This is a genomic window from Bacillus cereus group sp. MYBK195-1, assembly GCF_051916605.1.
In the GTDB taxonomy this organism is placed as follows: domain Bacteria; phylum Bacillota; class Bacilli; order Bacillales; family Bacillaceae_G; genus Bacillus_A; species Bacillus_A cereus.
The window spans coordinates 173,015-228,053 of the sequence record NZ_JBQAGZ010000008.1 but is presented as its reverse complement, the minus strand read 5'-3'; the positions used below and the strand labels follow the sequence as shown (position 1 = coordinate 228,053).

Here is a 55,039-nt window from a genome sequence, read left to right as displayed (position 1 = left end):
AATTAAATTCATTATATAACGATTTCTAAATTTTTAGTTAATTACTAGTGAGAATTAAGCAAAATTTAAACAAAAACACCTATGTTAGGCTTTAGTTACAGGTTTTCCCCCATGCCCATCAACTTAAGAGAATAATTGTTCCCCAAAATGAAAAAAATGAACTGAATTTTCATAAACAACTATGGAGAGATACAATTTTCGTTTTGGGGATACTCTAAAATATTAGCTTGATAGCGATGTGGCGTTACCCCTAGAAGATAGCTTTATCTAGATAGGATAATATAAACATGAAAAATTGATAAAGTGGAAACACGTCTGTTTATTTGCAAAATGAATAAAAAGAAAACCCCCTTGCAGATAAATGTAAGGGGGTATTTTTGAGCAGTAATTTCGTATAAATGTGTGCGTAAAAATCTTTCCGTTATCGCTCCCTTTGATAGAATCCATTTTCATATAGATTTTTTACCGAATTTTTTAAAAATTTAATTTTACGGCTTGATAATTCACTTAAAATGATTTATTGTTATGTCAAATGATACATTTATCTATCAAAAATAACTTTATAAAGAGAAAGGAGTGATTGAGAATGTTATACGCCACAGTGATGGAAAGCTTTTAGGTGCAGCAGAAAAGATTAGGAAGAAATGAGTGAGCTTTCACAATAAAGAACTCTATAACTTTATGTAGTGTTTGATACCCTTCGATTAGATTTTTTGAAAAACAAACCAATTTGATAAAAGCGAGGTAAATAATATGACTTTTGAAGAAAAATTACAAGCATATGCAGAACTTACGGTAAAAATTGGTGTCAATATTCAACCAGGACAATACTTATTAGTCAATACATCAGTGGATGCATTGGATTTCGCCCGTATAGTTGTGAAAGAGGCTTATAAGGCTGGGGCAGGGCGTGTTCATGTTAATTTTACGGATGAGGAAATGGAACGTGCTTACTTTGATCATGCCTCAGATGAAGAATTTAATCGCTTTCCAGAGTGGATAGTCAAAATGAATGATGAGCTGATCGAACGTAAAGGAGCACTATTAATGATAGATGCTACAGATCCTGATAAATTTACAGGTATTTCATCTGATCGTCTAGCTACCTATCAAAAGGTAGCAGGAGCTGCTCTGAGAAATAATCGCAACGCCGTAATGAAGGATTCAATAGCTTGGTCGATGGTAGCAGTTCCTTCATCAAAGTGGGCATCGAAGGTGTTCCCGGATTTAGCGGCTGGGGATCAAGTACCAGCATTATGGGAGGCTATTTTTAAAGCTGTTCGTATTGGTGAAGGTAATGCTATTGAAAAATGGCGTGAACATGTAGAGAATTTAGAATCTCGTGCGGTCTTAATGAACAATAAAAAATATATAGAGCTTCACTATAAAGCGCCAGGTACTGATTTAACAATTGCATTAGCACCACAGCATAAATGGATTACTGGAGGTGGTAAAACGCCAAATGATACTATCTTTATGGCTAATATGCCGACAGAAGAGGTTTATACGTTACCGATGAAACAAGGTGTAAATGGCTATGTAAGCAATACAAAACCATTAGTTTATCAAGGGAATATTATCGATGGCTTTAAACTGACATTTGAAGAAGGAAAAATTGTTAAAGCTGAAGCACAGATAGGAAATGATTTATTACAGGAGCTTATTAATGTGGATGAAGGCTCTTGCTATTTAGGTGAGATAGCACTTGTACCACATGAATCACCAATTTCAGCATCGGGAATTTTATATTTTAATACATTGTTTGATGAAAATGCATCGAACCATTTAGCAATTGGTAAAGCTTATCCAACTTGCTTAGAGGGTGGAAGAGATTTAGAAAACGATCAGCTTGAAACGTTAGGTGCAAATATTTCAGTAACACATGAGGACTTTATGATTGGCAGCAGTGAGATGAACATCGACGGTATTCTACCCGATGGAACTGTAGAGCCAATTTTTCGTAAAGGTAGTTGGGCATTTTAAGTTTTTAATTTAAAGAAAGGAGTAGAGTGGATGAAACGATTACTAAGCATAATCGGTGCAAATATATAGGTGTTTCATCTGCTTTTGCTCAAACTGAAAACGACCTCTTTAATTAGAAGTAAAATACATTCAAAGGAGATAGGCCAATGAATTTCTGGGAAGTTGTTTTGATAGTTGTAAATTTTAGTCTATTGATTTGGGTACTGTTAGTAGGCAAGGAAACGAAAAAATGGTCTAAATTAGCTACTTTGGTTGCCGTTGTAATGGTTACAGTGCAGCTATTAGCAGAAGGTTTTAGATGGCAGATGATTCCGGCATATGTATCCCCAGTTATCTTAATTTTATGCTATTTATTAGCTGGGCGGAAAAAGGGCTTTAGAAGCTGGGGTATATTCATGGTTAAGACTTCGTTGCTATGTATCTATTTGTCTGTAGCAGTTGCGCTACCTTTACTTATGCCAGTATTTTTATTTGAAGAACCAACTGGCCCGCATAGGATCGGTACGAAGGTATATCATTGGGTTGATCATCAGAGAAATGAACCATATTCGAAAAATCCAACCGATCGGCGCGAACTGATGGTGCAAATTTGGTATCCTGCAGCTGAAAAAAGCAAGGGGAATCCAGAACCTTATATTCGTAACATAAATGAGCTCTCCAAGGGATTGGAAAAAACATTGTCCATTCCTGCATTTGCATTCAGCCACATGGAATTGGTAAAATCTCATTCGTTTATGGACTTACAACTCTCAGACTCAGAGAATCACTATCCCATATTACTTTTCTCTCATGGTTTTAATGGTTTTCGTAATCAAAACACGTTTCAAGTTGAGGAGTTGGCTAGTCAAGGATATATTGTTCTAAGTATCGATCATACCTTTGATGCGGCAGCTACCGTCTTTCCAGATGGTCGAACTGCTTACGTACAGCCCATCAATTTAACTGATGAAGGGGATAGCCACATAAAATTATGGGAGGAAGATGTCAGCTTTGTCCTTAATCAGATAGAGAAATTTAACCAAAACGATGAGACCGGCTTCTTTACAGGAAGACTGGATACATCGCGAATTGGAATGTTTGGTCACTCTTACGGTGGAGCTACCGCAGCACAAATACTTGCAAAAGATTCTCGGGTCAAAGCAGCTATCAATATGGATGGTACATTGTATGGAGAAATTTTTCCTGAAAGTGGAATTGGAAAACCGTTTCTGCTCATGAGTGCAGAAGAGCCTGATGAAGCAGATCCCTATGATGTGAGAGAGCGATACGGACGTGGGTTAGCTGGCGGTGGTATGTCAATGCTCATTCCTCATACGGATCATACAAGCTTCACTGATTTACATTTGTTCTCCCCTGTGTTACAGAGCCCAGGTGAAAATCCAAAGGAAGTTCATCGTATTATCAACGAATTCAGTCTGGCGTTTTTTGACCAGTATGTAAAACAGAAGGATGACGGCTCCACTCTTAAAAGGCTGATGACCAAATACCCGGAAGTGAATTTTAAAGTAAACCGATAACTTTATGCAGAAATTAACTCGTACCATTTCCTTTGGCTTTTGTATTTATTACATTAAAGAATTTAATTTTTTCATCGTTATCTAAATAATGAAATGCTAAAAATGAAACATTCAAAGTACTATCAGTTTCAGTAATATAATTTTTTCGAAAAATTACATTCAGCAGCTGGACACTATGTTTGAGATTATTTATTATAATATCAAATGATACATATACCTATCAAAAAATGACGAATTTATACAGAAAAAGGGAGAGATTGACGATGAAGAAAGACTTGTCAGCGTTCAAGGAAGCGAGATTTAATGCAATTCTTGATTCTGCTACTATATTGCTTGTTGAAAATCCTACTGCTTCGATGAATGAAATTGCGGAATATGCGGGAATTGGAATTGCTACACTCCATCGCTACGTCGAAAGCAGGGAGAAATTGATGCTGTTCTTGGGCCATCGGGCTATACAACTGGTAAGTGATACCGTAAACCAGATTCCACTGGATGAGGAAAGAAGCGAAAACTATATTCCGGAGCTCATTGAAGCGTTAATCCCTTTAGGTGACAAAATCTATTTTCTAGGTCATGATGCATCTGTATTTAACAACAAAGAATTAGGTGAAGCCGAAGAGAAGCTGAGGGAACCTTTACGACGTGTTATTGAGTTGTTACAACAAAGAGGTTACTTTCAGCAAACGGTTAGCAGCGAATGGATTTTGAATACGCTTTATGCCCTGCTTTTCCATACTTGGGAACAGGTACATGAAGGAAATGTGGCTAAAAAGTCTGCTGCAGAGCTTGTTTTAAATACATTTTATTATGGTTTCAAAGCTAATGATGAGTTGAGAGGGAAGTGAACTGATTCAAATCCATGATAATTAATATCAATAATATAGAAAGCGAAAAGGAGGACTGGGAAATGAATCAAATCTCTATTGTAAAGGCTGTTCATCAATCCATGGTCGGCGCCCAGTTAAATGTAATGGCATTGGAATACATGGCGTTTCCACTTGCAGGATCTGAGGAGAAGAACACAGTCGAAGGGACATTTTGTACGCTATGGCGGCAGGGAAACAACCGTTTTAGTCATCAATACGCTTATGAAGCTCAAATGGACGGGAAAACTTTAGGGATGATTACTTGCTATGCCATACCTGTTTTAAATCGTCTTGCCTGGTCCACTTTTAAACAGCTGCTTTCATTGCGAAAGCTGGGTTTTGTTATTTATAACATTCTGAATATCAAAATGCTTTATTCCATGTTTACCTTGAAGGAGGGAGAAGATGATGAGTTTCACATCGGAACAATTGCCTTATTGCCCGAAAGTCGAGGACTAGGGATAGGTACTAGACTACTTGAGTTTGCCGAGGAACAAGCTTCCCTGCAAGGCTTTGCCAAATGCTCTCTGACGGTAAAGAAAGAGAACCAACTTGCCATTAAATTGTATCAGAGGATAGGCTACCAGATTACAGGTGAAATCAATAAACCAAAGTTATCGTTGTACAGAATGGTCAAAAACGTAGAACCTTACAACCGTTTATAAAAAAGTTGTACCGTATTAGGGTACCGCCACATCGCTATCAAGCTAACAAAACAAAATACCACCTAAAATAAAAAAACACGCTATTCTTTCTGTAGAATCATAGGAAGGGATAGCGTTTTGTATGTCTTTTTCTGTACTTAATGAATTACAACGTAAATGAAAATAATATGATTTTAGTATTTCATTTTATCAATAGGCTATAGTATACAATTATAATTCCAGTATTTACAAATTAACTACTCTTGTTATAAAATTAGACTGAACGGTCGGTTTATAATTTGTATGGAATAAGTAAGGAATAGGTAAGGAATAAAAGATTTTCATTGTGTAGGATAAAAATATAAGGAGGTGTGAAAGGAGGAACAGGCATGAACTATATATGAAAAATAAACCAGTAACAAGAGTGTTTTAAGGAAGAGAAGTAATTTCTAGGGTTAACATACATGTGGAAAAAGAGGGATTTACCGTTTGATAGGACACAATAGCGTTTGTAAAAACAATAATTAGGAAGATAATTACAAATTCAATATTGACCCTTTGTCATTAGTAGAAATGATAGCTATGTGGTTAGTATGAAATAGCTATCAACCACCTATACAATATGAATAGAGAAGAGGAATGCCTTATGAAAACACGTAGTCAAATTACATGTGCAAGTTTGGCCCTTTTAATAGCTGGAAGTTCCCTGTTATACACAACACCAACCTCAATTGTAAAAGCAGAACCCACTCAAAATGTATCTAGTTCGTTACAAACAAGTATTCAACGAGATCGTACTTCCGTCAAGCAAGCAATGCGAGATACATTACAACTTGGATACCCTGGGATACTTGCTAAAACTTCTGAGAGTGGAAAAACGTGGAGTTATGCCGCGGGGATAGCAGATCTGAGAACTAAGAAACCAATGAAAACGGATTTTCGCTTTCGCATTGGTAGCGTGACGAAGACGTTCACCGCAACGGTTGTACTTCAATTAGCTGGAGAGAACCGCTTGAACCTAGACGAATCCATCGAAAAATGGTTGCCTGGTGTTATTCAAGGAAACGGATATGATGGTAACCAGATTACTATCCGACAGATATTGAATCATACGAGTGGTATTGCTGATTACTTAAGGTCAAAAGACAATGATATGATGAATACAAAAAAAACATATACGGCTGAAGAATTGGTAAATATTGGGCTTTCCCTACCTCCAGACTTTACCCCAGGAAAGGGCTGGTCTTATTCAAATACAGGATACGTATTACTGGGTATCCTTATTGAAAAAGTAACCGGGAACAGCTATGCGGAAGAGATTGAAAATCGGATTATTGAACCGCTTAAATTGTCGAATACATTCCTACCTGGCAATTCAAGCGTTATTCCAGGCACTAACCATGCCCGTGGATATTTCCAACCAGATGGAGCAAGTGAGTTAAAAGACGTTACTTATTATAACCCAAGTATAGCTAACTCGGCTGGAGATATGATTTCTACTGCTGACGACTTAAACAAATTCTTCTTTTACTTACTCAGTGGCAAATTACTCAAGGAACAGCAATTAAAACAAATGCTTACTACAGTTCCTACAGGAATAGAAGGAATCGATGGATATGGTCTTGGAATCTATGAAACTAAGCTTCCAAACGGTGTCTCGATATGGGGACACACAGGTGGCATTCCAGGGTTTTCTACTCTTGCTGGAGGCACACTTGGAGGCAAGCACACATTGGCTGTCAATTTGAACAGCCTTAAAGATAATAGTCCTGATCCTTTTAAAAATATTTTACTTGCTGAATTTAGCAAGTAGGCAAAAAGGAAAACCGGATAAATTTTGTCATAGTTTTTATAGTTAAGAATAAACCTTTCTGGTTCAAAAAAACCAACTTACTCTAAAAAGTAATTTTTGGGGGTGACCATTTTTCTTAGGGTGATAGCAGTGTGGTGCTACCCCATTCCCATCAAGCTAACCAAATAAATTACTAGGTACGAAATGATCCTATTTTCAAAACTAGTAAGTGCTAAAAAGTAGGCATGCTAAAAAAGCCTATTAAAACGTGATTTTTTCGCTTGGCAGCTTGTCTATGCTTCAATGACGTTTTATACACAATTCCTAGAATATCAAAGACGGTCATCTGCTTATGCCTATGACATTTACGACCGTTCAAGGCGATGCGGAATTTTTAAAAGTTCTTCTGTGCCAACAGCTATCGCTTAAAACAGTAACGGAAAGTAATCTTTAATTATATAAATCGCTTTATATTCACTCAGTTCCTGCTTTTTCTTTTCAAGCAGGAACTGACGCATTTGAAACATTGTAGAAGAACAGAGGAGAATGCTGATGAGTTGTCCATATAAATGGCACTCTAGGCGTTCTCTTTTTATATTTTTGCATCATCAATTTCAAAGAATGACTTCCATGTTTTAAATAAAATTTCAATCTGCCAACGCAGTGAATATAATGAATGTACGTAGTTTGTCGGTACTTCTTCTAGTGACGTATTCGCGATATACACATTCATGCACATTAAACATTTAATTTTATCCTTCATGACAATGCCTTTCTTCTTTTCACGTATCGCTTGATTTTTCAGACGTGCTTGCGTTTGACCCTCAGTTAAACAATGGATAATGACACGTGCTGGCAGTTTATAATATTGTTGTTATCACCTCTACAAACTTGGTATTTCAATGTTTCATAGGTAAAAACCGACTGTTTAAAACGGTATACCTTTTTAAACTGTAGTTCACTTTCTTCATTGGTGTATGGAACTCTTCTTTTCTGATAGGGGGAGGATCTCTACATTGGGAATACGTCAATTTCTTTGGTGCATATAATTTTAAGGAGTTAAATTTGATTAATTTATAATCCTTACGTCCTTTGTATATAAAAGAGCTGACTTATTTTTAACAAGGAGTAGCACCAACAAGGTAAAATCTGGTTGTTTGTTGTCTAAACGTGCTTTGCTTGTTTTTTTGAAATGTTAATGTTGCTCTTTGTAGGGCAAAGGAAAAGATTATTGAATATTAAGAATAGTAGGTACTAACTATATCAATTTACTACATATTACATTTATGTAAAAATTATTATAATTACGTTTTTTAAACTTCCCCCTAATAAAGTTTTGAAAGAGTTGTCTCTGTATTCTCCATGTTGTAAATATGAAAAGAAGAGAGAAAATTAATATTATTATAATGGGATTTTAAAATGAAATTTATAACATTTTAAGAGAAATAATACCTTAATTTCGACGTAATGGAATGAATCTGGAAGGGTGGGTTATGTTCCGAGCTTGTACAAATGAAGAAATTATTTTTTCAACAGGCAATGGCGAATCAATTGCAGAAATAGGTACTTTCCGTGTGAAAGTTAAAGTTGAAAATGCTGCGGGTTTAATTGATACAATGTACACAGCGTCAGTAAAATTAACACGATAAAATAATTGAAAATTGGGAGGAATTTCACATGAAACCATGGAAAAAGAAAATGGGTATGACAATGTTGGCTTCAGCAATCGCATTAGGAGGTGTAGTTACTCTAGAATTAGTTAACCCCGTATCAAAAGCAGCTGCGGCTTCAGGTTACGGAGCTAGCGTAAATACAACAAAAGCAAATCATTATGTTGGTACAGATTCATATATAAATATTAAAATTAAAAATGACAACAAAGCTTATGAAGTTGAGCTTCGTATACAACCACAAATTCAGCGTACAAATGGCACGTGGGAAAATGTGAATAAACCTTTAATTTCTTGGTTTGTACCTGGAGAATATGTAGGAATGAACATTGATATTGGTAGAGTCAATTATGATGGCGTAGGCATTTATGAAAAAGGCAAATATCGTTTGAAAGTTGATACGTACAAAACAATATCTTCAGGTTCTGTATATTTAGGAACGTTTAACACAGACGTATTTTATTTAAAATAATATCAATCATAAAACTCCCTTTTAGGAGTTTTCAGAGTAAGGTAAGAGGTATCGAGGATTTAATAGTAGATTCTTTTTAGGACTTTTTAGGGTAGAAAAGTACTAACCATATAGAAGTATATTTATAGCGGACGCTCCTATGATGGGAGTATCCGTTTTTTTGTTTTATCAAAAAAAGAGTATCGTAATGGGAGCATATCAACATTGATTAAAATGGTTTCTTCTATAGTAAATTTAAGTTTGATTTTTATAAAAAGTATAATCTTTTTTACACTACAGAAACTTTCGGTGTAAATTAATATCTTATCTTCAGGCTTATAGTATGTCAATTTACCCAATTCAATTCGTTTATTTACCAATCTTTTCTTATAACTAAGGAATCGGAAAATTCAGTCTCTATTTTATAAAGTTTTAAATAGAAGGCCCTGTACGATTATCACTAGAATTATAAAAAGGTGTTAAAAAACATAGAGCTTTGTCAAAAAATAGGGATGGAGAGTGATGTTTTTGAAGAAAAAGGTTTTATCTTCAACTTTAGCTTTATCTATGGTTTTAGGGGTATTCGCAACAGTAGATACGTCAAGTATATATGCAGAGGAGATAAAAATTCAATACAGTCAAAAATTTCATACACCATCTTATATTGGTGAAGAGTGGAAAGCACCAGAAGGACTAGATAAAAAAGAGACTGTATTCGAGTATTTAAAGAGTAAGAAAGACATGTTTAAATTAGAAGGAAATATGGAGAAACATTTTGAAATCGTTAGAGAAGAAGAAGACGCAGAAGCAGAAACGACGCATCTAAAGCTTATTGAAAAATATAATGGTGTTCCTGTTTATGGATCTGACCAAACAGTAGCACTTGATAAAAATAATAATGTGAAGACATTTTTTGGACAAGTTATCCCGAATTTAGAAAATAAAAATATTCCATCAGCTGCAAGTATTTCAGAAGATGAGGCTGTAAATATTACGAAAGCTGGTATTGAGAAAGAAATTGGGAAAGTAGATAACTATGATGATATTAAGAAAGATTTATATATCTATGAAAAAGATGGGCAATATTATCTTTCCTATCTTATAAAAGCATCTGTTTCAAAACCAGCACCAGGATACTGGCATTATTTTATTGATGCAACAAATGGAAATGTGATTAATAAATATAATGTGGTCAATCATATTACTGGTTTTGGATATGGTGTTTTAGGAAACAGACAATCATTTGAAATTGTTCAAAATGAAAAAACAGGTGCATTTCATTTATTTGATGGCAAACGTGGAAACGGTGTTTATACGTTTGATTCGAGAGATTTAGATAAACAATTTTATGATTCAACATCACAAGAACTAGGATATACGGGTTATGAAATTGAAAGTAAGTTCAAGTTATTTGAAGATAAAGCAGGTGTTGATGCACATGTAAATGCAGAAAAAGTATACGACTATTATAAGAAAACATTTAATCGTAATTCCTATGATAACAAAGGAGCAAAGTTACGTTCTGTTGTTCACGTAGGGGAAAATTGGAATAACGCTGGGTGGAACGGTGTGTATATGTCGTATGGAGATGGAGATGGAAAAATGTTTATTCCATTTTCGGCAAGCTTAGATGTTGTCGCTCATGAGTTGACACATGCTGTAACAGAGCATACAGCAAATTTAGAGTATCAAGATGAATCAGGTGCATTAAACGAATCGCTTTCGGATATTTTCGGTGTGATGGTAGACCGGGATGATTGGGAGACGGGAGAAGATATTTATACACCGGATATAGCTGGGGATGCGATGCGTTCCTTAAGTGATCCGTCTTCTATTCCAAACCCATTAGATCCAACTGAGGGTTATCCAGATCATTACAGACATTATTACCCTACTCCATATGATAATGGCGGTGTTCATATTAATAGTAGTATCAATAATAAAGCAGCATATTTAGTATCTGAAGGTGGCTGGCATTATGGGGTAGAAGTAAATGGCGTTGGCCGCGAAGCTACAGAAAAAATTTACTATCGTGCTCTTACAAAATATTTAACTGCAAAATCTAATTTTAAAATGATGCGACAAGCTGCAATTCAAGCTGCAGAAGATTTATTTGGTAAAAATTCTAAAGAAGTACAAGCTGTAACAAAAGCTTATGATGCAGTTGGTATAGAATAAGATATAAAAAATACCTGAAATGTAAAATGTACCCTATAGAATAGACACTTGAAAAAAGTCTATCCTATAGGGTATTTCTTGTATAATAAAAGGAAAATCAGGATCGGAGAATGTTAAAAATGACAAAAAAGCTATTTACAGAAAGAGAAATTCAAATTCTATCAAATAACCTATACGTAAAATCTGTAAGTCAGAAAGGTATCACTTATACAGAGGAATTTAAGCATATTTTTATTGAGGAAAATGAAAAAGGAAAGCTACCTCGAAATATTTTTGAAGAATGTGGTTTTGATATAGATATGATTGGAATGAAACGGGTTATGTCATCGGGAAGTAGATGGCGTGCTGCTTATAGAAAAAATGGTGTATTGGGTTTAAGGGATACACGTATTGAAAACACTGGAAGAACTCTTGAGAGAGAGCTTACGTTAGAAGAAAAGTATGCCCGTTTAGAAGCCGAACGAAACTTACTAAAGGCGGAAAACGAATTGCTAAAAAAAATCAAACTTATGGAAGGGAGGATGAGAAGGAAATAACACTACCACCTAGTCAAAAATTCATCTTGATTCGTTCTGTCATCATGAAATACAACTTAAGGAATATGGTCAGTTATTTGTGTAAAGTAGCCGGTGTATCCCGTTCGGGATACTATAATTACTTTTCAATTTCAGCTCAAGAACAACGGAAACAAAAGAGTGATCGAGATGAAATCTTGAAGGAAACCATATTAAAAGCACTTCGATTTAGAAATAGAAAGAAGGGGGCTCGTCAGATAAAGATGACATTGGCGGGTCAGTTTCAAGTTGTCTACAATTTAAAGCGTATCCGTAGAATTATGAAGAAATACGAGATTGTCTGTCCGGTTCGTAAAGCGAATCCTTATAAAAGAATGCTTAAAGCTACAAAAGAACATCGAATAGTACCGAATCAATTAAATCGAGAATGTAAACAAAATACCCCAGGGAAAACACTTCTTACAGATATCACCTATTTAGTTTACGGTAAGAATCAAAGGGCCTATTTATCTACAATTTTAGACGGTTCAACTAATGAAATTTTAGCTTACCATGTTTCAGAACAGATGACATTAGAGCTCGTAACGACAACTCTCCATAAACTAAAAAAGAATCCGCGGATTCGATTGACTGAAGGTGCTTATATTCATTCAGATCAAGGAGCCCACTACACAAGCCCTACCTATCAGAAGCTAGTCAAAAAGCTAAACCTTGGACAATCCATGTCAAGAAGAGGAAACTGTTGGGATAACGCCCCACAAGAATCGTTTTTTGGTCATCTGAAAGATGAAGCTCATATAAAACCTTGCGCGTCCTTTAATGAATTGAAACAAGAGATTAAGAAATATATGACGTACTATAATCACTATAGATATCAATGGAATTTAAAAAAGATGACTCCTGTTGGATACAGAAATCATCTTCTTGATGTTGCCTAACTTTTTTCAAGATGTCCTTTACAAAGGGTACAGATTAATATGGGCTCTCTTTTTTTATTAAAAAAAATGGATGTTAGAAAAATGTAATTAAAGTGTTTTTGCTTTCGCATTGGCGGCGTGACGAAAACGTTCACCGCAAAAGTTTTACTTCAATTAGCTGGAGAGAACCGCTTGAATCTAGATGATTCTATTGAAAAGTGGTCGCCTGGTGTCATTCAAGGAAACGGATATGATGGTAACCAGATTACTATCCGGCAGATATTGAACCATACAAATGGTATTGTTAAATACTCAAGGTCAAAGGACTTTAAGATTAGCTTGATAAATATAGGAAGCCCCCACAATTTTAAAAATAAGCATTAAATTTAGGAATGTATAAAATAAACCAAAACTTATTCTCGCATAGAAATATAAAAGATATTTGTAGAGAAAGTTCTTCCATGTACTAAAAGTAGGAGAAGACTAATAGTATAGAGTAGGAAAAAAGGAGGAGACTTATGAGTCAATATCATATCATTGGAAAAAGTATCACCAGGAAAGAAGCAATGGACAAAGTAACGGGACGAGCAAAGTATATTGACGATGAAAATGAAACAGGAATATTGCATGTAAAGCTTTTAACTAGTGAATATGCACATGCGTATATAGAGAGCGTTGATACAAGTGAGGCTTGGAAAATATCGGGTGTTCGAAATATTGTTACGGGTAGAGACTATCCTTACCTGGTCGGTAGTAGTATAGTGGATCGGCCACCGTTAGCTTTTGAAAAGGTACGATACTTTGGTGAACCAATTGCTATGGTGATTGCAGATAGTGAAGCAGCAGCTCAAAGAGCGGTTTTTTCAATACATGTAACGTGCAAAGAAATTCCTGTTGTTAATTCTCCAATACAGGCATATCAAAATAATGCTCCTCTTGTTCATGAGCGTTTGGGAGAATATAGAATCATAGAAGAAGCAAAACCAGAGCCCAATACAAATATTGCCACACGGACAAAAGTTCGGAAGGGTGATATTAAAAATGGATTTAACCAGAGCGATGTAATTGTAGAAGAATCTTTTTCATTTTCGCAATCTGATCATGCTGCAATGGAAACAAGATGTACAAAAGTCGAGATTAAGCCAAACGGAGTTGTTCTTGTTACTTCAACATCTCAGGCACCATTTGAGATTAGAAAACAGTTGAGTGAAGCATTTGGTATAGATGAAGGCAATATACATGTTAACGTACCTTTAGTAGGCGGAGCATATGGTGGAAAAACGATGGTACAAATTGAGATTTTAGCCTATCTTGCTTCTAAAGCGGTAGGTGGAAGAAGGGTGAAACTTCGTAATAGTAGAGAAGGTGATTTTATTACTTCACCTGTTCATATAGGTTTGCAAGCAAAAGTCAAACTAGGTTGTACAAAAGATGGAAGCTTGCAGGCTGCAGAATTTTTATTTTTATTTGACGGTGGAGCCTATGCAGATCGAGCGGTAATTATTAGCCAAGCTGCGGGGTTAGATTGTACAGGACCTTACTCAATTGAACATGTCTGTTGTGATTCGCTCTGTATGTATACAAACCATCCTTATGCTACAGCATTCCGTGGATTTGGACATTCTGAATATACTTTTGTTGTAGAACGAACTATAGATATTATGGCTAACAAATTAGGTATGTGTCCACTTGAATTTCGATTAAAAAATGCAATCAAACCTGGAGATATGACACCTACACAAGTTCCAGTAACAAGAAGTAATATGGGAAATCCGAAACAATGTTTAGAAAGATTAAAAAAACTTATTAATTGGAATGAAGGACAGTATATACAAATTTCAGATAGAAAAGTGCGCGCAAAGGGTATTGCTTTTGCATGGAAAAACTCTACAACACCACCAGATGCAGGGGCAGGGGCGGTAATAACGTTTAATGAAAATGGTAGTGTAAATATCCATTGTGGTGCAGTGGAGATTGGAACGGGTACAAAAACTGTGCTTGCGCAAATGGTAGCAGAAAAAATGAAATTGAAGATGGAAGATATACATATCAAAATGGAAGTGGATACACAAGTTGCACCAAAGCATTGGAAAACAGCTGCAAGCAGAACTACATATTTAGTAGGAAACGCAGTGCTAGCAGCAACAGAAGATATCATTTCGCAGTTGAAAAAATCTGCCTCTATTTTATTAGGGTATCCGATAGAGAGTTTAGAAATTGCTAATAAACAAGTATATGTCAAAGAATCTCCCAATCTTTCTGTAGAAATAGCTCATATTGCGTTAGGATATGTCTCCTCAAACGGACAAGTAATTAACAAACAGATTATAGGAAGAGGAGCATATACGTTTGAAGGAATCACAGAACCTAATAAGGAAACTGGAAAGGGGAAATCAGGCCCGGAGTGGGGAATTGCAGCACAGGCAGTTGAGGTTGAATTTGACACTCGGGATTATACATATAAATTAATTCGTGCTTTTAGTGTAATAGATGCTGGAAAGGTATTAAATTTTAAAGGAGCTGAGACCCAAATAATGGGCGCAATGAGTATGGGACTTAGCTTTGCAACACGAGAAGCATTTACTTATGACAAAAAAGGGAAAATATTAAACAATCAATTTCGTTCATATAAAGTAACCCACTACGGTCAACAACCTGAGTATAAAGTAGAATTTATAGAAACTCCTCATGACGATTCTCCGTTTGGTTCTCGTGCTCTTGGCGAACATGGCATCCTTGGAATGCCAGCGGCTCTTGCAAATTGCTTATCAGTTGCAGCGCAGGTTTCTTTGCATCAGTTACCTATTACTCCAGAACTAATTTGGCGAACGAAACTGAAAAAGGAGAATCCTTTATTATGATTCCATTTGACTTTGAATATTACCGCCCCCACTCTATAACAGAAGCATTACAACTATATTCTAAGCTTTATCAAGAAGGGAAAACGCCGATATATTACAGCGGTGGAACTGAAATTATTACCCTTGGTAGATTGGGGAATCTTTCTCTCAAATCTGTAATTGATATAAAGGAAATTCCGGAATGTAATGTGCTTGGAAGGTATCAGCATTATGTAGTTCTTGGTTCAGCACTTACTTTAACTCGTGTTTCAGATTCGAATGTGTTTCCACTTTTGAGTAAAACAGCGTCAAGAGTAGCAGACCGTACAGCACGGAACAAAATTACTTTAGGTGGAAACATTGCAGGGGAAATCTGCTATAGAGAGGCAGTGCTTCCGTTTTTATTAGCAGACAGCACTTTGGGAATTGTAGGAATGAAAGGTATACGTTACGTCTCTATCCATTCTCTATTTATAGAAAGACTACAATTAAGTAAGGGAGAATTTCTTTTACAAGTCTTAACTGATATAGAGTATGTTGGACTACCTTTTTATAGTGTGAAAAAGAGAAAACTTGAAAAAATTGATTACCCATTAATTACACTAGCTGCTTTGAAAAAAGGAAATAAAATTCGTATGGCATTTAGTGGATTATGTGCTTTTCCTTTTCGTTCTACTGCTATGGAATTTGCTATTAATAATAATCAGACGTCAGTTGAAGAGAGGATAGAAAATACTGTGTTACGTATTCCAGCACCTGTACTAGATGATATTCGTGGATCTAGAGAATATCGGTTGTTTGTATTAAGAAATATATTACGGGACATGTTAGAGCATTTTGAAGGAGGGATATTTTGATTAAAAAGATTACCCTTTATTTAAATGGAGAAAATCGACAAGGAATAGTGAGAACAGCTGATACCTTGTTAGATACATTGAGAGATCAATTTAATCTAACAGGTGCAAAACGTGGATGTGAAAATGGGGACTGTGGAACTTGTACGGTTTTAGTGGATGGATGGCCGATAAAATCTTGTATCATGCTTGCAGTAGAAGCAACAGAAAAAAGCATAACAACAATTGAAGGTTTACATGAATCTCCTGTTCAACGAGCATTTATAGAACATTGGGCATTTCAGTGTGGGTACTGTACGCCCGGGTTTATTGTAAACTGTCATGCTCTTATAGTAAATTATCCAAAAGTAACAGACAAAATAATTGAAGAGTGGTTAGAATCAAACATTTGCCGATGTACAAGCTATCAAGAAATTAGAGAAGCAGTAAAATCCCTCCTTCAAAGTTAAAGGAAAGGAGAATTGTGATGGTTGATATACATGAGATATTAGAGACAGTAATAGCAAGTCCACAAGGTTGCACTATTGCTACCATCCTTCGGGTAGCCGGTTCATCATACCGGAAAGAAGGTTCAATGATGGTATTTGGAGAAGATGGGAAAAAGGTTGGAATGCTCAGCGCGGGGTGTATCGAGGAAGAACTTTATCTTTATACTAAAGATTTAATTAATGAAAAATGGAGCATACATGAATTCGATATGAGGGAAGAAAATGATTTATCATGGGGAGTAGGGTGTAATGGAATTATTTATATATTACTAGAAAAAGTGAATTATATATATCAAGAGTATTTACGAAAAGTAAGAGGATATACAGAAAAAGGGCTACGTGTCTGGATGATAAAAGATTTATTAAAATCGAAGACTCTTTTTTTTAGCGAAGAAGGACATGAATTTGGAGATTGGGAAGGAGAAATTCCAGCACTTTCTGAATTAAAAAATGGTTGGTATGAACATCTATATGTCTATTGCTTTGAACCACGACCAAAATTGTTTGTAATTGGTGCAGGAGAAGATGCCAAGCCACTTGTCTCCTTAGCAAAAAAAACAGGATTTTTTGTTACTATTTGTGATTGGAGAGAGGAATTATGCACACCGCTACGGTTTCCAGAAGCGGATAGGCATGTTGTCGGTTTTCCAAAAAAGATTCTATCCAGGATATCTATAAAGAAACAGGATTTTATAATGATAATGACACATCATTTCAAACGGGATCAAGAACTACTTAGTCTATTGCAGAACCATCCTTGTCGTTACCTAGGTATTTTAGGGTCCCGATATCGTACCATACGTTTGCTAGGAGGACTGGATAAACCTAAATGGATTTTCTCTCCTGCTGGTTTATCCATTGGATCCGAGGGACCAATGGAAATTGCTATAAGCATTCTGGCAGAAATGATACAAATAATGAGGATGAAGAACGATGAAAATAGTAGGGGTATATCTAGCAGCTGGAAAGAGTAGAAGAACAGGTCCGGGGTTACATAAGCTGTACCTTCCAACTGGAAATACATTACTTGGGAATAAAGCATTACATACATCACTTTCTTCCAATTTGAGTGATGTTATAGTAGTTTCAAATCAACCGTCTTGGTTGTTACATTATACACAAGTTGAAAGGGTTCATATTCTCTCTTGTGAAAAATCGTGTCTGGGTCAATCTTACTCTCTCCATTGTGGTTTAGAAAAGGCAGAAAGTATGAATGCTGATGGAGTAGTAGTAATGCTTGCAGATCAACCCTTTATTACAGTTAAGCTTTTAAATTCATTAATAGATAGTTATGAGCACCTCCCACAGCTTGATTATGTAGCTGCTAGCTTTCAAGGTATACCACAGCCACCAATTTTATTTTCAAAGGGGATTTTTCCGAGTTTAAAAAAACTAAAAGGAGATCAAGGTGCGCGCTCCATTTTCTACGACAAGTCTTTTCAAGGTAAGATTACTGTATATAGCGATGCTAAATTATTTTATGATGTGGATACAATAGAGGATTATAATGTAATTAAAAATGCGTTATTGTAAAGGATATTTATATATTTAATTTCGTGTCTATACAATTTAATTATCATTCAAAAATCACAAATTTAATTGGTTCGTCTAAAAATACGTTATTCTTCCTATAGAATCATAGGAAAGGATGGTGTTTTTGTATGTCTATTTCTGTATCTGATGAATTACAACTATTTGCTCAAGAAATTCAAAGCTTCTTATCTCCGAATTTCTTACGAGATCTTGCTAGAGATAAGAGGTTTTGTACAACGAACCGGTAGTATCTCAGTCAAACTACAAATGTTCTGAAAATATCGTATATGAAATTTTCTTTATTTACACTTGCGTACTTATTTGAGTACGGTGCTGAATTTATTTTACTTGTATGCGACAATTATCCCAATAATGAGCAATTCACAGTTGTACATCTAATAAAGAAAGAATAATGTTTGTTTCAAGTGACATCTTGATTACCTCTTTCTTTTTAGTGTTATTATGCACATAAATTATCGCATGCTCCTGAAGCTGATATGAAGTAAAGGTAATTTTCCTATGAAGTTTTTATGTCTCCACATAAACTCCAAATAGCAAGGTTATAATGACTACCAAAGAAAAGCTCTCTTTGTAGAAAAATTTCACCGTATTTTTTGTACAAAAACCTCATATATTTAAGCATAATTTATTGGGAGGTTGATTATGAGCATGTATTTAAAAATACAAGAAAGTGCGAAGCGTATAAATGAATTAACTAACCATCAAAAGAAACTAGAACGCGAAAAAAATATATTAAAAAGTGAGTTTTATAGATTGTTGAAAGAAAATAAAAAATACAAAGATACTCCCGAAGAGATAAGAACATTGGATAATTAATCTCAATTTAAAGTTTCATTTAAATTTTAGTCAACTGCAGAAGTATGAAAATAGTTTAACTTCAGTACTTGGTTAGCTATAAGTATTTTGATACTATATTTATTCGTAAATTTGACACAGCCTTTTATGATATATACATGCTATACTTAATTGCATAGTAAATAAATTGTATCCCAGTACATTACTTACTATTACTAGTACCTGAAAAACCTTAATATGATACGGTAAAAGGCCTCTTTTCAACGAGAAAAGAGGCCTTTTTTCATTAATATTTAGTTAAGTATATGCTATGAATTAAAAAGGAAACTTTATATTAATTTACATTTCTTTCATAGAGTTAAGATAAGGATCATATATTATAACAACATGTTACATTGAAAGGGTGAATATATGATTTCATCGTATTCGGTAAGTTATATTTTAGTCACGGGTAATACTGCTATAAAAAAGGTAGCTAAAGTTCATGCATCCTCAGAAGTTTTTGCTGTTAATAAGATTAAAAGAGAATTAGAACGTAGGTTTTCACAGCCAACAAAAATTGAAGTTTTTCCAGTTTAATAAAACGGTATAAAAAGAGGAATCACTCTTTGTTTTCTTATTAATTAATTTGTAATTATTATGGATTAAACCTCATATTTTTTAATTAAATTTCCAACTATATTTAAAAAGAGTTCTTTTATTTTATTTCCATGAAGCTAACATTTTGATTATCAGTTTACCTATAAATTAGCCGTAGGTTAATTATTAACCCATAAACTTTGCCAGGAATTTTAATAAGAAGCATAAAGGGAACTAGAATTAAGGTGTTTTATGCTAATAAAATTAGAATATCAATAAAACCTTAACTGAAAGATAGCGCCAACAATAACCAAATTTCTTTCGCTAATCCTATAAATAAAAAGTCGATTTCCTGTACGTTAAGAAATCGACTTTTTAGTGAGTAACTTAATTTCTTTATTAGACACGAGCTTGGTTAAAGTAAATTCAGAATATCTTTTGGTTTATTTAATACAAAATCAGCTTTTTCAAAACCTTCTCGCCTGAAATTGATTTTACATAATCTTAGCTTGATAGCGATGTGGCGATCCCCCTATATAAAGTGCTTCACGACGTTACGTTTGAAAAATTCATATTTGATTACCAAAGACACTAAATGCTTAAATAGGTCTACGTCCACTCGCTAATAAAAATACATAGAGTTACATCAATTTGTTAAATAAAGTTAGTACCCTTATTTAGAAAACTCTTCAATACTTTCGTAAGCAAATAATACCCTTTTACTTTTTGCCACTCAAAATCATTGCATTTCCTAATACTTTTTTATTTAATAAAAGCTTTGGTAATTTCATTTCTTCAGCAAGCTTGTAGCTATTCAATTTAGATATATCGAGTTTCTCTAGGTTATTTAAGAACTCTTCTGTATCCCCAAATATTTTTTCATCCATAAATAAATCTAAAAAGATAAATTCGCCACCAGGTTTTAATACCCTTAAAGTCTCTTTAATTACTTCTATTTTATTTTTCGTATCTTTTACTTCATGAAATGTTAGGCAACTTACAACTATATCAAATTCATCATCCTGCAAAGGGAGCTCGGCGGCACTTGCTTTTAGAAAATCAATTCTACCAGACACACCTTCTATTTCAGCATTCTGTTGGCATTGATCCCGTGAGTATTCCCAATTCTTTCCCCAATAATCAATTCCAGTTAAAAAGGATTTAGGAAAAGCCATTGCAAGCTTAATAATCAATGACCCACTACCTGTTCCTATATCTAATATTTTTCCTTCTCCATCCCAATTTACTTTTTTAACAATTAAATCATGTATTTTTGATTGGTAATCCTCTCCGAATGCTGCGAATTGGTAAGTAGAATAAGAAAGTATAAATGTTATATAAATAAAAGGTATCGCTATAACCCCTGATAGGATTCGCAGATAGAAAGTAATAGGCAATAATGTTATTAATAGAAGAATTATTGAGCTTATCAAAAATACAATCAGTTTTTTCATTCGAATCCATGTTTGATATCTAGTTTTATTTCCCAATAGCACCATTCCTTTTTATTTTTCACATATGGACTTATTCGTTATAAGATACTTTTATCAATCCTTACGTATAAGGTTATTTTTTAACTATTAACAAATAATTGGTTATAGGTTTTAAGTCATGCTAAAGCCACTTTAATTCATTTTCATAGCTCCATATGTTGTCCGGACTTGAGATATGCTGAATTTTGTATATTTTTATAGCATTTAATATTATAAATAATATCATCATAATTTAGATTATCCGAAAACTCAACCCAAAAAGAAATTTGTAAATTAGCCCTATATTGTAAAAAAATCTAAGAATCTTGGTACTAGAATTACCTATTTACACAATGGCTGAGTGAATATATATGGAATTGGCTGGTTTCTATTATAAATATATACTTTATTATATAGATAAATACAAGTAGATTAGGGAGTTACTAGAAATATGAAAGAGATAGAAATTATAAAATCACCAGAAAAAATAACCATTACATGGCAAAGCGCAACAATAAGTATTCCATTAGAAGATATAATTGAGATTAATAATAATAATACGTGTAAGAATACTAACAAAGCAGTGGAAATCGGCAATAAGTTTATGCATTCAGAAACTATCTTTATTAGAACAAAAAAATTGGATTATATATTATATACAACTAATAAATTAACGCTTCTAAATAAAATCGCATTCTAACTTATGCTAAGTTAGAATGCGATTTTTTCTAAGTATTTTATAATAGTACCTGCTAAGATTTCTGAAAATATTACATATTTATAGGAAACCTTGGCGAAGAACTAATGAATGATCATGAGAAAAAGCAAAAATAAATAGACGGTAAATCGATTTTAATTGTATAAAAAATACACAACTATAAATAACGATATTTAACTCATTTAATGTTAAATTATAGAGGAACAATTTAAAATTCATCTTCTAAAATTAAATTACCGGCATCATTATCTTTCGTCAATCGCTGATTTAGGTAATTTTCTTTTGTAGTTCTATCATTTTTATGACCTACTGCAGCTGCAATAACATGAGGTGGTAATTTCTTGTAATCATATAAGTACTGCACATAAAAATGTCTAAAGAAGTGGGGAGTAATTCCAATATTTACTGTAAAGGATAGCTGGGTATCTTTAATGATTTTAGAAATATATTGTGACAAATAATTCTCTCTATAAGGAGTATGGTTTTTAGTTTGAAATACTGTTCCACCATTTCTATTCCCAATGTCTATAGGTAATCTTCGCCGAATTCGGAATGCTACAATTCGATTGAAAATCTCCTTATTAATAGAAACAATCCGTTCATTATCCCCCTTTGTATCAACCTTTAAATAGTATCGTCCTCGTATGGCATCATACTCAAGATCTTCCCACTTTGCATGTGCTACTTCTCCAACACGTAACCCTGTAGTAGCTAGAACTGACAATAAAGCGTAATTGATTTCATTATCCTTGTAGTAATGAAGTAACTGTTTTACTTCCTCATATGATAACTCACGTTTAGGTTTATGTTGTTTATTTACAGTTGTACTTAGTATTTCAACATGTAGAGGATCCTGAATATATTGGATTTCATATAGCCATTTCAAATATGAACGAATAACTCCAAGCTTTCTACTAATTGTAGATGGCTTGTATTTATCTTTTGACTGATAGGAGATTGCCTCTTGAGATAACCATTTTTGATAATTACGGATATGTCGTTTTCTAAGGTTTCTCCATACTTGACCAAATTTATAATCTTTTACATCTTTCTGTAGAAATTCCTCACTTTGTTTAATAAAGAAATAAAACTGACTCAAATCACGTGCATATAGGATTCTTGATGCATCCTTGATTCGTTTTCCTTGGTCAAAATGTGTTTGTCGATTCAAGTAGTAGTACAGTATTTCTTCATCTGAAAAACCTTCATAGGTATATGAATCTTCTCTTTCGTTATTCTCCTTTTTTACTTCCGCTTCATTTATATAATCAGGGTTCCATAATGCAATTAGATTTGTGAAATTTTGTTTTTGTTTCTCTATGCTATTTAAAGAAGTCTCACTATGAACAATATTTAATTCAAATTTCAATGTTATTCAACTCCTTATAAATTCCTTTTATATTAAATATTATACCGTAAGCAATTATAAATTAAATTACATATTAAAATTAAATTTTATGAAGTAGTAAGTATATAGTAACTATAGAAAATCTCCCATTTTCTATGGTTATTATTAAATTTAAAAAATACTATTTTGCTAATATATTTTAATCTTTAGTGAAATTGAATTTTAAAATAAAATTAAATTAAACATCATTATAATTTATAATCTAATCTACATAACGTTGTATGTTATAATTTATTTAAAATGTAAATACTATAAATTTTAATTTACATAATATTATTATGTAAATTACGAGGTGTGAGGAGGAATTAGAATGATTAGCGCATATGAAATGACTATGACTACAAATGAAGTAAAAGATTATTTAGATATAAGTCACTTTATTTTTAATAATTTAATGAAGCAAGGAAAGCTAACACCAATCAATAAGGATACGTGGCGTTTAGATGGTAGTTTTTTATTTAGTAGAGAAGAAGTAGAAAAAGTAAAAGAAGAACGTAAAATTGAGGGGATTACTTTATACCAAGCAAGTAAAGAGTATCATATTAGTATGAATCAGCTTGAAAAATGGATAGAAGAAGGAAAGTTAGTTTATTTTTTAATAGAACATCGTAATCGACAAACAAAATTTGTGAAGGAGGAGGATGTTCGTGAACTTGTTCAGCAAGTAGAACAAACTAATCATATATATACATTTTCGCAGAAATATAATGTAGTATTATTTCAAAAGTTTGTAAAAGGCAATACATTGGCACGTGTTATTTCTATTCCAAAACGTGGTGATATTATAGTTCTTGATGAATTTGGAACTAATATGACACTTAGTGAGGCATTAAAAGCAGGATATGAGTCCGCTTATAAACTGTCGGATAAACCTAGAAGTCATCATCAAAGGTTTGTTAAGTTTCGTTTTCCTAAATCTGCGCAATTACGAAACAACATTTTTCACATAATCGATAATATATTACAGTACGTATCTCCAAGAAATATAAAGATTTTAGAAGAAGAGACATTTTGGTATTTTGAAATTCGTCAATCATTAATTACATTACCACCAGGAATTCAAATGGAATGGATTGAGGAGTTAACGCCTTATATAATAGAAGGGAAAATTGTTCCAAGAATGAATCATAGCGTATATTTAGATAGTAATACAGTAACGAAGTCTGTCATACTTACAAGTAAGGAATACAAATACTTAAAAGAAATTACAAATGAAACAAATAGCTCTATTGAAGAATTTATAGCTATTGCTATTAGAGACAAGATTAATCAGCACTTACTTAAGTGAAATCGAATTTTTTAATGAATTAAAGCTAAATCCAGGTATTTTCTCTTTTACTTTTATTAAAATGCTTTAGGTGAAAAGGAATAAATGCCAAACGTTCCTATTACTAAAATAATAGTGGGGATATAAAATCTGAATGTCTAGTTTGTATATCTTAAATACTTCCTATAAAGTCTGTTATCAGACTTTCGGAAGTATAGAGAAAAAATACAAAAATAGTTGTATGAATAATGTAGCGACAAATTCTCTCTATATGTATTATGTAAAAATATCTATTGTGTATGTGAAATAAATTTATATGTATGTTTTAATCATTAATGTTAGAAAATTACCCTATATTTTTTTGATATTATTTATATTTTTGTTTTAGTCCAAACTGCATTACGGCCTTTTGATATTAGTTTAATTAATTTTTCTTCTTGTAAACAAGCAAATGCTTTATTGATTGTGCTTGGTGAAACATCTGAAAATACCATTCGTATTGCTTCTTTTGTAAAAGGTAGTTCTTGTTTTAATATATACTCTTTAATTTTATAGCTTTTGTTCCCTTTCAGTTGGTAACTTGTAATATGTACGTCTAGTTCTTTATATGCTTCTAGAATAATATGTAATAGACATTTTAATATAAAGGATACATTGTGTTCTTGAAAATGCCAATTTGCTGAAGATTTATATAGGGCATCATAATAATCTCTCTCGTATTTTTTTATTATTTTATCTAGTGAAATATATTTCACTAGTGAATGTTTACTTTGTAATAGTAATAAAGATAGAAGTAGACGTACCATTCTTCCATTTCCAGATTCAAAAGGAAAAATACATATAAAATTAAGTACAAAATTACAAATTAAAAGTAGTGGATCAATATCTTTTTGATTTAATAAATAATTGTATTCCTCACATAAATTTTTTACTGCTTCTGGGATTTCTTTAATCGTTAAAGGACGATAGCAATAAAATGAGAAATTAAGTTGCTCATGTTCTTCAAGTAAGATGTCCTGTTTTCTCCACGTTCCACTATCCGAAGTAGCATATTTAAAAAGTTGAAAATGTATTTCTAAGATTGTGCTTGGATCAATAGTAAGTCTTTCATAGTTATTATGAATGAGTGATAGCGCATCAACGTAACAAGATATTTCATCTTCAATCATTGTTTTTGGCGACAGATCATATGTAATTAATTCTTTTAACCTTTTATTTGTTATTTTTAAGTTTTTATACATTGCGACAAAATCTTTGGTATGTTGAAGCTGAGTAGATTTTTGCAACTTTTCTAATGTACATGGAAATTCCTTCTCATAGACCTCCAATCTCCCTTGGTATTGCTTTATTTTTCCAATTAGGCTTACTACATCTAAATTTACCAATAAATTTGTGAATTTTTCGCCAAAAAACGACATATTTTTCCCCTCCTATCATATAAAACTATACAATACTTAACTGGATTTAAAGTGTTTTTTTGAATAATTTTCTAAAAAAAATTAAAAATATAGTTTTTTATGTGTGAAAATTACAATAATTAGGGTCTTTTTGCCTTATTTTGTGACAAGATTTAACATCAGATTAAATAGTTTCGTGTTAAAAAGCAGAGTTTTATATTGTGTAATTGCTTTTTATCAATAAGTGAGTCATTGCATATTGGGAAGGGGGAAGTCCTTACTAATGAAGACTATTGCTTTTTACTTACCACAATTTTATGAAATACCTGAAAACGATTTATGGTGGGGAAAGGGTTTTACAGAATGGACCAATGTAAAAAAAGCAAAACCACGTTTTCTGGGACACTATCAGCCTAGGGCTCCATTAAGGGATTATTATTACAATTTGTTAGATTTAGATGTACATAAGTGGCAGATAAATTTAGCAAAACAGTATGGTTTAGATGGTTTTTGCTATTATCACTATTGGTTCAAAGGGAAAAAATTACTAGAAAAACCAATAGAATTGAGAAATCAATGTAAGGAGATTGATTTCCCATATTGCTTATGTTGGGCAAATGAATCTTGGACAAGATCATGGGATGGAAAAGACCAAGAAGTATTAATGCGACAAGAATATGGGGATGAGTCTGATTGGAAAGAACACTTTAATTATCTTTTGCCATTCTTTAAAAACAAAAACTATTTAAATATTAAAGATAAACCGATATTTGTAATTTACCGACCAGCTTCTATACCAAACCTAAATAAAATGTTGAGTCTATGGAATGAATGGGCTCAATCTGAAGGGCTTCTGGGGATACACTTTGTAGAAATGTTAACAATTTTTGAAGATAAATCAGATTTTCTTTTTGATGCTGCTATAGAGTTTGAACCTATGTACACTTTAAAAAAACTAATAGGTAATACAACTTCACTACATCAAGAAAAAAAAGATTTTCACTTAAGTTATGATTTTGTATGGAAAAGAATATTAAACCGTCAAATTAAAGAACGTGAAAACATATATAAAGGGGCATTTGTAGATTGGGATAACTCTCCAAGGAAAAAAGAAAGCGCTTTAATTGTGAAAGGGGCTAATCCCGATAAGTTTAAGAAGTATCTTTTACAACATAGTAAGGACACTGACTTTTTATTTATTAATGCTTGGAATGAGTGGGCAGAAGGCACATACCTAGAACCAGATGAAAAGTATGGATATAAATACCTTGAAGCTTTAATGGAGATAAAGAAGAGTCACTTCTAATAAATTGTAACAGCAAGAAGAAGGGGGAAACATTATGACTGATATAAATACTATGATTTCCATTCGATACATTAAGAAATCATATGGAGATTATACAGTTATTAAGAATTTAAGCATAGATATCCGTAAAGGTGAAATTATAGGATTACTAGGACCGAATGGAGCTGGGAAGACAACACTTATATCGATTTTATCTACTCTTACTCTGCCAGATGAAGGGTATGGTACAGTATGTAACTACGACTTGTATACTGAACGGAATAAGATTAAAAAAAATGTGAGTGTAGTACCTCAAGATTTAGCGCTATACCCGACTTTAACTGCATATGATAATTTATCTTTTTATGCCGATTTATATGGATTAAAGGGAAATAGGAAAAAAAGCCGCATAAAAGAAGCTTTGCAATTCGCACAGCTTGAGGATTGGGCACATAAGAGAATTGATACATTTTCAGGTGGTATGAAAAGAAGAATTAATTTAGTGATCGGTTTGTTAAATAAGCCAAAAGTTATTTTCTTAGACGAACCAACAGTGGGAATTGATCCGCAATCAAGAAACCATATTTTTAATTGTATTCGCCATCTCGTAGAAGAACTAGGAATCACTGTCATATATACAACTCATCATATGGAAGAAGCTGAGATGTTATGCCATCGTGTAGCAATTTATGATAAGGGTGAAATATTAGATATTGACACCCCAAAAAATTTAATAACAAAGTATGGGGAAAATTATTTAGAGATTGTAATATCAAATATTCCAGAAGAATTTATACATAAAACAAAAATGATTGTTGATGTGAAGTCCTGCACTTTGGTAGATAAAAAAGTCATCATTCAATGTGTAGATAGCTTTAATGTTACAAGAGAAGTTATGAAATTAATTCAAAAATATAATTTGAAAATCGAATTATTTAATGTTAAAAATTCTAATTTAGAAAATGTATTTTTACATTTAACGGGCAAAAATTTAAGGTCTTAAATGAAAGGAGATGGTAAAAATGAAAGCTTGGTATATAGCTAAGAAAGATTTACTTATTCTTTTAAAGGATATCCCTGGTCTAATCTATTTATTTATTACACCTATTATAGTTATTGCAGTTGCTAGTTTTGCATTATCAAATGTATTTGATAGTAAGACGGAAAAATTCAAGATTCCTATAGTAGTAAATGATAATGGAGAACTTTCTAAAAGGGTTATTGAGGAATTGAAAAAAATCCCTGCCCTTGAGATAGAAGAAACTTATGAACTAAATGGTAAAAAGAAAGCATATACAGAAGAACAAGTGAAAAAGGAAGTTCAAACTAAAAAAGCAGCAATCGTAATTCCTAAGGATTTCACACAAAATGTATATTCAGGGACAGAGGCCAAAGTCATCATCATAGAAGATGAAGTTGATCGCATTATTCCAAGTGTTGTTTCAAATGCTGTAACTCAAATTGTATCAGAAATACAAAGAGATATGACTAAAGAGATTGTAAAACAAGCCTCTGCCCAAATGGAAGTAAATGTGAAAGTAGAGTTTAAAAAATTAGCATCAGATAATGAACATAAACCCACTCCATTTGAATCTAATGTACCAGGATATGCCGTTATGTTTGTACTTTTAGGTACTGCAGCAGCTGCAGGTGCATTAGTAGAAGAGAGAGAGAATGGAACGTTAAGAAAAATTCTTACTTTACCTATTAATACATTATCAATCATTTTTGGAAAGATGCTCTCATGCTTTATAACAGCTATTGTTCAATGTGCAGTCCTTTTTAGCGTAGGACATTTTGTATTTGGAATGTGGCTAGGGAAAAGTGTATTAGGAATTATATTACTAGTGATATGTACTGCATTTGCAGCTTCAAGCCTGGCAATTTTATTAGCTTCTATATGTCAAACAAGATCACAAGCAAATGGTATTTCTATTTTAATCGTGTTAACTATGTCTGCTTTGGGTGGATCTTGGTGGCCACTTTATATAGAGCCTGAATGGATGCAAAACCTAGCGCATATTACGATTACAGCTTGGGCAATGGGAGGCTTTAACGATTTATTAGTATATAACAAAGAGTTCTCCTCTGTTCTTATTCCATCCGCTGCATTAATTGGTATGGGAATTTTATTCTTAACAATCTCCATACAAAAATTTCGACGTTCTTATGAAAAGTAGGTGAAATAAGTGTACTTAGTAAAAAATGAGGTGAATGTTCGTTTTGGGGAATGCGATCCTATGGGAATTGCTCACCATTCTCATTATTTTCATTGGTTTGAGCTGGGTAGGTTTCAAATGCTAGATATGACTGGTATAAACCAGTATTTAAAACAGGAAAAATTGTATTTTCCAATTATTGATATAAGATGTACCTACAAAAAATCAGCTCGTTTTCAAGACGACTTAATTGTAGAAACCTATCTTAAGAATGAAAGTAAAGTTTATATAGAATTTGTTTATAAATTATTCCGCAAGAGATGTAGAGTTTTGTTAGCGGAGGGATTTTCAAAACACGTTTTAACAAGGTCGAATGATCAATTAATCAGTAGATTACCAGAAGAAATTTTAGAAAAGCTTCAATTTGAAAATAGCGGGGGTGTCATATGATTACATTTATTTTTCCGGGACAAGGGTCCCAATCCGTAGGGATGTGTAAAGGGTATTTGGATAAATACCCAAACATATTTGTCCCATTATTTGAGGAAGCAAATGATACGCTAGGATTTGATTTAAAGCAACTATGTTTATATGGACCAAGTGAAAAATTAATAGAAACCAGTGTTACACAACCAGCTATTCTTACGGTAAGCACAGGGATATCAAGAATTTTACATTTGCATGGTATAAGGCCATCTAAAGTAGCGGGGCATAGCTTAGGACAATTCTCCGCACTGGTAGAAGCAGGATCTTTACAATTCCATGATGCATTATCCATTGTACGAAAGCGTGGTCAGCTGATGAGTAATGTAAAGCAAGAGGGGTGTATGTTAGGAATTGTATCGAACACATATCAAACATTATTTGAAGTTGTAGAGGAATCTAAACAATATGAAATTGATATTGCTGCCTATAATTCCCCTACACAGGTTGTATTTTCTGGTGAGAGTAAGAGCATTCTTAAATTTCAAAAGGTACTAGATCAAAAAAATGGTATAAAAACTAAAATACTCTCAACTAGTCATGCATTTCACTCACGTTTAATGGGAGAAATGGTTCTTGAGTTTAAGGAGTATTTAAATTTATTTTCGTTAAAAAATGCTCAAATACCAATTGTTTTAAACTGTTCAGGAAAACCAACTACAAATAGAATCAATATTTTACAAGATATAGAAAGACAATGCGTAGATCCAGTTATGTGGCAAGACACTATCTACACTTTATTGAATAATGGTATGAAATACTTTATAGAAGTAGGTCCCGGAAATACTTTAACCAAGTTATGTCGCTCCTTTAAGCAGAACATATCTGTATCCTCTACAGAAACACCGATGTATTTAAAAAGAAGCCTTACTACAATAGAGAAAGAATTTAAGGGGGAACGGGTCTATGTTTAATGGAAACGAAGTGGCATTAGTTATCGGAGGATCACGAGGCATTGGTAAATCAATAACAATGGACCTAGCCAAACAGGGCTTAACTGTTTACTTTACGTTTCAAAGTAATCAAAAATCAGCAAATGAAATAGCAAATACTATAGGAGAAAAAGGTGGAAAAGCGTTTCCTATGCATGTAGATATTACAAATGAAGACTCTATTCATAAATTGTTTCAACACATACGCTCAAAGGAAAAAAGAATAGATATTTTAGTAAATAATGCAGGAGTTATAAATGATGGATTTGCTGCAATGATGAGCGAGGAAAAGTGGGATCATGTGGTTGATTTAAATTTAAAAGGAACATTTCTTTGTTGTCGACAAGCATTAAGAATAATGATGAGACAGAAAAGAGGTTCTATTGTAAATATTACGTCGACAAGTGGAATAACGGGTGCAAGAGGTCAATGTAATTACTCTGCCTCAAAGGGTGGGGTTATTTCCTTAACCAAGACCTTAGCATTAGAAGGTGGGGAATACGGGATTAGGGTTAATGCTGTTGCACCTGGTTTTATAAAAACAGATATGACAAAAGGAATGGATCAACAGACATTAAAAAGGATGTTAGAACTAGTGCCGCTTGGCAGAATTGGAGATCCTAAAGAGGTAGCATATCTAACAACATTTTTATCCTCTAACTATGCAAGTTATATCACCGGGAAAGTTTTTACAGTGGATGGTGGATTAGTTAATGGCTAAACATTAGATGATTTAATGACGAATTTTGAGTTAAACAAGGAAAAGGGGAAAACAGATGTTTACGTATGTAGAAACAAAAATTATTGCTGAAAAAAGAAAACAATTAACTACTAGAATTAAAGAAATTATTACTGAGAGATTAGATTTAGAAATCGAACCACATTTCATTACTGATGATCAGCCATTATTCGGAAGAGGCTTAGGAGTTGACTCCTTGGATGCGTTAGAGCTATTTCTGGCAATTGAAGAGGAATTTGGCGTTGCAGTATATGACGAGAATATGGCAGTACTGGGTTCTATTAATAAAATTGCCGATTTTATTGAAGAAAATAGGGAGGATGATGTGCAGTGAGACCGATATTAAATGCAGATCAAATCCGAAATATCTTACCGCATAAATGGCCATTCCTTTTCTTAGATAAAGTTATTCAACTTGAGCCAGGAAAAAGTGGAATTGGTATTAAAAATGTAACTGTAAGTGAACCTTTTTTTGAAGGGCACTTTCCAAATGAATCAATAATGCCTGGAGTGTTAATTATTGAAGCTTTGGCACAAATGACGGCTGTTGTTTATGTTACAGGAGAACTAGCAAAAATAGATGCACATGGTGCATGTTCACCTAAAATAGATCCGAGTTCATATGTGGGTTATTTAGTTTCTGTACGTAATATGAAATTTTTAAAACCTGTAGTACCAGGAGACCAGCTAGAATTACATGTCCAAATTGGAAGATCACTTGGGTTAATCTCACAAGTGGAAATCACGGCTTATGTAGATAAAAAGAAAGTTGCTACTGGTAGTATTCAAGTTTCTAAAAGAGTTGAGGAAATATGATCCATGGTATGGATGTTCAAGTTCGTGAGTGTACTGAGGCAGATAGTGAGAAGTTAGCTCATTTTTATAATAAATATCAATATGGCCCCATTAAATATGGGTATCCCTTAAATAAGCAGGACATCAAGCAATTATTTCGAGAGCGGAAGATACAGTTATATTTAATTGCTGAATATGAAAATGAAATTATAGCTTCCTTATTATTTTCTAGTTTGTCAGGTCAAAGGGCAGCAGTTTCAGATGGGACCTGGGCAGGATTCTTTTTAATTCATCCAGAATTTCGTTCGGGAAATATACCAGATAAATTATTTGCTTATGCGATTAAAAATCTTATCCAACAAGATATTAAATATATTGATACAGAAGTGAATCCGGAAGATAAAGTAGCCATGGCACTCTATAAAAGAGTGGGGTTATATCAAACAAGTAGGTCTTATATAGACTATGATGGCTACCTGAATTTAAGGAGCTATTTACCTTATGTTATTAATTACCTGTTAGATGCATTTAAACCAATTATTTCAAAAAGTGACCAAGATATATGGCTATCTAGAGGTTGGAAAACAGTTAGGGGATTGAAGTCCCTACGTTCTATTCAGAGTAACGCCATAACAAGAAATGGAATTGAAGTTGTAAAGTATGCTATTAATCTTGGAGCAAAAGATGTGAATTGTTGGGTTGATATAAAAAGTGAAAAAATTACTGAGGTAGAAACAGAACAAGTAAGATTCACTAGTTATATTTTAGAAGGAAACAATTTAATTGTTGGAGAGAAGATTCATATCTGTTATGTATATGAAAATCATTTTTCAAATCCTATTGAAGCTAGTATTACATCGAAGATAGGGGACGATTACTTAATTGATTTAAAGAAAACTTTTTATCCAAATAAAAAGTACGAGTGGGAAGAAGTTATAACAGTTACTAAGGAAATTGAAGGAGAACTTGTTACTAAGTTAAAAGCAAAAGAACTAGAACTAACGGTTCATTTTGGAGTAACCATAGCAAATCCGTTAGAAGTAAATGTTGCTAATTATCCTAAGTTAATTAATGGAAAAGAATCTGCATGTATCGTTAATGTAAAAAATAATTCTTTAGATAGATTAATTTACAAACTACTTATTCAACAAGAAAACTCGAAAATACTAGATTTCAAACCGCTAGAAAAACACCAAATCTGTATCATAGAGCCGGGTGAAATAAAGGATCATATTATTGTATTGAATCCTAAAAAAATTGGTATCACTAATATGACATTTTCGGCTGTTAGTCATCAAAATAAAAATATTGGGGAATTAAAGGCAATAATTCCGATTCATGCGCATGGGAAAAATCATGTTTATGAAACAAAAGAATACTTAGTTCTAGAAAATATGTATATAACTGTACAAATAAGTAAAAGTACTGGTTGTTTATATATATATGACCTTAGAAAGCAGCAGTTATTAGCAAAAGAAGCATGGCCAGATCTAGATTATCCATTTTTAAATGCAGTAAAAGAACCGAAAGTAAATGAGCTGTCATGGGAAATAACATCTGATTCATGTTTTGAAATTATTCATGAGGCAACAAGATTAAAGAGAAGCATTTGTTTTTTGTCAGATAAGATAGTTCAAATAAATGATTTCGCACAGGAAGGAAAATATATAAAAATATATCCTTGGTGCATGTTATATGATGCGAAAATGACGGTACCACTAAAGAGTGGGCTAGTTTCTAAACCTATGGTATATGGTGAGTATCCATATGCACTACATGACTATGAATTTGTAAATCAATTTGATCTACCTAGTCATCCAAACATGTATGAGCGAAATTATACATTGTTTGAATCGCAAAATATTAATATTGGATTTATATGGAAAGGAAATATAGAGCGTATCCTATTTGGATTAAGATGGATGCCAGCGGTAATATTTAAACGGAATGATAAAGAAAAATGTATAACAAAAACGCACTATTATACTTTATGTTCCCATGATAGCAAAGATGAAGTGGAAGAAATCTATAACGATATTACTAGTCATACATCCAAATTCATATCTAATAAGATTCCGTACTCAATTGAGACTGACCAATTTCATATTATAAATGAAAACGGGGAATTTCATATTCATGGAAGTCTAAAAAACTTATTTTCTTCCATATTAAAGGGGAAATTAACCTTGTTTTTCCCTCAGACATCTTACGAACAACAATTGTTTATACAAGACATAGAATCTATAAGCAATTTTAATTTTGAATTTAGTGGAAAGGTTAATTGGTCAAAAGCACATTATGCCGTACTTACGTATCAAGATGAATTAAATAGAAATGCGATAACTAAAAAAATATATCTTTTCCTTAAAGGAAGAAATAAATTAACATATAGCGAAAAAAAACAAGAATATCTAGTTCAAAATAATGTACTAAATTTAAAGATTAAAGTAAACCAAAGTAGTAAAATAACAGAATTTATGTATAAAGATAAGGAGATTATAAAAGAAAACTCAGTATTAAGTTCTTATAATTTTTTACCCGGTGTAATGATACCAACAGCTAACTCTTATACTCCAGATTGTAGGAAAGATTTAAGCATTAATTCAATATATCTCAATAAAAGTAATCATTCAGTAGTAGCAACGGAAAATACATATAAGGAATTTATTAATCAGATTTTCTGTCAATCTGATGAGTGGAAAGTTAAATATACAACTGTATATGATCTACCTGTTTTACAAATACAATTGAAAAGCCTACAGAAAGATAAAATAAAAACTAGTGTCTTTCACTTATTCTGGGAGAAAAAAGGAAAAACAAAAATTAAAAAGATGTATTATTGGCAGAATGGAGAGCAAAACACGTTATTACCAAATGGCAAACAAAGAAAGATTTATGTAGATAATAAGGTAATTCTCGAATTATCTAATGGGTTATTTGTATCTATTTTAGCATTATCACATAGTACAAAATGTTTTATATACGAATGGCCCAAAAAAGGGATACAAATCGGAATATATGGTAATCAGAATGAATTTAATGATGGAGATATTCGCTTTAATATTGCAGTTGGAGAAACTTTACTTGATAGTGAATACTTTTCGCAAATTTTATTAGAGGGGAATATGACATGAAAGTATTGTTTATTGCACCTAGTCACTTTAGCATTGGTGAGTTGCACAATGCCTTATGTCTAGCGAAACAAATTGAAGAGGATGGAGAAGTATATTTTTTAACAAGTGAAAAATTCTTATGGTATGCCAATAAATCTGTAGCAAATGTTAGATCACTAACAAAGGGGCTAAAACAAAAAGGGGTTATAAAACAAATCAATAATTTATTTCAACCTGATGCTATTGTTTTAGCTGATTACCATAATTTATTTTTAGAGTCTCCAATTATTGATCTTGATTATCTATTAAACCTAAACATACCTTGTTTTTCTATTGATTCTTTAGCTTGGGGTAGTGAGGATCGATTATTAGAAAATAAACTTTTTAAAAATGCAAATTACAATAGCTTAAAGAAAAGGTCATTGATAGAACTACCTAAAATCCCCTCTCAATTTAAGCTAATTAGAACTTGTCCAGTGAATAGTTATAAACAAGATAGTGAGAATATTACTTCTGTCAAATTATATAAAGAGGCTTTACAAATAGATGAAGAAATAAGAATGAAAATAAGAACACAACTAGGTTGTAGGGAACAAGATAAATTAATTATGATTGCGAAATCATCATGGGCCAACCTATTAGTAAAAATGAGGCTCATGGAGAAGAAACAGTACAATGATGCAAGGTTTAGTTATGAATATATATTACAAGAACTATTAAGCCTATATCTTCAGGACTTTCCAAGCGATACATGTATTAAATTAATTGGGGTTTCAGATGAGACCAAATTTGTTTCTATGAAAAATGGAGGAAAAATAGAATTTGTTTCACTACCATTTCTTCATTTGGAAGAATATGAGCAACTAATATTATCATGTGATTTATTTATCACCGATAATATTACATCCTGCTCAATGGGAAAAGCGGTATTTGGAAAAATACCTGTAATTAGTCTGGTAAACCATTTGGAATATAAAGAATTAAAGACTCAAAGAGATAGCCATAATCCTACCTTAAGAAGCATTATAGAAAAATGGAATTATATACTACCTAATGGACTTTATCCATTTCTTGTATTTCCAAATGGATGGCATAAAGAATTAGCACCATTGATGGATCAAAATGATTATTTTAAATGTGTGCATACTTGTGAAATGTTTGATTTAAAAGAAACTAGTCAAACAATATTTAATATGCTGTATAGCAAAACGGAGATTGATAAATTAAAGAAAATGCAACAACTGTATATAAATAATGTATGTAATCTACCGACAATAAAAGATGTGGTAAAGAGAGAATTGGGGGCGCTTAATCATGAGTAATCAAATTAATGTACAAGAAGAAACTAATGAAGCATATGATGCAGTACGTAACGGAATTGGTGTAATAGATTTATCAACAACAGGAAGAATTGTTGTGAAAGGTGAGGACCATGTAGAGTTCCTAGATCGTCTAGTTACGAAGGATATTATATTTATGGAAGAAGAAACAACACTCTTTACTTTGTTATTACAAGAAGATGGGACTGTAATTGATATTATTAATCTGTTTAAAAATGAGGATTCTCTTACAGTTATTACGACACCGCATAAAAAAGAAATGGTACTAGCCTGGTTGCAAAACCAAAAACCAAGCGGAGTTGAGATTATAGATATAAGTCAAACACATTCTCAAATTGGATTTGAAGGTCCGTATGCATGGAAATTAGCTCAAAAGTTTTTAGACTTCGAAATATCATCACTGCCATTTCAATCATTTGTTTTAAATCAATTATTTGGGAAAGAATTTCTATTAGCAAGAACAGGTGTAACAGCAGAGTATGGTTATCAATTATTGTTTGAAAAATGCCTAGAGCCAATAGTATTAGAAACTGTAAATTCTTTTAAAGAAGATATTAAATTGAAGAAAGTAGATTGGGAAACATTAGAGACGCTAATGTTAGAAATTCGACATCCATATTTTGAATTCAAACATTTAGAAGAACTAAATATTTTTGAAGCTGGTTTAGAATGGTTTATTGATTTTTATAAAGACGAATTTTATGGAAGAGAAGTCTTAGAACAGCAATCGGAAGCTGGCGTAAATAAAAGAATTGTGGGATTCACGACAGGAATAGAGAGCAAAATTACAGTTAATGATGAGATTTTTATAGAGGAACAATTAATTGGTAAAGTTATTGAACTTAAAGAAAGTCCCGTTTTAAACAGGAGACTCGGAATTGCTTTATTAGAGGAACCATTTGCTGTTTCAGGAATTGGATTTTATGTGAAAAATAAAGAAAATGCTTTGTATGAGGCACATACTCAGTCCTCACCATATATTCTACCTAAATCATGGTCAATCAAAATACTGTAAAGGTGATGGCATATGAACATGAATAATCAACAAATCGTCGTAACTGGCATGGGAATTATTTGTTCAAACGGAAATAGTGTAAAAGAATTTTGGGATAATATTAAATCTGGGAAATCTGGTATTAAAGTAATCCAAAATATCGATATGGCTGAAATGGTAACAGATTATGGTGGAGAGATTGAAAACCTTCAGGTAGATGATTACTTCTTTAAGGATGAAATAAAGGATATGGATCGCTGTGGAAAATTAGGTGTCATGGCGGCAAGAGAAGCGGTAGAAAACGCAAAATTAAAAATAGAAAACTTTAATCCATACCGAATTGGAATATCATTAGGCACATCTTTAGGAGGCATGTTGAGCGGGGAAGAATTTCATAATCAGTGGATTAAAGATGGAATTGAAAAAGCAGATGAAACGTTACTTTTTAAGTATCCAATCCATACGCCCTGTGACAATATTACGCGAGACTTAAAAATAAAAGGGCCAAAAATGATTATTTCGAATGCATGTGCCGCTGGTACAAATTCAATTGGATTTGCGCTGGATACAATTCGAAATAACAAAGCAGATATCATGATAACCGGTGGTGTAGATCCCTTATCTAAATTGTCAATGAGTGGTTTTAATAGTTTACAAGCACTAGCACCAACGCCACCATCGCCCTATAGCAAGAGTAATGGCGTGGTAATCGGAGAAGGTGCAGCTATTCTTGTTTTGGAATCATTAGATCATGCGATTAAAAGGGGTGCAAATATCCTAGCTGAAGTAGTAGATTACGATTTATCTTCAGATGCATATCATCAGACAGCACCAGATCCGGGCGGGGAAGGTGCTTTGAGATCCATGCGAGGTGCTTTAAAAAAAGCCAGCATAGATGCTAAGGAAGTAAGTTATATCAATGGACATGGTACAGGTACACCAGCAAATGATGTATCAGAGCCAAAAGCAATTCGTACATTAATTAATGAAAATAAGACACCAGTTTCTTCAACTAAATCAATGATAGGACATATGTTAGGAGCCGCAGGGGCAGCGGAAGCAGTAACAAGTATTCTTGCTATTCAACATGGATATTTACCCCCAACTATAAACTTTGAAGTTGAAAGTCAAAAATTTAATCTAGATTTTGTACCTAACATAGGTAGGGTAAGTGATTTGAGTTATGTACTATCAAATTCATTTGCTTTCGGAGGGAATAATGCAAGTATTTTATTCTGTAAGTACAATGAGAACCACGTATTATCAGAGGAAAAGGAAACGCTAATTAAAGAAAAAAAAGTCGTAATTACTGGTGTAGGTGGACTTGCTGGGAATTCTTCAAACCTTCAAGAAATTAAAGATTGTATGTTTAAGGGAAAAAGTGGTACCTCAAAGATTAAACATTGGAACGACAATCCTAAATGCATACAAGCCGGGAAAATACCAGAACAAAACTATCGAAGGCTGATACATCCTAATTTATTAAGGAAGATGGATTCAATTAGCAAACATGCAGTATTGTCAGTGAAAATGGCTATAGAAAACGGGAACTTAAAGATAGATAAAAATAATAGGGACAAGATAGGAATTATTTTTGCAACTGGTACTGGACCAGTTGGAACGGTAGAATCATTTAACCGAATTATTATCCAAGAGGGTGTTAAGGCCGCCAATGCTAAATTATTTCCAAACACAGTTATGAACGCAGCAGCTGGACATATTTCATTAAACTTTAAAATAAAAGGGCCTACTTCAACTATTTCATGTGGCGGGGTTTCTGGTATTAGTGCACTATACTATGCCTATGCCATGATTCAATCTAGTGATTATGACACATTCGTTGTGGTAACGGCAGATGAAGTAAATAATCCAATAATAGAGGGACACTCAAAAATAAAAAGATACTTAACAACTGAGAATATAAGTCCTTTTGATTGTAATAATAGCGGTACCATACTTGGTGAAGGGAGCGTTGCCTTTATTGTAGAAAGTGAGGAGGCAGCGTTAAAAAGAAATGGTAATATTTTAGCTGAAATTAAAGGTTTTGGGTTAACATCTGATGATAGTAAAATAGGGGACTTAAATCATCTAGGAAAGGCATGGGAGGAATCTATGCGTTTAGCAATGAAAGAGGCGATGATTTCTCCAGGAGAGATAGAATATATTTGTGCAGCTGCCAATGGTCATACATATTTTGACCGTATTGAAGAGAGAGTTATAGAACGTATATTCGGAAACAGAGCTCCTGTTAGTGCCACAAAATCTATCTTTGGGGAAACTCATGCAACTGCAGGCCTTCTTTCTCTCATTAGTGTAATATGTGCATTTGATGGTGAAATACCGACTACGCAAAATGTAAAGAGTCATAGAGGAAGAATCGATCTCGTCACAGGAAATGCTCGTAAGGCTCCGGTGAGCAATGCCTTAATTAGTACATATTCTTATGGTGGTAATTATAATTCTGTTGTAATAGGAAAATATTTAAATTAATTATTTATGTAGGAGGCCACTTTTATTAAGTATGTATCGGTCTCCTGCAAAATAAGCTATATAGTTTTTAAAGCTTAAGCTCTTAATTGAGCATATCAGAAAAACTATGAAGGAGCATAATGCCATGAAAGGTATCATTCTTGCAGGTGGGAACGGTACTAGATTGTACCCCCTTACCCAAATTGTATCGAAGCAATTATTACCTATCTATGATAAACCCATGATTTATTATCCTTTATCAGTACTAATGTTGGCGGGTATAAGAGAGATACTAATTATTTCAACGCCACAAGATATTAATAAATTTGAGCAAATGTTAGGTGATGGTTCAAAATATGGAATTACCCTTTCATATACTGTTCAGCCTTATCCAGAAGGTATAGCACAAGCATTTATTATAGCTGAGGAATTTATTGGAAATGATAATGTAGCTTTAATTCTTGGCGATAATATCTTTTATGGTCATGGACTAACAGAATTACTAGAAAAGGCTGTTAAGAAGACTAGGGGAGCTACAGTTTTTGGTTATTATGTCAATGATCCAGAGCGCTTTGGGGTAGTAGAGTTTGATTCTAAAAAGCATGTGATTGATATCATGGAAAAGCCAAAGGAACCAAAATCAAACTATGCAGTAACTGGCCTGTATTTTTATGATAAACGTGTGATAGAAATAGCAAAAAATATTAAACCATCTAATCGTGGGGAATTAGAGATAACAGATATAAACAAAGAATATCTTGAAATGGGAGAATTAGAAGTTGAATTATTGGGAAGAGGCTATGCATGGCTGGATACAGGTACACACGAATCATTATTAGAAGCAGCACAATTTATAGAGACAATTGAGAAAAGACAGAGTTTAAAAGTAGCTTGTTTAGAAGAAATTGCATTTAAAAAGAAATATATAACCAAGCAGCAACTATTAAAAATGGCAAATTCGGTAAAGGAAAATCAATACAGCCGATATTTATTAAGGGTTGCCCATCAATAGCATTTAAATGAATGGAGAGAGAAGAATGCGTAAAATTCATACAGCATTAGATGGTGTTTTTATTATAGAGCTTGATAAATGCAGTGACAAACGTGGTTACTTCATTGAAACATGTAATAAGAAAAAATTTGAACTCTTAGATATACAGGGAGACTTTGTACAAGATAATCAATCATTATCTGTTCACACAGGCACGATACGTGGGCTGCATTATCAGTTGAATCCTAAAGCCCAAATGAAGGTAGTGAGCTGCATTTCTGGTTCTATTTACGATGTAGTTGTAGATATCCGAAAGGGCTCCCCAACGTATGGACGATGGTTCGGAACAATTTTAAATGAGTATAATAACCGTCTACTTACCGTTCCTAAAGGGTTTGCTCATGGTTTTTGTACTACAGAACCTAATACTATTGTCCAGTATAAAGTAGATGAGTATTATTCACCTAACCATGAAGGGGGAATTCTATGGAATGATGAAACGATAGGGATTTTATGGCCAACTAATCAACCAATTTTATCAGAGAAAGATAAAAAACTACCTAGATTAAAAGATACTAATGTCAACTTTGTTTATGGAGATGATTTTAATTGAAATTATTAATAACGGGTGGGGCAGGATTTATTGGTAGTAATTTTATTCGGTATATGTTAAAGAAATATCCTCAATACCAAATTGTAAATGTAGATTTATTAACATATGCAGGAAATTTATTTAATTTAAAGGAAATATCACTAAATCAAAATTATAAATTCATCAAAGGGGATATTTCAAATGAAATATTCATAGATAAGCTATTTAAAAAAGAAAAATTTGATTATGTATTAAATTTCGCAGCAGAATCTCACGTTGATAGAAGTATTAAAACTCCCCATATCTTTGTCCAAACTAACATATTAGGTACACAAGCCTTATTACACTCAGCATATAAAACAAAAGTGAAAAAGTTTGTACAAATTTCTACAGATGAAGTATATGGGACATTATCTCAAACGGGTGCGTTTACAGAGCATACACTAATAGCTCCTAATAGTCCTTATAGTGCAAGTAAAGCTAGTGCAGACTTCATGGTACGAGCGTATCATGAGACATTCGGTTTACCTATGAATATAACTCGTTGTTCCAATAATTATGGTCCTTATCAGTTCACGGAAAAATTAATACCATTAACAATAACTCATGCGTTAAATAATAAAAATATTCCTCTATACGGTGATGGATTACATATAAGAGATTGGCTTCATGTAGAGGATCACTGTGTAGCTATTGATTTAGTTCTGCATGGTGGAGCAGATGGGCACATTTATAATATCGGAGGAGATAATGAATATACAAATCTAGATATTGTACAAAAAGTACTCAAATTCCTAAATAAAGATCAATCGCAAATTACATTTACCTCAGATCGCTTAGGACATGATAGACGTTACGCCATGGATGCTACTAAGTTGAAAGAAGAATTAGGTTGGACACCACACTATCTATTTGATGATGGACTTACCCAAACAATTAAGTGGTATATAGATAACCGTACGTGGTGGGAATGAATTTTATTAACTAAAAATTACATAAGTTAAACGAGGAATTTTAAAATGAAGATACTGATAACGGGAGTAGATGGGCAACTAGGACAAACTTTAATGCAAGTACTCAGCAGAACACATCATGAGCTATATGGTGTGAATCGTACCACGTTAGATATTACAAATAAAATAAGAGTTAGCTCTTATCTTGATAGGTTAAAGCCAGATGTAATTGTACACTGTGCAGCATTTACAAATGTAGATGGGGCAGAGAAAAATAAAGGACTGGCATATGAAGTAAATGTATTAGGTACCAATTATATTGCTCAAGCTGCAGGAAGAATAAAATGTAAATTTGTATATATTAGTACGGATTATGTGTTTGATGGCGAAAAGCATACACCATACAATCTTGTGGATCGTCCTAATCCATTAAATATATATGGAGAAACAAAATTAGCTGGAGAACATTTAGTAACAAAATACACGAATAATCATTTTATTATTAGAACTTCGTGGATATTTGGAAAGGGAGACGGTCACTTTATCGCTAAGATAAAAAAAATAGCAAATCTATACGGTGAAGTCCGCGTGGTATCTGACCAGTTTGGTTCACCTACCTATGCACTAGATTTAGCAAATTTTATTGCAGAGTTATTAGCGACGAATCAATACGGATTATATCATGTGACAAACGAAGGAATATGTTCATGGCATGAGTTTGCAGCTGAATTTTTTAAAGACTTCAATAAAGACATCAATATAATTCCCTTAACGACGGAAGAATTCCCGCAAATAGCCAATCGACCTAAATATTCAGTGTTAAGCAAAGATTGCATTATCCTGAATGGATTAAAACCATTAAGACATTGGAAAGAAGCATTAAAAGAGTATAAGGAACAATTTAATAGTAGATAATCATTTTAATTTATATAAAATTAGCCAGTAAATATAGCTTTATTTTTTAGTAAGTTGCAGTTGAATTTTTTAGAAATTTGTCGTTTATAAAGTATTAACTGTAAAATAAAAAACCACTACTTAAAGTAGTGGTTTTTTATTTTACAACTATACATTAAATCGTAACAAAAGCCATTATACATTCGCTGAAAGATTAACGGTACATTCACTATTTTAGCATAGTTGCATTCAAATAAATGTTCCAATCTAGTGAACTTTCAAGTTTGAATAGATTTAGATAATACCTATTATGTAATTAATTCATTATTACAGATGGGCATAAATTAATAATTAGTATTTGAATTAGTTTTCCTCAAAGAATCAAACAGAATTTCGGCAGCTTGCTATTACTATTTTCCCTTTGTTATCACGTATAATAACAAAGAATATTTTGATGGTAGTATAAATGATGCTTGAGAAGCAAACAGAAAAAACAATTATGGCGTAAAAACAATTTAAACATGTATAAACATTGAAATCACAGGAGTAATGCTTTAATAATTTGAAAAGCTTATTATGTAACAAATATTAATAATTAAAGATTATAATTTTTCACCAGTAGATTCCCTCCTAAACTTTCGTGAAGGTAGATAGCGCCAGAACCTTTCCAATTTATTTAATTATTTGATTTCAATGGAATATTATGTTAGAAGAGGGAATTACAAAGAATCTAGTCAAAAGTTTTTAAGCATTTTTATTAAATTATACTCTGCGGTCTATAACAGCAAACCTGTCACTCTAAATTAATAGCTTCAAAACAAAAAAAGCCGCTTACTTTAGTGGCTTTTTTGTGGGTAATGAAGATCAAATACTAAATTGAAACACAATCCGTTACGCATTCACTGAGAGGTTGACCGCTTACATTAATTATTTTAGCATAGTTGGATTCGATTGAATGTTCCAATTTAGTGAACTTTCAAATCCCAATTCGATCAGCACATGCTAATAGGGGTCACCATACATGCCCATCAACTTAAGAGATTTTAATACCCCCAAGTACCAAAAATCTGTTTCTTTAAAATAAATTTTTATCAATCATGTGCTAATAACCATGGATAAATTAATGAATTTGAATTTTGAAAAACATGAATATTTTGGAGTATATGTTATTGGGCATTAGCACCCTTTACCTGGGTAAAGAGAATGTTATTCATGTATGTAATTCATAACTGCTCGAATGTAACTTTCTAAAGGCTGTTTAGTATCTACAACTAAACACTTATATTCAGAAGGTTTTTTACTATTCTTGATAGTATATTTAAAAGATTCTTCAGACTGTATCTCTTTAATTTGGCTTAGCATTCTATCACGGTTTTTTAATCTGAAATTTATTTCATTACTATCATCTAGGTAACATTCAATATATTTATATTTAACATTATATTTTTTTGATAAATCTGTTCCTTTTTCAACCATTTCTTCATACAAGCAAGGACTATCAAATATTACAGCCTGTCCCTCTGATAAGTGAAATTCAATTAAAGACCAATCAATATTGTATGAAATCTTACCAGCAAGCTTTACATCAATTGGAGCTTCCTCAATGGAAAGTAATAAAGCGGTTTTTACAATATCGTGGTCAATAATAACTGCTCCTGTTCTCTTAGCGATTTTTCGAGCAAGTGTTGACTTACCAGAGCCAGGGAAACCTGACATTTGAACAAAAAACATATAAAACACCCTCTCATGTATTCTCTTTTAACTATCCTTCATCCGTCAGTTTAACCGAGTGAAAATTCCGAATTCTTATTATAGGATTTTAACCAAACCTTATTACAAACGATCAATTTTTATTATACATTAACAAACTTTATTCAAAAGCCTCAAAAACGTTATTCTTTCTAAAGAAGCTAGATTAGAAAGGATGACATTTTCTTATGAATCTCTCGATACAAGATGAACTACAACCATTTGTGGAAGAATTACAACGATATATTACACCTGTATTTTTAGACGAACTCGCAAGAGAAATCGGATTTATAAAGCGAAAACGTAAGTTTTCTGGCTCAGACTTAGCTACGATTTGTATTTGGATCAGTCAACGAGTAGCAAGTGATCCCTTAGTACGATTATGTAGTAGGCTTCATGCAGCCACTGGTACTTTACTCAGCCCTGAGGGCTTAAATAAACGTTTAAACGCTAAAGCAGTTTTGTTTTTAAAACATATTTTTTCTTTACTATTACAACAAAAAGTATGTGAACAAACACAAATCTCTAACCATCTCTTCTCTTATTTTCAACGAATCCATATCCTAGATGCTACCGTATTTCAGGCGCCAAGTGCTTTAGAGGATGTATATCCAGGCTCTGGAGGCTGTGCTCAAACAGCCGGAATCAAAATTCAATTAGAATATGATCTGCACAGTGGAGAATTTCTTAACTTTCAAGTTGGACCAGGAAAAAATAACGACAAAACATTTGGCACGGAGTGCTTAAATACTTTACGACCAGGAGATTTATGTATTCGTGATTTGGGTTATTTTTCATTGGAAGACTTAGATCAAATGGATCAACGAGGTACATACTATATTTCTCGTTTAAAATTAAATACGAATGTATATGTGAAAAATCCAGCTCCAGAACACTTTAAAAATGGTGCCATTAAGAAACAATCGGAATACATACAAGTCGATGTGAAACAGATTTTGAAACAACTACAGCCTGGAGAAACATTTGAATTAAAACATGCTTATATAGGTGATAAACAACAACTATTTGCACGTGTTATTTTTAATCGATTAACAGAAGAGCAACTTCAAAAAAGACGGGCGAAGATTGCGGAAAAAGAAAAATCTAAAAATAGAACGTACTCAGAGAAAAGTAAATTGGTAGCTGGATTAAACGTGTACGTGACGAATATACCTTGGGAATGGGTTCCGATGGAACAGGTACATGAATTATATACTTTACGTTGGCAAATAGAGATTATCTTTAAAACGTGGAAATCACTTTTCAAAATAGACCATTATCGTCATGTAAAACAGGAACGATTAGAGTGCCAATTATATGGAAAGCTAATCGCTATCTTCCTGTGCTCCTCTACTATGTTTAAAATGCGTCAACTTCTTTTAAAAAAGAAGAAAAGAGAATTAAGCGAATATAAAGCGATTGGAATAATTCAAGATCATTTACACCTGTTGTATCAAGCTATACGACAAAGCACCATAGAAATGACAAAGATTCTAATCCGCCTATTCCACCTCCTAGAGAAGAATGGACGGAAATCTCATAGATATGAGAAAAAGACAGTCTTTGATATTATGGGTGTTGTCTATGAGTATAGTAGGCTTGGAAAACAAAAGAAAGCAGCATAATTTTTAAAAATGATACCTATCTAGGTTTATTTGGTATGTTCATTTTTAAGGACACAAAATATTTTAAGTTTTTTTCGTTCATATGAACGAAAGTTAACTTTATTTTCCTTCTTAAGTTGATGGGCATGGGGTCACCATACATGCCCATCAACTTAAGAATTTAGAATTACCCCAAAACGAAAAAATGAGTTTTTTTTGTTACAAGTTAGCACAAAAATTTCGTTCTGGGGGTACTATAAAATTTCCGCTTGATGGCGATGTGGTAGATACCCCAGTGTACAAAATGACAGTATTTCTTGCACCAGAACCAACGAAAGTAATTTAATGTAAAAAATAGTTAAAAATCCAAGCACGTGTTATTATTATATAGGGAATTTAAAATTAAAGTTGTATCTGGAGAGGAAGTGTTATAAATGAAAACAACAAAAGGGAAACTATCTTTTAGCATTGATATTATAGGCTTTATAGCTTCTATAATAATGATTATTGTAACTTTGGTTAATTTTAGAACATGGCTACATCCACTTACATTCTTTACCGTGGGACTAGTCTTCTTTATTAATATAGTAAAGACCCTTAAGGGAAAAGGGCGTAATTTAAATTAAAAATTTGATTCTTAAATGCTTATATTTTATAAAGCATGTTAGTATCTTTTTAATAGTGGTCACCATCCATCACCATCAAATTAAAATAAATTTGTATCCATATAGCAAAAAAATCACTATTCTTTTTGTAGAAATATACAGAAAGGATGGCATTTTTTATGAATCTTTCGATTCAAGATGAACTCCAATTATTTGCTGAGGAATTATATCAATATTTTACTCCTTCATTCTTAGAGGAGCTTGCTAGAGAATTAGATTTTGTTCAAAGAAAGCGTAAGTTTTCAGGGCATGACTTAGCCACTATCTGTGTTTGGGTGAGTCAACGGATAGCGAGTGATTCTTTAGTTAGACTGTGTAGTCAACTACATGCAGCTACAGGAACTCTTATTAGTCCAGAAGGACTAAATAAACGCTTCAATAATAAAGCTGTTTGCTTTTTAAAACATGTTTTCTCTGCATTATTAAAAAATAAAGTTTATGAAACTTCAGTGATTCCAAGCTCTTCACTAACCCATTTTCAACGAATTCGCATTTTAGATGCAACGATTTTTCAAGTACCAAAACACTTAGCTAGTGTGTATCCCGGTTCGGGGGGGTGTGCACAAACAGCAGGTATAAAGATTCAATTGGAATATGATTTACATAGTGGGCAGTTTTTAAATTTTCAAGTTGAACCAGGGAAGAATAATGATAAAACTTTTGGAACAGAATGTTTAGCGACATTACGACCTGGCGACCTCTGTATTCGAGATTTGGGTTATTATTCACTGGACGATTTAGATCAAATGGACCAACGCGGGGTATATTATATATCGCGGCTGAAATTAAATAATATGGTGTATATCAAAAATGATTTTCCTGAATACTTTCGAAATGGGACAGTAAAAAAACAGTCTCAGTACATCAAAGTTGATTTAGAACACATTATGAATACCTTAAAACCAGGACAGGTCTATGAAATAACAGATGCTTATATTGGAAAGGATAAAAAACTATTTACACGCGTTATTATATATCGATTAACTGAAAAACAACTTCGAGAACGTAAGAAAAAACAAGTGTATACCGAAAGTAAAAAGGGTATTACGTACTCAGAGAAAAGCAAACGATTAGCTGGTATGAACATTTATGTTACCAATACACCTTTGGAATGGGTTCCGATGGAACAAATACATGATTTTTATTCCCTCCGCTGGCAGATTGAAATTATCTTTAAAACTTGGAAATCCTTATTTCAAATTCATGATTTGCACAATGTCAAACGAGAGCGATTAGAATGCCATTGGAATGATTCAAGACCATCTATACATTCTTTATCAAGCTATACAGCAAAACACCCGAGAAATAACAAAGATTTTAATCCGCCTGTTCCATCTTCTACAGAAGAATGGACGGAAATCTCACAGATATGAGAAGAAGACTGTCTTTGATATTATGGGTGTTGTCTATGAATATAATGAATTGAGAAAACAAAAGAAAATTGCATAATTAAAAAAGTGAAACCCGTTAGGGTTTATTTGGTATGCGCATTTTTAAGAATATACTGCTATTTTAAGAGTGTAACCCGGCTGAACAAAAGTTCAGTCTGGTTACACTCTTAAGTTGATGGGCATGTATGGTGACCCCTAATATAGCTGGAGGTTCATGGATATGGATAAAAATTACTTATTAATATAGGAACTATATTGTCTTCTAAATGTCGTTAGATTTATTATTACAGTTATTAAAGGGGCATCCTTAAATTGGCACCAATCTTCTTTTTCTATAGGATATATCTAAAATGAAATGAGAACAAAAAAATTAAAAGAATTGTTCTCATTTATCCGGGAATACTCCTTAAGGAAGACTGACAAGAATGCTAAGGAGTTGTACACGATATGGAAAATGCAATTGGAATTGTATATGATGGGCAATTTTATCAACTTTTACTTCATAAAAGCCCAACTGTTTTTAAAGAAAATATCAGACCAATGGAAGCGCGCTTACCACTACCTTTGATTTTTTCAGATGATCAAAATGGACAGATCGTAAATGTAGCCTATGTTTCTAATAAGCCTGAGGTAGTAGGGAATACCGTAGCATTATCAAGTGAAATGTTAGAGATTTTACATGTTAACAGTACAGAAGAGCCATGCTCTTTCTTACCAGGTACTGTGGGCGGGGCAACCAACGTTCGTTCTTGATATAAAGAACTATTGATTGAATTAAACTGTACGAGAAGGAAGCGAAATCTACATTAAAACATTATGATTAAGCAGATGTTTTTTTAGTAACGTATAATGAATTAACCAATACTATTATATTAAGGCTGCTTTTGTACATTTAGTTGAAATCTCAAAAATCTATATGACAACAGCCTTAATTTAATATTGTTTCATTTTTTGTTTAATTAAGTAGAGTGCGTTGCAAATTCGATTCAAGAGTTTATTTTTTCTCAGTTAATATGAGATAGAATAGTTTCTAAATCAATCATTAAAATTGTATTATTAATATATATTAAAAAATATAAAGGAGATAAAGAATGACAATTAGTATTAAGCAAACTGGACCTACTTGTGGAATTTATGCAATGTTAAATGGTTTATACAACTTAAACAAGATTAAGAGTGTTACTAAGAAACAGACGGATGATGTAGTTTGTAATTTATTAAGTAAAAATGTAATAACAAAAAGAGGAATTGCTATTAATGGTAATACATTTTTAGGGGAATTTTTCGATTTAAATTTGTATAAAATGTTTTTAGTTAATAATTTGGAGATAATCAATCAAGCAACTGGATGTGATGATATAAAATATGATGTAAGTATAAAGAACATAAAACATCTAAATTCTAAAGAGTTAATTACGAAGTTACAACAGAATAAGTGTTTTGTGCTTTTTAGTTTATGTACATATAAACGCCGTACAAAGAATCATATAATTTCTCATTGGGTTTCTATAGTTAGTTATGATAATAAAACTAGCAAATATATTGTAGTAGATAGTCTAAAAGGGAAAATCAAGAAATACTCTTTGGAGCGATTATATGAAGGAAATCACCGGCTGCAAGATGCTCAGTTTCAATGGAGAAATTTTAAAATCGGTAAATTCCAATATTGGGAACACCCTTGGGGATTGCACCCTGTTAAGAAGCGTGTAAAAGAACAATATGATAAGAAAAAGGTGTATTTAAAAGAGGGGATTATTAAGCATGAAGTAGCTCATACATCAGGAGAAATGATAGTGATTGAAAAATTATGAGCGCTTAGAGATTATTCTGGATTGTACAGAAATTGCAACTTCCCCTAGTTGCCCACTTACGATATTATAAAACTTTTCCTCGTAAAAACTAGGGTATTAGTTAATAAGATTACTTTTAAAAAGTAGTATTTAGTCGCAACCACTCCCCATGTGGTAGTAGTTACTGGAAGAGATGTTAGCGCATCTCTTCTTTTATTATATACGTACAGAAACTTTGAAATACCTTTAAAGAAATTATAACAATTGTTAAAACAAAAAAAAGACGCCCGGATTTCGAGTGCCTTTCCTTTTGTTGAAATTCGATAAGATGTTAGTTTTCCAATCTAACATTGATAAGAGTGACAGCTTTGATTTAATTATATTATCAAATTTAATATCTCACCAAAAAATGAAGAATAATAACAATCATTTCTATTCAAATTGTCTTTTTTCTAAACGATCAATCGCTTCTCGTTTCTTTTTATTATTTATATTTGTATAGATACTAGTAACCTCAACAGAAGTGTGACCAAGTTGATCTCGTAGCAATACTAAGTCCTTGTTTTCCTTATAATGATTTGTAGCATACGTATGACGTAGCTTATGTGGACTACGCTTTTCATCGAATGCACTTGAATACTTCTCTACTAAGTTCTGTATAGCGCGTACAGAAAGCTGTGTGTATTTTCCCTGGTACCTAGTTACAAATAGAATATCTTCTTCAGGTGGACACATATATTTCTCTAAACGTACTTTCATGTATTCTTGTACGTCGTCTAAACACGATTTCGTTGCGAGTATTGAAGATTTTTTATTACCTTTACGAGTCACCTTAATGGTTCCCTGTCGAAAGTTAATACTTGAGAGGGTAAGACTAGCTAATTCTGATACTCGAAGCCCAGTGCCTAAAATAAGGCTTATTAATGCTATATCACGTTCTTTGTCACGTAGAAAATAATTGTATTTACGTGTAGAGGTCTCTTTTAGGATCGTTGCATAATCATTTATCAAAAATCGTAAGAATGCTACATCCTCATTATCGTTAAAGATAATATTTGCCACTTCATCAGCTCTTGCTGCAGCATCAACTTTTTCTTTATGTAGTTCAATTTTCTCCATCACGTTACGTGAGAGATAGCTTTTTCCATGCTCATCTTCTGAATTCTGCACTAAATATTTAAAGAGAGATTTTAAGGCAGAAAAGGTTCTATTTATAGCTCTAGTTTCAATTCCTTCACCTTGTAAGTACATGTGAAAGCGATTTACATCATTTAAGGGTAATGTTTGTAATGTTTCAATAGGTATATCAGTTATATTAGTAACCACGTTACCATTTACGACAGCTAATCGCTTAAGAATAATCCATTTAAAGAATTTTTCAAATTCAGTTATATATGCGTATAGAGTAGCAGGGGAGAGAGCAGTCTTCATTTCTAGGTATTCTATGACATACCAGGGCATATTATTTTTATGCTTTTCTACAAGAGCCTTAAAACGTTCTTTTTCTCTATTACTCATGGTGTACACCTCAAATCTTTTAATTAAATGATAATATATACTATTAAAATACTTCATAAATATGTATTAGAAAACAAGAAAGGTATCAATTTTATATTGATACCTTTACTATACATAATTCTATTATAATCGACAATCTTCACGTTAAATACATTTTTAACGAACAGTTGAAGGTGTATTTATTTATTGCAATCGCTGATTATTTCACATGATAAGCGTTTTTGTACTCATCAAGAGTATAAATGGTTTTAATATCTCGGAAGGGGATTGATACATGTCCTTTTAAGTGTGAAAAACAAGTTTCTTCATATCCATACCTTTGATTTTCTAATACTTTGTTTATGATCCAAATCCTTTTTTCTAATTCTTGATCGTCAGATTTAACACTTCCAAAGCTCAAGCAATCAAAATTACTTAAATGTGATTGAAACTTAAGTACATAACAATAATTCTTTTCCTTCCAATCATCGTTAATATCAGGAGCATCTAATAATTCTGATAAATTCTTTAAAAATTCTGGTCGCTCGTGAACTTTACCGAGGTATTTTGTAGCATCGTCAGTTGTAAAAAATGAAGTTATTGGATAGTCTTTAAATAACTTAAAGATAACCCAATCTAGATTATCATATACACTAGTAAATCTTTTACCTATATCAATTATTTTTCCATTGTAGACAATGACTTTCCTTTTAATATCTATCGAAACACCTTTGTTTAATAGATATTTTTGTAAAGGCGTTTCTAAGGTAACAGCTTGTTGCAGATTTACTAGTCCAAACTTTTTAATTGAGTCTAGTTGATCATTTACTGTTGTTACGTGGAGAGAAGTAAGATAAATTTCTTTTTCTAAAACTCTAGCACTATCTATTTTAAAATATTTAAGAAAAGATTCTGCATTAGATTGAATTCCTTTTAAAGCAGTTGCATTAAAAAAATCTAAAATATCCAATTCTTCAATATCGAAATGTGTGCATAAACCTTTTAAATCATACGTAGTGATATCATATAGAACGTTATTATTCATACATTTTCTCCTTAATGTGCATTAATAATAATAAATGCCTTCATCATCTATAAAATTATGAGTTGCGAATTTTTTTCTTTTCCTTTTCTTGTATGTATCTATTAATTTTTGAAGGGGTGTTTTTTGACTTTCACTTTTTTTAAAAGAGCAGACGTTACATATACAATCATTATACTTAAATATATTTAAAGTTAAGCTGTCTCGCTTTAATGTTTTTGCGATGCAAGTCCGATGCTGACCGCTAGCCAATGCTATATGTCCACATTTGTAGTGATCTGCATTAATTAAAGTATTCCTCTCAAACCAATTTTCCTTAATCATGTGAGAAGCAAAGAGTCTACAGTAATCAACTGATCCATCATTGAAATCTTGATTTTTTTCACGTTCTTTTGTTTTTTGATACTGTGCATTAGTTAAATGTAAAGAACAAGTTCCAGTTCGTACTTTAAAACAGTCGTATCTGCTAAATCTAAATGCATACGAGTAATCTTGAGGATTAATTCTAATGTCTTTTTCCAAAAAAATTTCCACCTCTATATATGATTTTAATAGTTTAATTATAACATATACCTTTTCACCATCCAAGTGTTCGTTAAATAAGGATTTAACGTGAAGATGAAATTTGTAGTTGAAGTTTATTTTGTCCCCTCCTGTACTGTAGTGTAGAAAGACATGAAAATGGATACTTTTTAGACAAGAAAGTGGGTACTTTTTTATAAAGGAATTGCTTTAGTTATATATCTACGTGCATTTTTACCATGATTTTCAATAGCAAATCTATTTATTAAAAGCGAACTTTATTTCGGTACAGCTGCGTATAACAATACTATCTAAAATAAAAATACAACACTATTTAATAGTGTTGTATTTTTATTTTAGATAGTAGAATAGGAATACTGGCGAATTAATAAGGAAAAGGTTACTGCATAATATTTCTATAACAGGGTATCAATTAAAGATGCATGCTTTATTCCATAATAGAGCATTTAAATCCTAACTTCTCGATTGTATCTACACTTTCTTATCTGCCAACGAAACATTAGATACAATTATCAATCCATTTCCCTTTTAGGCTCTACCAACATGATGTGGGATTCCTTTTCAGTGAAAGGTTTATGTTCAACGCCTCTCGGGACAATAAACATCTCGCCCTTAGAAATTTTCACCTGTCCATCACGAAAATCGATGAACATCTCCCCTTCAAGCACAATAAATAGCTTATCCGTATTAGGATGCTCATGCCATATAAAATCTCCATTAGCTTTAAAAAGCTGAATTTGATCATCATTCATTTCACCAATCACTTGTGGATACCAAAAATCGTTAATTTTAGATAACTCGTCATTTAGTTTAATAGGTTGGTAATGGATAATAATCCCTCCTCATTTTTAACTTCCACTATATTACAGTAATCTAAGTAAAAAAGTCGTCATTACGCTTAAAAAGAAAATGCTCAGCTCAGAACTTTCATTCAGATAGTACAATGAAGTAATTTCAATGAAAGTTCTTTCAATCCAATGTTTCCTTTAACTCTCCATAAGTATAGAACAGTGGTTTTCAAATAAGAATGGACCCCTGTTGACATTAGTATGGATTATTGATGAACTTCTCGCGATATTTAGTAGGCGAAATGCCAACTCGCTTCTTGAAA

Annotated in this window: 46 protein-coding genes and 3 pseudogenes (1 of these 49 only partly in view); 39 read left to right on the top strand and 10 right to left on the bottom strand. The window is 32.7% G+C overall.

What is annotated here, in order from left to right; all coding sequences use genetic code 11:
* Window positions 1-753: 753 nt before the first annotated feature.
* The 5 genes from ACTFRY_RS25270 (at window position 754) to ACTFRY_RS25250 (ending at window position 6,826) form a co-directional block, all read left to right on the top strand.
* The gene (locus ACTFRY_RS25270; protein ID WP_440032445.1) at window positions 754-1,983 is read left to right on the top strand and encodes an aminopeptidase; all 1,230 of its coding nucleotides are present in this window, start codon (window positions 754-756) and stop codon (window positions 1,981-1,983) included.
* Window positions 1,984-2,129: 146 nt separating this feature from the next.
* Window positions 2,130-3,500, top strand: a complete 1,371-nt coding sequence (locus ACTFRY_RS25265; RefSeq protein WP_440032444.1) for an alpha/beta hydrolase family protein — start codon at window positions 2,130-2,132, stop codon at window positions 3,498-3,500.
* A 263-nt stretch (window positions 3,501-3,763) separates the two neighbouring features.
* On the top strand, window positions 3,764-4,348 hold the full coding sequence (locus ACTFRY_RS25260) for a TetR/AcrR family transcriptional regulator (RefSeq protein ID WP_440032443.1): 585 nt from the start codon (window positions 3,764-3,766) through the stop codon (window positions 4,346-4,348).
* Between the two features lie 62 nt (window positions 4,349-4,410).
* Window positions 4,411-5,034, top strand: coding sequence for a GNAT family N-acetyltransferase (locus ACTFRY_RS25255; RefSeq protein ID WP_440032442.1), 624 nt, complete (start codon window positions 4,411-4,413; stop codon window positions 5,032-5,034).
* Window positions 5,035-5,659: 625 nt separating this feature from the next.
* Window positions 5,660-6,826: a serine hydrolase domain-containing protein gene (locus tag ACTFRY_RS25250; protein ID WP_440032441.1), complete on the top strand. Its 1,167-nt coding sequence runs from the start codon at window positions 5,660-5,662 to the stop codon at window positions 6,824-6,826.
* Window positions 6,827-7,037: 211 nt separating this feature from the next.
* Here ACTFRY_RS25250 and ACTFRY_RS25245 read toward each other — a convergent pair.
* Window positions 7,038-7,676 (bottom strand): annotated as a pseudogene (locus tag ACTFRY_RS25245) (transposase); the annotation flags it as partial.
* Between the two features lie 622 nt (window positions 7,677-8,298).
* On the opposite strand from ACTFRY_RS25245, the gene ACTFRY_RS25240 reads away from it, so the two are divergent.
* From ACTFRY_RS25240 to ACTFRY_RS25190, 11 genes and pseudogenes are all read left to right on the top strand, one after another.
* The gene (locus ACTFRY_RS25240) at window positions 8,299-8,454 is read left to right on the top strand and encodes a hypothetical protein (protein WP_440032440.1); all 156 of its coding nucleotides are present in this window, start codon (window positions 8,299-8,301) and stop codon (window positions 8,452-8,454) included.
* A gap of 28 nt (window positions 8,455-8,482) precedes the next feature.
* Window positions 8,483-8,947: a DUF5065 domain-containing protein gene (locus ACTFRY_RS25235; protein ID WP_440032439.1), complete on the top strand. Its 465-nt coding sequence runs from the start codon at window positions 8,483-8,485 to the stop codon at window positions 8,945-8,947.
* Window positions 8,948-9,454: 507 nt separating this feature from the next.
* Entirely contained in the window at window positions 9,455-11,104 is a 1,650-nt protein-coding gene (locus ACTFRY_RS25230; protein ID WP_440032438.1) for a M4 family metallopeptidase, read from the top strand.
* Window positions 11,105-11,214: 110 nt separating this feature from the next.
* A protein-coding gene (locus ACTFRY_RS25225) for an IS3-like element ISBce14 family transposase (protein ID WP_440032437.1) occupies window positions 11,215-12,557 on the top strand; the annotation gives its coding sequence in 2 pieces (ribosomal slippage) (window positions 11,215-11,596 and window positions 11,596-12,557; 1,344 coding nt in all).
* 108 nt (window positions 12,558-12,665) lie between these two features.
* Window positions 12,666-12,875 (top strand): annotated as a pseudogene (locus ACTFRY_RS25220) (serine hydrolase); the annotation flags it as partial.
* Window positions 12,876-13,054: 179 nt separating this feature from the next.
* A complete protein-coding gene (locus tag ACTFRY_RS25215) occupies window positions 13,055-15,397 on the top strand; it encodes a xanthine dehydrogenase family protein molybdopterin-binding subunit (protein ID WP_440032436.1) in 2,343 nt (780 codons plus the stop codon).
* A complete protein-coding gene (locus ACTFRY_RS25210) occupies window positions 15,394-16,233 on the top strand; it encodes an FAD binding domain-containing protein (RefSeq protein WP_440032435.1) in 840 nt (279 codons plus the stop codon). The genes ACTFRY_RS25215 and ACTFRY_RS25210 overlap by 4 nt, the downstream gene beginning before the upstream one ends.
* The gene (locus ACTFRY_RS25205; RefSeq protein ID WP_440032434.1) at window positions 16,230-16,679 is read left to right on the top strand and encodes a (2Fe-2S)-binding protein; all 450 of its coding nucleotides are present in this window, start codon (window positions 16,230-16,232) and stop codon (window positions 16,677-16,679) included. Before ACTFRY_RS25210 ends, ACTFRY_RS25205 begins: the two co-directional genes overlap by 4 nt.
* A 17-nt stretch (window positions 16,680-16,696) precedes the next feature.
* Window positions 16,697-17,692: an XdhC family protein gene (locus ACTFRY_RS25200; RefSeq protein ID WP_440032433.1), complete on the top strand. Its 996-nt coding sequence runs from the start codon at window positions 16,697-16,699 to the stop codon at window positions 17,690-17,692.
* Window positions 17,652-18,251, top strand: a complete 600-nt coding sequence (gene pucB, locus ACTFRY_RS25195; RefSeq protein ID WP_440032432.1) for a xanthine dehydrogenase accessory protein PucB — start codon at window positions 17,652-17,654, stop codon at window positions 18,249-18,251. The genes ACTFRY_RS25200 and pucB overlap by 41 nt, the downstream gene beginning before the upstream one ends.
* 663 nt (window positions 18,252-18,914) lie before the next feature.
* Complete coding sequence (locus ACTFRY_RS25190) at window positions 18,915-19,088, top strand: hypothetical protein (protein ID WP_153601866.1); 174 nt, start codon at window positions 18,915-18,917, stop codon at window positions 19,086-19,088.
* 1,277 nt (window positions 19,089-20,365) lie between these two features.
* Here ACTFRY_RS25190 and ACTFRY_RS25185 read toward each other — a convergent pair.
* On the bottom strand, window positions 20,366-21,145 hold the full coding sequence (locus tag ACTFRY_RS25185; protein WP_086391765.1) for a class I SAM-dependent methyltransferase: 780 nt from the start codon (window positions 21,143-21,145) through the stop codon (window positions 20,366-20,368).
* Between the two features lie 424 nt (window positions 21,146-21,569).
* Between ACTFRY_RS25185 and ACTFRY_RS25180 the strand changes: the two genes are divergently transcribed.
* Complete coding sequence (locus ACTFRY_RS25180; RefSeq protein WP_098451022.1) at window positions 21,570-21,818, top strand: SunI/YnzG family protein; 249 nt, start codon at window positions 21,570-21,572, stop codon at window positions 21,816-21,818.
* A gap of 226 nt (window positions 21,819-22,044) precedes the next feature.
* On the opposite strand, the gene ACTFRY_RS25175 is transcribed toward ACTFRY_RS25180, so the two are convergent.
* The gene (locus ACTFRY_RS25175; RefSeq protein WP_086391767.1) at window positions 22,045-23,205 is read right to left on the bottom strand and encodes a tyrosine-type recombinase/integrase; all 1,161 of its coding nucleotides are present in this window, start codon (window positions 23,203-23,205) and stop codon (window positions 22,045-22,047) included.
* 349 nt (window positions 23,206-23,554) lie between these two features.
* On the opposite strand from ACTFRY_RS25175, the gene ACTFRY_RS25170 reads away from it, so the two are divergent.
* Window positions 23,555-24,532: a hypothetical protein gene (locus ACTFRY_RS25170; RefSeq protein WP_000622370.1), complete on the top strand. Its 978-nt coding sequence runs from the start codon at window positions 23,555-23,557 to the stop codon at window positions 24,530-24,532.
* 350 nt (window positions 24,533-24,882) lie between these two features.
* Here the strand turns inward: ACTFRY_RS25170 and ACTFRY_RS25165 are convergent, their stop codons facing one another.
* Window positions 24,883-25,929, bottom strand: coding sequence for a Fic family protein (locus ACTFRY_RS25165; RefSeq protein WP_000007500.1), 1,047 nt, complete (start codon window positions 25,927-25,929; stop codon window positions 24,883-24,885).
* 262 nt (window positions 25,930-26,191) lie between these two features.
* On the opposite strand from ACTFRY_RS25165, the gene ACTFRY_RS25160 reads away from it, so the two are divergent.
* The 16 genes from ACTFRY_RS25160 to rfbD all read left to right on the top strand — a co-directional run bounded on the left by ACTFRY_RS25160 (window position 26,192) and on the right by rfbD (window position 43,668).
* A complete protein-coding gene (locus tag ACTFRY_RS25160) occupies window positions 26,192-27,214 on the top strand; it encodes a glycosyltransferase WbsX family protein (RefSeq protein ID WP_000848168.1) in 1,023 nt (340 codons plus the stop codon).
* Window positions 27,215-27,248: 34 nt separating this feature from the next.
* Complete coding sequence (locus ACTFRY_RS25155; protein ID WP_000129820.1) at window positions 27,249-28,196, top strand: ABC transporter ATP-binding protein; 948 nt, start codon at window positions 27,249-27,251, stop codon at window positions 28,194-28,196.
* Between the two features lie 19 nt (window positions 28,197-28,215).
* Window positions 28,216-29,373, top strand: coding sequence for an ABC transporter permease (locus ACTFRY_RS25150; protein WP_000649290.1), 1,158 nt, complete (start codon window positions 28,216-28,218; stop codon window positions 29,371-29,373).
* A gap of 9 nt (window positions 29,374-29,382) precedes the next feature.
* On the top strand, window positions 29,383-29,802 hold the full coding sequence (locus tag ACTFRY_RS25145) for an acyl-CoA thioesterase (RefSeq protein WP_000281620.1): 420 nt from the start codon (window positions 29,383-29,385) through the stop codon (window positions 29,800-29,802).
* Complete coding sequence (locus ACTFRY_RS25140; RefSeq protein ID WP_086423095.1) at window positions 29,799-30,749, top strand: ACP S-malonyltransferase; 951 nt, start codon at window positions 29,799-29,801, stop codon at window positions 30,747-30,749. Before ACTFRY_RS25145 ends, ACTFRY_RS25140 begins: the two co-directional genes overlap by 4 nt.
* A complete protein-coding gene (gene fabG / locus ACTFRY_RS25135) occupies window positions 30,742-31,488 on the top strand; it encodes a 3-oxoacyl-[acyl-carrier-protein] reductase (protein ID WP_050822612.1) in 747 nt (248 codons plus the stop codon). Before ACTFRY_RS25140 ends, fabG begins: the two co-directional genes overlap by 8 nt.
* 55 nt (window positions 31,489-31,543) lie before the next feature.
* On the top strand, window positions 31,544-31,840 hold the full coding sequence (locus ACTFRY_RS25130; RefSeq protein ID WP_000495741.1) for an acyl carrier protein: 297 nt from the start codon (window positions 31,544-31,546) through the stop codon (window positions 31,838-31,840).
* A complete protein-coding gene (gene fabZ / locus ACTFRY_RS25125) occupies window positions 31,837-32,322 on the top strand; it encodes a 3-hydroxyacyl-ACP dehydratase FabZ (RefSeq protein ID WP_086423094.1) in 486 nt (161 codons plus the stop codon). Before ACTFRY_RS25130 ends, fabZ begins: the two co-directional genes overlap by 4 nt.
* A complete protein-coding gene (locus tag ACTFRY_RS25120; RefSeq protein WP_086423093.1) occupies window positions 32,319-35,435 on the top strand; it encodes a GNAT family N-acetyltransferase in 3,117 nt (1,038 codons plus the stop codon). The genes fabZ and ACTFRY_RS25120 overlap by 4 nt, the downstream gene beginning before the upstream one ends.
* On the top strand, window positions 35,432-36,736 hold the full coding sequence (locus ACTFRY_RS25115; RefSeq protein WP_086391770.1) for a DUF6365 family protein: 1,305 nt from the start codon (window positions 35,432-35,434) through the stop codon (window positions 36,734-36,736). The genes ACTFRY_RS25120 and ACTFRY_RS25115 overlap by 4 nt, the downstream gene beginning before the upstream one ends.
* Window positions 36,729-37,769: an aminomethyltransferase family protein gene (locus ACTFRY_RS25110; protein ID WP_000070728.1), complete on the top strand. Its 1,041-nt coding sequence runs from the start codon at window positions 36,729-36,731 to the stop codon at window positions 37,767-37,769. Before ACTFRY_RS25115 ends, ACTFRY_RS25110 begins: the two co-directional genes overlap by 8 nt.
* A 12-nt stretch (window positions 37,770-37,781) precedes the next feature.
* Entirely contained in the window at window positions 37,782-40,238 is a 2,457-nt protein-coding gene (locus ACTFRY_RS25105) for a beta-ketoacyl-[acyl-carrier-protein] synthase family protein (protein WP_086423092.1), read from the top strand.
* Window positions 40,239-40,362: 124 nt separating this feature from the next.
* The gene (gene rfbA / locus ACTFRY_RS25100) at window positions 40,363-41,229 is read left to right on the top strand and encodes a glucose-1-phosphate thymidylyltransferase RfbA (protein WP_086391772.1); all 867 of its coding nucleotides are present in this window, start codon (window positions 40,363-40,365) and stop codon (window positions 41,227-41,229) included.
* A gap of 25 nt (window positions 41,230-41,254) precedes the next feature.
* The gene (gene rfbC / locus ACTFRY_RS25095) at window positions 41,255-41,821 is read left to right on the top strand and encodes a dTDP-4-dehydrorhamnose 3,5-epimerase (protein ID WP_086391773.1); all 567 of its coding nucleotides are present in this window, start codon (window positions 41,255-41,257) and stop codon (window positions 41,819-41,821) included.
* Window positions 41,818-42,774, top strand: coding sequence for a dTDP-glucose 4,6-dehydratase (gene rfbB / locus ACTFRY_RS25090; protein ID WP_086391774.1), 957 nt, complete (start codon window positions 41,818-41,820; stop codon window positions 42,772-42,774). Before rfbC ends, rfbB begins: the two co-directional genes overlap by 4 nt.
* A 45-nt stretch (window positions 42,775-42,819) precedes the next feature.
* Complete coding sequence (gene rfbD / locus ACTFRY_RS25085) at window positions 42,820-43,668, top strand: dTDP-4-dehydrorhamnose reductase (protein ID WP_086391775.1); 849 nt, start codon at window positions 42,820-42,822, stop codon at window positions 43,666-43,668.
* A 1,185-nt stretch (window positions 43,669-44,853) separates the two neighbouring features.
* On the opposite strand, the gene ACTFRY_RS25080 is transcribed toward rfbD, so the two are convergent.
* Complete coding sequence (locus ACTFRY_RS25080) at window positions 44,854-45,378, bottom strand: AAA family ATPase (protein ID WP_086391776.1); 525 nt, start codon at window positions 45,376-45,378, stop codon at window positions 44,854-44,856.
* A gap of 206 nt (window positions 45,379-45,584) precedes the next feature.
* On the opposite strand from ACTFRY_RS25080, the gene ACTFRY_RS25075 reads away from it, so the two are divergent.
* From ACTFRY_RS25075 to ACTFRY_RS25055, 5 genes and pseudogenes are all read left to right on the top strand, one after another.
* Window positions 45,585-47,021, top strand: a complete 1,437-nt coding sequence (locus ACTFRY_RS25075) for an IS4 family transposase (RefSeq protein ID WP_086391777.1) — start codon at window positions 45,585-45,587, stop codon at window positions 47,019-47,021.
* A gap of 413 nt (window positions 47,022-47,434) precedes the next feature.
* The gene (locus tag ACTFRY_RS25070) at window positions 47,435-47,626 is read left to right on the top strand and encodes a hypothetical protein (protein ID WP_086391778.1); all 192 of its coding nucleotides are present in this window, start codon (window positions 47,435-47,437) and stop codon (window positions 47,624-47,626) included.
* A gap of 158 nt (window positions 47,627-47,784) precedes the next feature.
* A pseudogene (locus ACTFRY_RS25065) lies at window positions 47,785-49,114 on the top strand (IS4 family transposase).
* 389 nt (window positions 49,115-49,503) lie between these two features.
* Complete coding sequence (locus ACTFRY_RS25060) at window positions 49,504-49,809, top strand: hypothetical protein (RefSeq protein ID WP_086391779.1); 306 nt, start codon at window positions 49,504-49,506, stop codon at window positions 49,807-49,809.
* A gap of 338 nt (window positions 49,810-50,147) precedes the next feature.
* Window positions 50,148-50,867, top strand: a complete 720-nt coding sequence (locus ACTFRY_RS25055; protein WP_098617334.1) for a hypothetical protein — start codon at window positions 50,148-50,150, stop codon at window positions 50,865-50,867.
* 411 nt (window positions 50,868-51,278) lie between these two features.
* Here the strand turns inward: ACTFRY_RS25055 and xerS are convergent, their stop codons facing one another.
* From xerS to ACTFRY_RS25030, 5 genes are all read right to left on the bottom strand, one after another.
* Window positions 51,279-52,364 (bottom strand): tyrosine recombinase XerS, encoded by a 1,086-nt coding sequence (gene xerS, locus ACTFRY_RS25050; RefSeq protein ID WP_097797132.1) that lies wholly within the window; start codon window positions 52,362-52,364, stop codon window positions 51,279-51,281.
* 199 nt (window positions 52,365-52,563) lie between these two features.
* On the bottom strand, window positions 52,564-53,388 hold the full coding sequence (locus ACTFRY_RS25045; protein WP_086391782.1) for a hypothetical protein: 825 nt from the start codon (window positions 53,386-53,388) through the stop codon (window positions 52,564-52,566).
* A gap of 21 nt (window positions 53,389-53,409) precedes the next feature.
* Window positions 53,410-53,907, bottom strand: coding sequence for a hypothetical protein (locus ACTFRY_RS25040; protein WP_240854503.1), 498 nt, complete (start codon window positions 53,905-53,907; stop codon window positions 53,410-53,412).
* A 533-nt stretch (window positions 53,908-54,440) separates the two neighbouring features.
* Window positions 54,441-54,680 (bottom strand): cupin domain-containing protein, encoded by a 240-nt coding sequence (locus ACTFRY_RS25035; protein ID WP_000997182.1) that lies wholly within the window; start codon window positions 54,678-54,680, stop codon window positions 54,441-54,443.
* A gap of 292 nt (window positions 54,681-54,972) precedes the next feature.
* Window positions 54,973-55,039, bottom strand: partial view of a helix-turn-helix transcriptional regulator gene (locus ACTFRY_RS25030; protein ID WP_098617335.1) — the 3' portion only. The gene runs 761 nt beyond the window's last position; only the last 67 of its 828 coding nucleotides appear in the window; its start codon lies beyond the right edge, outside the window; it ends in the stop codon at window positions 54,973-54,975.

Coding starts and splice junctions, on each gene's coding strand:
- ACTFRY_RS25215 (WP_440032436.1), top strand. CDS start 13,055: ATGAGTCAATATCATATCATTGGAAAAAGTATCACCAGGAAAGAAGCA.
- ACTFRY_RS25240 (WP_440032440.1), top strand. CDS start 8,299: ATGTTCCGAGCTTGTACAAATGAAGAAATTATTTTTTCAACAGGCAAT.
- fabG (WP_050822612.1), top strand. CDS start 30,742: ATGTTTAATGGAAACGAAGTGGCATTAGTTATCGGAGGATCACGAGGC.
- pucB (WP_440032432.1), top strand. CDS start 17,652: ATGAAAATAGTAGGGGTATATCTAGCAGCTGGAAAGAGTAGAAGAACA.
- ACTFRY_RS25110 (WP_000070728.1), top strand. CDS start 36,729: ATGAGTAATCAAATTAATGTACAAGAAGAAACTAATGAAGCATATGAT.
- ACTFRY_RS25130 (WP_000495741.1), top strand. CDS start 31,544: ATGTTTACGTATGTAGAAACAAAAATTATTGCTGAAAAAAGAAAACAA.
- ACTFRY_RS25140 (WP_086423095.1), top strand. CDS start 29,799: ATGATTACATTTATTTTTCCGGGACAAGGGTCCCAATCCGTAGGGATG.
- ACTFRY_RS25150 (WP_000649290.1), top strand. CDS start 28,216: ATGAAAGCTTGGTATATAGCTAAGAAAGATTTACTTATTCTTTTAAAG.
- ACTFRY_RS25200 (WP_440032433.1), top strand. CDS start 16,697: ATGGTTGATATACATGAGATATTAGAGACAGTAATAGCAAGTCCACAA.
- ACTFRY_RS25055 (WP_098617334.1), top strand. CDS start 50,148: ATGACAATTAGTATTAAGCAAACTGGACCTACTTGTGGAATTTATGCA.
- ACTFRY_RS25165 (WP_000007500.1), bottom strand. CDS start 25,929: ATGTCGTTTTTTGGCGAAAAATTCACAAATTTATTGGTAAATTTAGAT.
- ACTFRY_RS25170 (WP_000622370.1), top strand. CDS start 23,555: ATGATTAGCGCATATGAAATGACTATGACTACAAATGAAGTAAAAGAT.
- ACTFRY_RS25265 (WP_440032444.1), top strand. CDS start 2,130: ATGAATTTCTGGGAAGTTGTTTTGATAGTTGTAAATTTTAGTCTATTG.
- ACTFRY_RS25180 (WP_098451022.1), top strand. CDS start 21,570: ATGAAAGAGATAGAAATTATAAAATCACCAGAAAAAATAACCATTACA.
- ACTFRY_RS25045 (WP_086391782.1), bottom strand. CDS start 53,388: ATGAATAATAACGTTCTATATGATATCACTACGTATGATTTAAAAGGT.
- ACTFRY_RS25270 (WP_440032445.1), top strand. CDS start 754: ATGACTTTTGAAGAAAAATTACAAGCATATGCAGAACTTACGGTAAAA.
- ACTFRY_RS25155 (WP_000129820.1), top strand. CDS start 27,249: ATGACTGATATAAATACTATGATTTCCATTCGATACATTAAGAAATCA.
- ACTFRY_RS25160 (WP_000848168.1), top strand. CDS start 26,192: ATGAAGACTATTGCTTTTTACTTACCACAATTTTATGAAATACCTGAA.
- ACTFRY_RS25250 (WP_440032441.1), top strand. CDS start 5,660: ATGAAAACACGTAGTCAAATTACATGTGCAAGTTTGGCCCTTTTAATA.
- ACTFRY_RS25210 (WP_440032435.1), top strand. CDS start 15,394: ATGATTCCATTTGACTTTGAATATTACCGCCCCCACTCTATAACAGAA.
- ACTFRY_RS25105 (WP_086423092.1), top strand. CDS start 37,782: ATGAACATGAATAATCAACAAATCGTCGTAACTGGCATGGGAATTATT.
- ACTFRY_RS25235 (WP_440032439.1), top strand. CDS start 8,483: ATGAAACCATGGAAAAAGAAAATGGGTATGACAATGTTGGCTTCAGCA.
- ACTFRY_RS25255 (WP_440032442.1), top strand. CDS start 4,411: ATGAATCAAATCTCTATTGTAAAGGCTGTTCATCAATCCATGGTCGGC.
- rfbC (WP_086391773.1), top strand. CDS start 41,255: ATGCGTAAAATTCATACAGCATTAGATGGTGTTTTTATTATAGAGCTT.
- ACTFRY_RS25115 (WP_086391770.1), top strand. CDS start 35,432: ATGAAAGTATTGTTTATTGCACCTAGTCACTTTAGCATTGGTGAGTTG.
- rfbA (WP_086391772.1), top strand. CDS start 40,363: ATGAAAGGTATCATTCTTGCAGGTGGGAACGGTACTAGATTGTACCCC.
- xerS (WP_097797132.1), bottom strand. CDS start 52,364: ATGAGTAATAGAGAAAAAGAACGTTTTAAGGCTCTTGTAGAAAAGCAT.
- ACTFRY_RS25120 (WP_086423093.1), top strand. CDS start 32,319: ATGATCCATGGTATGGATGTTCAAGTTCGTGAGTGTACTGAGGCAGAT.
- ACTFRY_RS25185 (WP_086391765.1), bottom strand. CDS start 21,145: ATGGTGCTATTGGGAAATAAAACTAGATATCAAACATGGATTCGAATG.
- ACTFRY_RS25035 (WP_000997182.1), bottom strand. CDS start 54,680: ATGAATGATGATCAAATTCAGCTTTTTAAAGCTAATGGAGATTTTATA.
- ACTFRY_RS25190 (WP_153601866.1), top strand. CDS start 18,915: ATGAGCATGTATTTAAAAATACAAGAAAGTGCGAAGCGTATAAATGAA.
- ACTFRY_RS25070 (WP_086391778.1), top strand. CDS start 47,435: ATGAAAACAACAAAAGGGAAACTATCTTTTAGCATTGATATTATAGGC.
- rfbD (WP_086391775.1), top strand. CDS start 42,820: ATGAAGATACTGATAACGGGAGTAGATGGGCAACTAGGACAAACTTTA.
- ACTFRY_RS25080 (WP_086391776.1), bottom strand. CDS start 45,378: ATGTTTTTTGTTCAAATGTCAGGTTTCCCTGGCTCTGGTAAGTCAACA.
- ACTFRY_RS25260 (WP_440032443.1), top strand. CDS start 3,764: ATGAAGAAAGACTTGTCAGCGTTCAAGGAAGCGAGATTTAATGCAATT.
- ACTFRY_RS25075 (WP_086391777.1), top strand. CDS start 45,585: ATGAATCTCTCGATACAAGATGAACTACAACCATTTGTGGAAGAATTA.
- ACTFRY_RS25060 (WP_086391779.1), top strand. CDS start 49,504: ATGGAAAATGCAATTGGAATTGTATATGATGGGCAATTTTATCAACTT.